This window comes from Vibrio sp. 10N.222.49.A3 (assembly GCF_041475145.1).
GTDB lineage: Bacteria > Pseudomonadota > Gammaproteobacteria > Enterobacterales > Vibrionaceae > Vibrio > Vibrio tasmaniensis_A.
In genome coordinates, this window is sequence record NZ_JBFRVM010000072.1 from 1 (window position 1) to 44,063 (window position 44,063).

35 protein-coding genes are annotated in these 44,063 nt (G+C 43.3%); 17 read left to right on the forward strand and 18 right to left on the reverse strand.

The window, feature by feature from the left end:
* Window positions 1-959 precede the first annotated feature (959 nt).
* A complete protein-coding gene (locus tag AB4589_RS13300; protein WP_371709806.1) occupies window positions 960-1,241 on the forward strand; it encodes a hypothetical protein in 282 nt (93 codons plus the stop codon).
* Between the two features lie 467 nt (window positions 1,242-1,708).
* Here AB4589_RS13300 and yciH read toward each other — a convergent pair whose 3' ends face one another.
* Window positions 1,709-2,020 carry a stress response translation initiation inhibitor YciH gene (gene yciH / locus AB4589_RS13305; RefSeq protein WP_009845368.1) on the reverse strand — a complete coding sequence of 104 codons (312 nt, stop codon included), beginning with the start codon at window positions 2,018-2,020 and terminating at the stop codon, window positions 1,709-1,711.
* A 4-nt stretch (window positions 2,021-2,024) separates the two neighbouring features.
* The gene (locus AB4589_RS13310) at window positions 2,025-2,396 is read right to left on the reverse strand and encodes a DUF3319 domain-containing protein (protein WP_371709813.1); all 372 of its coding nucleotides are present in this window, start codon (window positions 2,394-2,396) and stop codon (window positions 2,025-2,027) included.
* 100 nt (window positions 2,397-2,496) lie between these two features.
* Between AB4589_RS13310 and AB4589_RS13315 the strand changes: the two genes are divergently transcribed.
* Complete coding sequence (locus AB4589_RS13315; protein WP_372100761.1) at window positions 2,497-3,465, forward strand: tyrosine-type recombinase/integrase; 969 nt, start codon at window positions 2,497-2,499, stop codon at window positions 3,463-3,465.
* 199 nt (window positions 3,466-3,664) lie between these two features.
* Here the strand turns inward: AB4589_RS13315 and AB4589_RS13320 are convergent, their stop codons facing one another.
* Both AB4589_RS13320 and AB4589_RS13325 read right to left on the reverse strand, forming a co-directional pair.
* A complete protein-coding gene (locus tag AB4589_RS13320) occupies window positions 3,665-4,660 on the reverse strand; it encodes a D-alanine--D-alanine ligase (RefSeq protein WP_372100763.1) in 996 nt (331 codons plus the stop codon).
* Between the two features lie 179 nt (window positions 4,661-4,839).
* A complete protein-coding gene (locus tag AB4589_RS13325) occupies window positions 4,840-5,403 on the reverse strand; it encodes an SPOR domain-containing protein (RefSeq protein ID WP_009845372.1) in 564 nt (187 codons plus the stop codon).
* 216 nt (window positions 5,404-5,619) lie between these two features.
* On the opposite strand from AB4589_RS13325, the gene AB4589_RS13330 reads away from it, so the two are divergent.
* Window positions 5,620-8,301 (forward strand): bifunctional acetate--CoA ligase family protein/GNAT family N-acetyltransferase, encoded by a 2,682-nt coding sequence (locus AB4589_RS13330; RefSeq protein WP_102250455.1) that lies wholly within the window; start codon window positions 5,620-5,622, stop codon window positions 8,299-8,301.
* Here the strand turns inward: AB4589_RS13330 and AB4589_RS13335 are convergent.
* On the reverse strand, window positions 8,293-9,180 hold the full coding sequence (locus tag AB4589_RS13335) for a LysR family transcriptional regulator (protein WP_065679020.1): 888 nt from the start codon (window positions 9,178-9,180) through the stop codon (window positions 8,293-8,295). The genes AB4589_RS13330 and AB4589_RS13335 overlap by 9 nt on opposite strands.
* 225 nt (window positions 9,181-9,405) lie before the next feature.
* Here AB4589_RS13335 and AB4589_RS13340 point away from each other — a divergent pair, with 225 nt between their 5' ends.
* Window positions 9,406-11,544 (forward strand): TonB-dependent hemoglobin/transferrin/lactoferrin family receptor, encoded by a 2,139-nt coding sequence (locus tag AB4589_RS13340; RefSeq protein WP_372100765.1) that lies wholly within the window; start codon window positions 9,406-9,408, stop codon window positions 11,542-11,544.
* A 424-nt stretch (window positions 11,545-11,968) separates the two neighbouring features.
* Here the strand turns inward: AB4589_RS13340 and galE are convergent, their stop codons facing one another.
* Window positions 11,969-12,982, reverse strand: a complete 1,014-nt coding sequence (galE, locus tag AB4589_RS13345; protein WP_371709816.1) for a UDP-glucose 4-epimerase GalE — start codon at window positions 12,980-12,982, stop codon at window positions 11,969-11,971.
* A gap of 460 nt (window positions 12,983-13,442) precedes the next feature.
* Here galE and AB4589_RS13350 point away from each other — a divergent pair, with 460 nt between their 5' ends.
* From AB4589_RS13350 to AB4589_RS13360, 3 genes are all read left to right on the forward strand, one after another.
* A complete protein-coding gene (locus AB4589_RS13350; protein WP_371709817.1) occupies window positions 13,443-14,186 on the forward strand; it encodes a 5-oxoprolinase subunit PxpA in 744 nt (247 codons plus the stop codon).
* 184 nt (window positions 14,187-14,370) lie between these two features.
* Window positions 14,371-15,138, forward strand: a complete 768-nt coding sequence (locus tag AB4589_RS13355) for an allophanate hydrolase subunit 1 (protein ID WP_372100766.1) — start codon at window positions 14,371-14,373, stop codon at window positions 15,136-15,138.
* Window positions 15,131-16,081: a biotin-dependent carboxyltransferase family protein gene (locus tag AB4589_RS13360; RefSeq protein ID WP_371709819.1), complete on the forward strand. Its 951-nt coding sequence runs from the start codon at window positions 15,131-15,133 to the stop codon at window positions 16,079-16,081. The genes AB4589_RS13355 and AB4589_RS13360 overlap by 8 nt, the downstream gene beginning before the upstream one ends.
* 187 nt (window positions 16,082-16,268) lie before the next feature.
* On the opposite strand, the gene AB4589_RS13365 is transcribed toward AB4589_RS13360, so the two are convergent.
* The 3 genes from AB4589_RS13365 to AB4589_RS13375 form a co-directional block, all read right to left on the reverse strand.
* Window positions 16,269-17,723 (reverse strand): FAD-dependent oxidoreductase, encoded by a 1,455-nt coding sequence (locus tag AB4589_RS13365; protein ID WP_372100768.1) that lies wholly within the window; start codon window positions 17,721-17,723, stop codon window positions 16,269-16,271.
* 531 nt (window positions 17,724-18,254) lie between these two features.
* Window positions 18,255-20,693, reverse strand: a complete 2,439-nt coding sequence (locus AB4589_RS13370; RefSeq protein ID WP_372100770.1) for an ABC transporter permease — start codon at window positions 20,691-20,693, stop codon at window positions 18,255-18,257.
* A 1-nt stretch (window position 20,694) separates the two neighbouring features.
* Window positions 20,695-21,369: an ABC transporter ATP-binding protein gene (locus AB4589_RS13375; protein WP_372100771.1), complete on the reverse strand. Its 675-nt coding sequence runs from the start codon at window positions 21,367-21,369 to the stop codon at window positions 20,695-20,697.
* Between AB4589_RS13375 and AB4589_RS13380 the strand changes: the two genes are divergently transcribed.
* The 5 genes from AB4589_RS13380 to mrdA all read left to right on the forward strand — a co-directional run bounded on the left by AB4589_RS13380 (window position 21,368) and on the right by mrdA (window position 29,286).
* A complete protein-coding gene (locus tag AB4589_RS13380; RefSeq protein WP_009845333.1) occupies window positions 21,368-21,985 on the forward strand; it encodes an arylesterase in 618 nt (205 codons plus the stop codon). The two genes, AB4589_RS13375 and AB4589_RS13380, sit on opposite strands and share 2 nt — an antisense overlap.
* Window positions 21,986-22,066: 81 nt before the next feature.
* Window positions 22,067-23,266, forward strand: coding sequence for an enoyl-ACP reductase FabV (gene fabV / locus AB4589_RS13385; RefSeq protein WP_372100773.1), 1,200 nt, complete (start codon window positions 22,067-22,069; stop codon window positions 23,264-23,266).
* 178 nt (window positions 23,267-23,444) lie between these two features.
* Window positions 23,445-25,352, forward strand: a complete 1,908-nt coding sequence (locus AB4589_RS13390) for an EAL domain-containing protein (protein WP_372100775.1) — start codon at window positions 23,445-23,447, stop codon at window positions 25,350-25,352.
* A gap of 118 nt (window positions 25,353-25,470) precedes the next feature.
* Window positions 25,471-27,144: a P-loop domain-containing protein gene (locus tag AB4589_RS13395; RefSeq protein WP_372100777.1), complete on the forward strand. Its 1,674-nt coding sequence runs from the start codon at window positions 25,471-25,473 to the stop codon at window positions 27,142-27,144.
* Window positions 27,145-27,387: 243 nt separating this feature from the next.
* The gene (mrdA, locus tag AB4589_RS13400) at window positions 27,388-29,286 is read left to right on the forward strand and encodes a penicillin-binding protein 2 (RefSeq protein WP_371701810.1); all 1,899 of its coding nucleotides are present in this window, start codon (window positions 27,388-27,390) and stop codon (window positions 29,284-29,286) included.
* A 201-nt stretch (window positions 29,287-29,487) separates the two neighbouring features.
* On the opposite strand, the gene AB4589_RS13405 is transcribed toward mrdA, so the two are convergent.
* Both AB4589_RS13405 and AB4589_RS13410 read right to left on the reverse strand, forming a co-directional pair.
* Complete coding sequence (locus tag AB4589_RS13405) at window positions 29,488-30,108, reverse strand: DNA-J related domain-containing protein (protein WP_017102142.1); 621 nt, start codon at window positions 30,106-30,108, stop codon at window positions 29,488-29,490.
* Between the two features lie 289 nt (window positions 30,109-30,397).
* Window positions 30,398-31,237, reverse strand: a complete 840-nt coding sequence (locus tag AB4589_RS13410) for an isopenicillin N synthase family oxygenase (protein ID WP_009845327.1) — start codon at window positions 31,235-31,237, stop codon at window positions 30,398-30,400.
* Window positions 31,238-31,437: 200 nt separating this feature from the next.
* Between AB4589_RS13410 and AB4589_RS13415 the strand changes: the two genes are divergently transcribed.
* A complete protein-coding gene (locus AB4589_RS13415; RefSeq protein ID WP_029222769.1) occupies window positions 31,438-32,046 on the forward strand; it encodes a DUF2238 domain-containing protein in 609 nt (202 codons plus the stop codon).
* Between the two features lie 78 nt (window positions 32,047-32,124).
* Here the strand turns inward: AB4589_RS13415 and AB4589_RS13420 are convergent, their stop codons facing one another.
* The 5 genes from AB4589_RS13420 to AB4589_RS13440 all read right to left on the reverse strand — a co-directional run bounded on the left by AB4589_RS13420 (window position 32,125) and on the right by AB4589_RS13440 (window position 35,915).
* On the reverse strand, window positions 32,125-32,376 hold the full coding sequence (locus AB4589_RS13420; protein WP_009845325.1) for a hypothetical protein: 252 nt from the start codon (window positions 32,374-32,376) through the stop codon (window positions 32,125-32,127).
* Window positions 32,377-32,397: 21 nt separating this feature from the next.
* The gene (locus AB4589_RS13425; RefSeq protein ID WP_372100780.1) at window positions 32,398-33,306 is read right to left on the reverse strand and encodes a DMT family transporter; all 909 of its coding nucleotides are present in this window, start codon (window positions 33,304-33,306) and stop codon (window positions 32,398-32,400) included.
* Between the two features lie 30 nt (window positions 33,307-33,336).
* Complete coding sequence (locus AB4589_RS13430; protein ID WP_371701808.1) at window positions 33,337-35,028, reverse strand: SgrR family transcriptional regulator; 1,692 nt, start codon at window positions 35,026-35,028, stop codon at window positions 33,337-33,339.
* 154 nt (window positions 35,029-35,182) lie between these two features.
* Window positions 35,183-35,416 carry a DUF3389 domain-containing protein gene (locus AB4589_RS13435; RefSeq protein ID WP_372100782.1) on the reverse strand — a complete coding sequence of 78 codons (234 nt, stop codon included), beginning with the start codon at window positions 35,414-35,416 and terminating at the stop codon, window positions 35,183-35,185.
* 73 nt (window positions 35,417-35,489) lie between these two features.
* The gene (locus AB4589_RS13440; RefSeq protein ID WP_009845321.1) at window positions 35,490-35,915 is read right to left on the reverse strand and encodes a hotdog fold thioesterase; all 426 of its coding nucleotides are present in this window, start codon (window positions 35,913-35,915) and stop codon (window positions 35,490-35,492) included.
* A 183-nt stretch (window positions 35,916-36,098) separates the two neighbouring features.
* Here AB4589_RS13440 and AB4589_RS13445 point away from each other — a divergent pair, with 183 nt between their 5' ends.
* Window positions 36,099-36,887, forward strand: a complete 789-nt coding sequence (locus AB4589_RS13445; RefSeq protein ID WP_012600658.1) for a M48 family metallopeptidase — start codon at window positions 36,099-36,101, stop codon at window positions 36,885-36,887.
* Between the two features lie 83 nt (window positions 36,888-36,970).
* Here AB4589_RS13445 and AB4589_RS13450 read toward each other — a convergent pair whose 3' ends face one another.
* Complete coding sequence (locus AB4589_RS13450) at window positions 36,971-38,053, reverse strand: site-2 protease family protein (protein ID WP_065679001.1); 1,083 nt, start codon at window positions 38,051-38,053, stop codon at window positions 36,971-36,973.
* Window positions 38,054-38,410: 357 nt separating this feature from the next.
* Here AB4589_RS13450 and AB4589_RS13455 point away from each other — a divergent pair, with 357 nt between their 5' ends.
* The 3 genes from AB4589_RS13455 (at window position 38,411) to AB4589_RS13465 (ending at window position 42,899) form a co-directional block, all read left to right on the forward strand.
* Window positions 38,411-39,670: an outer membrane protein transport protein gene (locus tag AB4589_RS13455; protein ID WP_017100538.1), complete on the forward strand. Its 1,260-nt coding sequence runs from the start codon at window positions 38,411-38,413 to the stop codon at window positions 39,668-39,670.
* Between the two features lie 13 nt (window positions 39,671-39,683).
* Window positions 39,684-42,122, forward strand: coding sequence for a VolA/Pla-1 family phospholipase (locus tag AB4589_RS13460; protein WP_371707557.1), 2,439 nt, complete (start codon window positions 39,684-39,686; stop codon window positions 42,120-42,122).
* Window positions 42,123-42,341: 219 nt separating this feature from the next.
* On the forward strand, window positions 42,342-42,899 hold the full coding sequence (locus AB4589_RS13465; RefSeq protein ID WP_009845316.1) for a PhnA domain-containing protein: 558 nt from the start codon (window positions 42,342-42,344) through the stop codon (window positions 42,897-42,899).
* 355 nt (window positions 42,900-43,254) lie between these two features.
* Here the strand turns inward: AB4589_RS13465 and AB4589_RS13470 are convergent, their stop codons facing one another.
* On the reverse strand, window positions 43,255-43,983 hold the full coding sequence (locus tag AB4589_RS13470) for a hypothetical protein (RefSeq protein WP_371707559.1): 729 nt from the start codon (window positions 43,981-43,983) through the stop codon (window positions 43,255-43,257).
* Window positions 43,984-44,063 lie beyond the last annotated feature (80 nt).

Here is a 44,063-nt window from a genome sequence, read left to right on the forward strand (position 1 = left end):
CTTAGTGCGTATTATGGGTCTAAATTATGTTGAGTGGTTTGCTTTGCTTAACTGAATAAGAACGTGGGTGAGTAACATGCTCAATGAGGAGGCCAGCTTGTCTGGCCTTTTTGATGCTCGTTAGGAAAATCGTTGTTAGAAGTTAACCCGTAACATAATTTGCATAATGCGTATTTAGAACAATCCACTACTTACCATCCGTTCAATGTCTCAAAATCGGCTTCTGCAGCACGAACCGGTCATTATATTATGCTGCTAAACCTGTTCTCGAGGTTGTTATTTGCAGAATAATATAAATTTAACCACCTCTGTATTTGCCCCGCAGGGAAATGTTCCTTGCGCGTAGCGAAACTGGGGGGCGGCCAGTTTGAATATTTGGGTAGGCTTTTCTTTACCCCTAGCTGTGCGCGTTTTGGGAGGGGCCCGTTTCGTCGGGAGGGAACCCAAAACGCGCACAGCGTTTTGAGTTGAGAGTACACTATCTTTAATAGTGTACTCTTGTCTCAATATGATAATTTCCTCACTGCCTTGTCTTATTAATCAATAAGTTAGCTTTCGCTATTTTTGTCTGAAAAAATCATTTGCGAATCTCTTGTAATTGCAAATATGGTTTGCTATTCTTTTTGTGATTTCAATGCAATTGCAATAGGGTGCTTTATGTCAGATATACCTAGTCCTTGGGACACCAAGAAAGTGCGCCAAATTCATGAGGATAGAAGCAAGTCTTACTCTGATAATTTGGATTCGAATTTTAACTTTCGTTGTAACTCTGAGCTTAAGGAGGATTTTAAAAAGCTATGTAAACGCGATCAGTCTTCTCCAACAGTTGCTTTGAAGAGATATATGCTGTCTTGCCTAAGGAAAGGTCGTATAGATTGATTTTTTGCTGTGAGCATTCAGGGACGTTACAGCGTCCCTGAATGTATGAAACCCCAACCACGAAAATTAGGAATAATCATATGGATACAATTATTGTAAATACACACGCCGATAGCAATGCTCCAACTTATTCGCTTAGTGAGATGGATAAGAAAAAATCATGCGAGAAATATACCTTGGCTGATGTTTCAGCCAAGGTTAACCGTCTGCATAGTATTTCTATGTTTTTGGATTCTGGAGCTTATACTGATGATATTCGCGCAGGGATTACAGGGCATTTGCTGGATGAGATAGAGAGTTTACAAGGCGTTCTTATGTATGCTCAGGTTTTTTCTTTGGCTTCTGGTGATTGTGATAGTTAGATTAAGTTTGTTTTCTGTCGAGCAATCAAATTCTATTTTTGAATGCTCAAAATTCAATGTTGATTAGGTCTAACCCCGTAGGGATAAGGGCACTCTTCATATTTTTGGGGAGTGCCTTTTTTATTGCCCGAAAAGTAGGGAGCTTGCGACCGTAGCAGAGCTAGAGGTGTAAATGTAACTTCATCATCCCGCTAAGCGCTTTTAAAGCTTGGTTAGGCTTTGTTGAGTGTGTCTAGGTGGTTATAGTTCTACTGACTCTCTAAGAACGCTAAGTGCGTATTATGTACGTTATGTTAAATTGATTTCTGTGTTTATAAGGCAGGTATCTTTATGTGATGCCCTGCCTTTATTTCATATCTGTACTCTCTGAATTCTACTGCGTATTTAACCATAGCGGTTATTTACCATAAAATACCTAATAACCAGTGATAATAATCTTCGATTTTACCCCCGGCATTAGTTAGAGCTTAACCGCCGGCAAATTTAACTTTGTAGCCTTTCTTTTCAAGATGCGCTTTGAGCTTGTCACGAGCGTCGCCTTGAATCTCGATGTTGCCATCTTTTACTGAGCCGCCACAGCCACATACTTTTTTGAGTTCCGCAGCCATGAGTTTTAATGGTGCGTCATCTAGGTCTAAGCCTGTTACGATAGAAACGCCTTTGCCTTTACGGCCTTTGGTTTCTTTTTGGATTCGAACAATACCATCACCTTTAGGGCGCTGGACTTTCTCTTCTTCAGGTTTAATACGACCTGTTTCAGTTGAATATACTAGGCTCATAATTTTACTTCTTTTGCTGTGCTGCTTTTTGTTTTGCGAGTAAGAAAGCCTCTATATGACGCTGGATTGCAATCTTGCCACCTTTAATTAGGCGCCCGTTAAACATGCAATACCAAGCGTTAGGCTCATCGCTATCATTTTTAATTTGGTAACCATGGAAGTTTTCAGCTAAGCCACCACCAGACGCTCTCGACTTGTTTAACGCTGTGAATTCTTTCGGGTCAATAAGGGTCGCAGTATCAATCCACCAATCAATACTCTTTTTCACAGCAGGTAAATTACCTTGAATAATGTTGTTTTTTAGCTTGGCACGCCAAACGGTGTTGTTTGCATCCGCTGATTGTAGAGGAACGCCTCGGTAAACTGAATTTGCCATATCCATTGATCATCGTTTTGTTTTCATTACGTTAATCATAAGTATACTTCTAATGATATCAAGCATAATATGGCAAAAACACCTGTTGAGGTACGGTAATTTGAGAAAAAAAGTCCCTATTTTATCGGACTCTGTGATAATTAATTCATTTGTTGAAAAATTAAACAGCCACGCGACAATTGAAATTATAGATGAGTTAACAGGATATCAGTACTCTCGAAACTCCTTGTTGGGTATCTACAGTGATTGGAATCGCTACCATGCATTCTGTACTAAAAATCGTATTAACACACTTCCAGCATCCATCACTGCTGTTCGGCGTTTTCTTGAGACTGAATCCAGTGAAAGAAAATTCGCGTCTTTGAAACGTTACACTGCAACACTTAGCTTGTTGCATACTGTGTTGAGCTTTGCTAACCCAATCAAGCATAGGCAAGTTCGTTTTACCCTGCTCCACTTGCAATCTCGAATGGCTGGCGACGCTAAACAAACCAATGCCATGACATCCGCACACCTCACAGAGTTAAACACGTTACTTTCCCATGATAAATCGAGCTTAAAAGAGATCAGAGATATCGCGATTTATAATGTGATGTTCGAGTGTGCTTTAAAGCGCTCTGAACTAAAGGCATTGTCGATGGATAATGTGGAGAGCGTTGAGAATGATTACCAGATTACAATAAAAGATTCAGTGTATAGGCTGTCGCGAGTAGCAAGTACCACACTTGAACATTGGTTTTCGTTTACTGGAACACAAGACGAGTTGCCTATGTTTCGCGCGATAGATAAACATGAAAATATCAGTCTGCAACCTTTAGATGATTCGTCGATCTACAGAATATTGAGAAGAGCAAGTGACTTACTTCAATTGGCTGACAACCACCATTTCTCCGGGAACTCTATTCGTGTAGGTGCCGCACAAGAACTGTCGAAACAAGGTCTTAGGGTGAGAGAAATCCAAGATTTTGGTCGTTGGCTCAGCCCTGCAATGCCTGCGCAATATGTGGGTTATTCGGGTACCTCTGAGAGTGAGAAGATGAAGTTTAAAGCACTAACCCCTTGGCAATGAGCTGATGGCTTTGTGAAGAATTGGCTTGTTTATCTACGGTTTTTTATAGGCAGATTGTTAATAAACTGCTTAGTCAATCAACTGGCTTTAAAAACCAAAAGCTTCCGACTTAAAAACAAATAGCGCCTTGGCAGGTAAGCTCAAGGCGCTATTTGTTATCTAATGAGTTATATAAAACGGCTAAGATATTTTGGGTGAACTAAGAAATGCTTGTTCTCACGCAGTTTTCTAAGAACTGGCTGAATTTGTGGCCGTCATGTTCAACCATTTTTGGGAACATGGAAATTGGCGTCATACCTGGGAAGGTATTCACTTCGTTCAGGTAGATCTCATTGTCTTGTGTTAAGAAGAAATCGATACGAGACAAGTGACGAAGCTTCATCTGCGTGAATACCTTGCGGGCGCTGTCTGCAATCAATTCACGCTGTTCATCGGTTAAGTTAGTTGCTTCAACTTCAGTAATTGAGTGGCTGTCTGCACTGTACTTCTCTTCGTAGGAGTAAAATGCGCCATTAGGTGCATTCACCTCGCCTGGCTTGCTTATCTGTAGCTCGCCATCGATTTCATAAGCGGCAACTTCTAGTTCTCTTGGCACCACTGATTTCTCAATAAGCACTTGATCAGAGAAGGTAAATGCTTTGTTGATTGCTTCACTTAATTCTTCTGCTTGATTGACTTGGTAACAGCCAACGGAAGATCCCTGACGAGCCGCTTTGACGAACACTTTCCCCCAACTTTCAAAGGCTTGTGTCGCCTGTGCATGAGCTTGTTCAGTGTTGTCGGATAAGAACAGATACGGCGTATTTGGGATACCCAGAGCGTCGTACCAAAGTTTTGATGTGATTTTATTGAAGCTGTTGTTGCTTGCTTCAGAACCACAACCTAGGTACGGAATCTTAGCCATTTCAAACAGTGATTGAATGTCACCTGTTTCGCCAGGGAAACCATGAATACAAGGGACAATGAAATCGACTTTAGATTCTAAGTTGTCGCCACGTAAGGTTTGATCGTTAATATCAAGATAAACCAACTCACCAGAATCAAGACACCAGCCTTCATTTTTAATTTCAACTCTCACAACGTTAAAATCTGCAACGCTATTAAGTTGTTCAAAAAGGTAATTGGCTGAAACGATTGACACTTCATGCTCTGAAGATCCACCGCCGCAAAGTAGAAGGATGTTTGTGGTGTTCATGGGTAAATTCGGTCCTTGAAACTAGGAATACTGACTTCAATGATAAACAAAAGTCGAAATAGGTACAGTGTTTTGAATGCTAAAATTGTCATCTAAGGAGTGAGCGATTAACTATTAAACAAAACTAACCGTCATAAAACAAAAGAAGGAGCATTTGCTCCTTCTTTATGATTTAAAACTTAGTTTAACTTGTTAAGCGTTGGGTATTCAGAGTTCTTGATATCATCAATGCTCTTAACGAATGGCTTTAAGTTTTGAAAACTGCTCGGCAAAGATGAAATCGCCTTTTTAGCGTCTAAGCGTGTCGCGTAGTCACCGTAAAGTACAGTGAACCACTTCGTGCCGTTAACCATTTTGTAGTTTTCCCAAATTGGCTGGGAAGTGGTTGGTAGCATTTTTACAAAAGAATCGACTTTGGCTTGGCTGCCGACAGCAACAACTTGAACTGTGTAACCAAAGCGTTGGTTCATGTCTTGTTGCTTCTTGGTTGGAGCTGTAATTGTTGCAACCGGCTTAGCTCTAGTCGTGTGAGTGATTTTTTGTTCTACAGGTGTGGTTCTGACAACGTTGACCACGTTCTCTTCAACAACGGCAGTCTGCTCAGATTGAGATACAACTGGAGCTTCAACTTTAGCCGTTTTGAACTCTTCTTGATAGCTATCTGACGTTACATTGGTAACGTAGTTGTCAGATACACATGCAGCCAAGAGCAGTGGCAAAGTCACAATTGCAAGTTTTTTCATGGAAAGCTCTATATCCTTAATAATAATTACTATAAATCATGCCGATACGTCGGTTTAGAATCAAGTTAACTTTGAGATTATACACCATTAGTGGGTGACCTATTTCACAAACTTTATGCAGTGTCTGCTTATTCATCTTAATTCGGTGAATTTGCCATCAACCCGTGAATGAAAAGTAAGTTACGATGAACTTACGTGCATTGCTAGGATATGTCTATGAATCATCTTGATCCCCTACTTAAACCCCGTTCAATCGCCGTTGTTGGTGCATCTCAACGAGAAACGCGTGCAGGATATATCGTCATGAACAATTTGTTGCACGGGGATTTTAAAGGTGCGGTGATGCCAGTAACACCAAAATACGATTCTGTCGCAGGCGTCCTCTCTTACAAAAACATCTTGTCGCTACCTATCGTGCCTGACCTTGCTATTTTGTGCACTAATGCGACACGCAATGTGGCTATTTTTGAAGAGTTGGCCGAGAAAGGCATCGCTTCCGTCATTGTGCTCTCCTCCGACATGCAACAGCAAAGTGATAGCGGTGAAACGTTTGATGAGAGATGTATTGCAATAGCCAAAGCAAACAATATTCGGGTACTTGGTTCTAATAGCTTGGGAGTTATTGTCCCGTGGTTAAATTTGAATGCCTCTTTTTCTCCGGTGACGGCGCTGCCAGGTAAAATAGCCTTTGTTTCTCAATCCGCTGCAGTGTGTACAACGATTCTAGATTGGGCGAACGATAAAGAGATCGGCTTCTCGGCGTTTATCTCGATAGGTAATGGCAGTGACATAGAATTCTCAGAGCTGTTGGATTATCTGAGTACCGACTCTCACACCGAAGCAATATTGCTTTATGTTGATAGTATTAAAGATGCGAGGCGCTTTATCTCTGCTGCGCGTGCTGCGTCACGTAATAGACGAATTCTAGTGTTAAAAGGCGGACGAACAGCTAAAGGCCGGGCGGCGGCAATGCTACATACTGGCGGTGCCGATACGTTAGATATTATCTATGACTCAGCGATCCGACGCAGCGGCATGTTACGAGTTAAGAACTTACATGAACTGTTTGCAGCGGTAGAGACTCTGACTCATTCAGTGCCATTGCGTGGAGAGCGCTTGGCCATTGTGACCAACGGCGGCGGCCCTGCGATCATGGCGGTGGATACCCTTTTTGACCGTGGTGGTAAGCTTGCCGAGTTTTCTGAAGATACGCTAGAGAAACTCAATAAGGTTTTACCATTGAGTTGGTCTCAGAGTAATCCAATCGATATAGTTGGTGACGCCGGTGAGCAACGTTATATCGATACGATAAACATCTTGTTAGATGGTGATGAAGCGGACGCGATTCTTATCATGCACAGCCCTTCTGCGATCGCACATTCAGCTAAAACAGCTGAACGAATTATTGAAGCCATTAAAAAGCATCCTCGCCACAAGCGATTTAACATTCTAACGAATTGGTCTGGCGAGCTAACAGCAAAGCCAGCACGAAAGTTGTTTACCGAAGCGGGTTTTCCAACCTATCGAACACCTGAAAGTTCAGTGGTCGCATTCATGCACTTGGTCGAGTACAGGCGTAACCAGCGTCAGTTAATGGAAACGCCAACCACGGCAGAAAAAGTCCATATTGAAGATCTAGCAGATGCAAAAAATTGGATAGAACGACAACTACTGGATAAAGATACAGTCAGCCTTGATACGCATCAAAATAGCCAATTTTTCAAGCACTTCAACCTAGATGTATTACCAACTTGGATAGCTTCTGACCCAAGTGAAGCGGTACATATTGCTGAAACGATTGGTTACCCAGTCGCAGTTAAACTACGCTCGCCAGACATTGCACACAAGTCGGACGTGCAAGGAGTCATGCTTAATTTAAGAAACAGCAATGAAGTCGCCAATGCGGCTCAGGCGATTCTCGATCGCTCTCAACTGTCGTTCCCTACTGCGCATATTCATGGATTGTTAATTCAAGGAATGGCCAAACTCGCCGGCGGGCAGGAGCTACGTGTAAAAGTGACAACGGACGAAACCTTTGGTCCTATCATTTTACTTGGTCAAGGAGGTTCTGAATGGGATGAATCCATTGACGCTGCTGCAGCCTTTCCACCACTCAATATGACACTGGCGCGTTACTTGATCATTCGAGCGATAAAAAGCGGCAAGATTCGTCTGCAAAAACTACCTAACCCGATTGATATTGAAGGTCTCTCTGAATTGTTGGTGCGTATATCTCAGATGGTAGTAGATTGCCCTGAAATACATGATTTGGATATCCATCCAGTACTGGCCAACGGAGACAAGTTCACGATATTAGATGCCGATATCATCTTGAAAGCATACCAAGGCGATCCTCAAGAACGTCTTGCGATTCGCCCTTATCCAGTCGAATTGGAAGAGAATATCGTACTTAAGGACGGCACTGAGGTGTTGTTACGCCCGATCCTTCCTGAAGACGAGCCGCTTCATGCTGATTTTATTCATCGTGTATCCAAAGAAGACCTTTACAAGCGTTTCTTTAGTGATGTGGGTGAATTCAATCATGAGGCGTTGGCTAACTTTACTCAGATTGACTTTGATAGAGAAATTGCATTTGTGGTCGTTCGAAAGGAACAAGGCGTACCCGCGATTATTGGCGTATCGAGAGCGCTGATTAACCCAGAGAACACCGATGCAGAGTTTGCTATTCTGATACGTTCCGATCTGAAAGGCGTCGGATTAGGTCGCATTTTGATGACTAAGGTTATTGACTACTGTCGTACAAAGCAGACCAAGCAGATGTCGGGTATGACGATGCCGACCAACCGAGGGATGCTGACACTAGCCCAGAAGTTGGGCTTCGAGCTAGATATCAGTTTTGAAGACGGCACTGCAGATATGGTGTTGCCGTTACTTTAACGCCCATGTTTTTTTTAGGTGTTGAATACACCAAGACTTGGCGTCGCCCATTTTGTTACGTCGCCAAGCCATTACGATGTCGATAGGCTGTGGTTCGGTACCCGAAATTTGTTGTAGAACGCCAGATTCAATCAAAGGTTTAGCTACACTATTCGGTAAGGTGCCGATCCCTAACCCTGCAGTTAGAGCCTCTACCTTGGCTGGGAAGCTTGTTACGGTTAAACGTGGCTGCTTTTCTAGAATATTGATGCTTAATGCAGGTTGGTCACGCGCTGTATCTGCAATTGCGATAACCCTGTAACTTTCTCTCGCCTTTTGGTCGAAATCACCAGATCGCTTATGAACATAGTGATTCGATGCTGCAACCCATACCATTTCCATCTTACCGATAATGTCACTTTTCATATCGTTTGGTATGGTGTCAACCTTTGGGCACACCAATAAATCAGCTCGGCCGTCTGAAAGAGATTCCCAACATCCAGCTAGAATCTCTTCTTGTAATCGAACCCTAGTTTTACTTATTTTTCCGAGTTCATCGACTAATGGGAAGAAATTAGCAATCGGAATAATGCCATCAAAGGCAATCGTTAAATCCAACTCCCAGCCATTAGCAAGAATACTCGCGTCATTAACGAGCTGTTCAGTGGCACCAAGAATGATCCTTCCTTGCTCTAATATTAACTGCCCCGCTTCCGTGAAATTTGCACGGTGGCCTGAGCGATCAAAAATCATAATATCTAAGTCTTGTTCTAGCTTCTGGATTTGATAACTCAATGAAGAAGGTGCTCGGTCCATTTCATTAGCCGCTGCCGCAAAGCTTCCACGACGATCAATGGCATCTAATATGTGTAAGGCTTCAAGTGTTATTGGGCTATGCATAACTTTCCTACTTTGTAAGTGAGATCTAAATCACAAAAAAGAGAAGCATTCACATGGTGAATGGAACTGAAAAACTCTTTTTAATACATGTGTTTAATAACGCTAATTATGAATTAGTTGATAATATTGAAAATTATTTAAATGCAAATAATAGTAATTATCATTTAGATCCAATATCATCTTTCGCAAATCAAGATGATATTATGGAACTAAGGTAACTATCAGATGTATAAGCAATCCCTACTCTCTGCTTCAATCGTTTTAGCGCTTTCATCAACATCAGCCTTTGCTGAAGATTATGCCCTATTTGACGAGGTTGTTGTATCAGCAACGCGTACCGAACAAAACAAAGAAGACGTTTCAAGCTCAATTGAGTCTGTCTCTGCAAAAGACATAGATAATCAAATGTCTAGCGACATAAAGCAAGCTCTTCAATACACGCCAGGAGTAGAAGCTCAAGGCGGTGGCCGTTTTGGTATTTCAGGCTTTAACATCCGCGGTGTTGAAGGTGATCGCGTTAAACTTATGGTAGATGGAGTTCAACAACCTACACCATATAACCCTGGCGCTTCTGAGCAACGTAAATATTCGAATGCGATCGAAGTCGATACATTAAGTGTCATAGAGGTGAATAAAGGCCCTGCTTCTACGCTTTACGGTTCAGATGCCATTGGTGGTGCAGTACTGCTAAGAACTAAAAATCCAGAGGATATGCTTAGAACTGACGGGGATGAAAACCGTTTTGGCATCAAATCTACCTATACATCTGCAGATGAACAGTTCAAGAACACAGTTTCTTGGGCGATGCGTAAAGATAAGTTAGAAACGATCGTTATGGCGACATACGCTCAAGGCCACGAGACAGAAACTCATTCATCAGGAAGCGAAGTTCAAGGTCCAGATCGTGGTGCAGAGAACCCAGCAGATACGGAATTAAGTAATATCCTAGCGAAAGCATTCTACAATGTATCAGATTCAAATAAGGTTGGTATTACGGTTGAGCATTACCAACGTCAATATGATGAAGATGAGCTAAACTACAATGGCTATCAGCTTATGCCGGGCTTTGTATATACTGATAATTACAACAAAGACACCAACAAACGTTTTCGTGCAACATTGGAACAACAGCTTAAGCTAAGCTCTTCAATTGCTGACTCTTTAGACTGGTCTCTAAGTTACCAAGACTCAAGTACTCTGAATAAAAACTACGATACAACTCGCTTCAACGGACGTCGACTTCGTGAACGTGATGCTTCTGATGTAAACATGCAAGTTGATACACAGCTTTCTAAGCTAGTGAATATTGATGGTGCGGATCACGAATTCACATATGGTTTCACATACCTGAAGAATGACTTTGAGCTCGAAAACTACGACCATAAGTTTGACCGAGGCACTGTTACACCGGGTAGCACTGGTATCCCTGATGCAGAAATAACGCAATGGGGTGTGTTTGTTCAAGATCAAGCATTTTTCATGGAAGACAAGTTGATTGTAACTGGCGGTCTTCGTTATGACTCATTTGTTGCTGACCCATCAACGGATGAAGGCTACAAGACTCAATATGAGAAGAATAAAGATGACGCCGTCACAGCTAAGCTAGGTTCAGTTTACCACATCAATGATAACCTATCGGTATTTGGTCAAGTTGGGCAAGGGTTTAAAGCACCTTCAGTTTACGACCTCTACTACTTCTATACTCGAGGTGCCATCATTGAAGCTAACCCTAACTTGAAAGCCGAAAGAAGTATCTCTTACGAGCTTGGTCTTCGTGGCAATAATGAACATGCTCGCTTTGAACTAAGCACTTTCTACACTGATTACTCTGATTTCATTAACCAGACGAAAACGGGCAAACAAGGCGGTAAAGACGTATACACCAAAGAGAACTTAGATAAAGTAACTATCTATGGTGCAGAGCTTTCTTCAACGATTAATCTAGACACTTTGTTAGACGCACCATTTGGGACCTACACTCGTTTAGCGGTCGCTTATGCTGATGGTGAAGATAAATCTACGGGTAAATCCATTGATTCTGTAGCACCACTAACGGGTACGCTAGGTCTTGGAATCGAGCGCGAGACTTTTGGTTCAGCTTTAAATGTTAAGATGGTTGCTGCGAAAGATGAGTGGAACTCCGATGACAACGTAAACGTGGCTGGATACACAGTTGTTGATTTGACTGCTTATTACCGCCCTGTCACGGATTTAACCTTGCGAGCGGGTCTATTCAACGCATTAGACAAAAAATATTGGCTGTACAATGACATGTCAGGCCGTGGGCACGATTCTAAGTTCAACACCGATATTAAGTCTCAGCCGGGTCGTAACTGGGGTATATCTGCAAACTACGAGTTCTAACTGGTTAGAAATCTAGTTCGTTGTAGAGCTAAGTTTATTGAAGACCTAGGTGATTAAAGATCTAGGTCGTTCCAAAATAAAGCCATACAAAAAAATACTGTAGAAACTAAAAAGCCAGCTTACGATAAGCTGGCTTTTGTTATTTCACTAAAAGTTGTATAAAAAAGGGGTAAAGTGAAATTATTTCTCTGCCATTTCTTTCTTTACCATTACTGCTGCAGCAATGATAAAAGTGATGATTAGGCCTAGTTCCATGATTAACTCCAAAGAAAATTAACATTAAACATATAATTCGCGAGCATGATAACAACAACCGATACAGAATGATACTTTTTAACCACCAAATCACTTTTTATTCGATTTAGATCAAAAAAGATGCCCTAGAGCATCTTTTTGTACGTTAACCATTCATGAAATCACTCAATCAACCAGGGAAACCATCAGGATTTGTTGATTGCCAGCGCCATGTGTCTTCAGTCATTTCAGCCAGTGTGCGTGTCGCATTCCACCCCAGTTCTTTCTGAGCTTTCGCTGGGTCGGCCCAACACTCCGCGATATCACCTGGACGACGCTCAACGAGTTTATAAGGTATCGCTTGACCGCTCGCTTTCTCGAAGGCTTTAACCATATCTAATACACTTGAACCGTTGCCAGTACCCAGGTTATAGATGTGAAGACCGTCTTTACGCCCTACTTTCTCAAGTGCCGCAATGTGTCCATCAGACAGATCCATGACGTGGATGTAATCACGAACACCAGTGCCATCCTTTGTTGGGTAGTCACTACCAAATACAGATAGGAATTCACGTCGGCCAACTGCAACTTGAGATACAAATGGCATTAGGTTGTTTGGAATACCACTTGGGTCTTCACCGAGTTCACCACTTGGGTGTGAACCTACGGGGTTAAAGTAACGTAATAACGTAATGCTCCAATCGGGGTTAGCCTTTTGGAAGTCAGTTAAGCACTCTTCAACCATGAGCTTGCTACGACCGTAAGGATTGGTTGCGCTTGTGGGAAAATCTTCTGTAATAGGAACACTAGCAGGATCGCCATAAACCGTTGCTGAAGAGCTGAATACTAAGGTTTTTACGCCAGCGTCACGCATTGCATCGACAAGGACTAACGTGCCATTTACATTGTTGTCGTAGTATTCGAGAGGTTTGGCAACAGATTCGCCAACCGCTTTCAGGCCCGCAAAATGAATAACAGCTTCAATATTGTGTTGCTTCATAGTTTCAGTTAAAAGTGCTTTATCACGAATATCACCTTCAATGAAATCAGGACGAACGCCAGATACTTTTTCGATACGTTCTAAAACGCTTGGTTTACTGTTGTATAAGTTATCGAAAAGCACAGGTGTCATACCTGCGTTAATCATCTGGATACTTGTGTGGCTACCAATGTAGCCCATGCCACCTGTAACTAAAACATTCATGTTTAGCGGACCTTTTAATTAAAAACACTCAACCTACCTCTTATGATACAACAGCTTAGGGTTGAGTCACAAACGCCTATGGCAGATACACCGCACGAGAGAACGAAAACTGACCTTTACCTTGAATTTCACTTAGACGTACACCTCAGCGCCAACCTTCAGAATTACATCAATGTCGCCATATGATTCATCACCTTACGTTTGCTCCCTAAACCGGAAACAAAATAGATGAAGCGCTGTTTGTCGAACACTTGTTTTTCAATTATCTTTAACCATAGTTTCTATACGTCATTGATGAAAGGAAGCATTTTTCACAATCCATTCTTTAGCGGGTTTGATACATGCCGTGACCTCATAGTAAATGCAGTTCTTGGTGTCGAAAATTTGAGTTAGGTCACTGTTTATTTATGGTATTTATAAGACCGTCATTACTCACCTCAACGTAAAGGGTTAGCACCACGTGACAACGAAGATTTCGCTTAATTGCGACATGGGAGAAAGTTTCGGCAATTGGAAGATGGGCGATGACGAGTCGGTCATGGAATGGGTCGATATGGCAAACATCGCTTGTGGCTTTCACGCGTCTGATCCGCACGTTATGTCTAAGACCATAAAACTGGCGCAGTACTATCACACCCAAATTGGTGCCCACCCTGGTTATCAAGATTTAGTTGGGTTTGGTCGCCGTTCTATTCCTCATACCATGGACGAGATCAGTGAGCTAGTTTGTTATCAAGTCGGTGCACTACAAGCGCTGTGCCGCTATCACCACACCTCTGTTGGCTATGTGAAACCTCATGGCGCCCTTTACAACGATATGATGGCGAACATTGATGTGTTTAATGCCGTTGCCCAAGCCGTCGCTGAATTTAACATCCCCTTGATGATTCTCTCTTCATCAGACAATCAACAGTATCTAGATATTGCTGACGATCATGACTTACCCCTCTTGTTTGAAGCGTTTGCCGACCGTGCATACTTGAATAATGGGCAGTTATCGCCGCGAACTCAAAAAGGCTCGGTTTACGTCAACCAAGACGACATCTACAACCAAGTCATGCAAATCATTAACTACGGTTCAGTCACGACCATTGAAGGTGAAAGACTGCCTATTGAAGCCGATACCATTTGTGTTCATGGTGATAACCCCCAATCCATCGCATTAATTAGAAAAATCAGACAAGACCTCAACGCTTTTAACTAATATGAAGCGTGTGATTGGTATGACGCATGGCCTTATCGCTCGCCTTACGAGCACCTAACCAATTGCTCGTAAGGTCTAATTGCTTTGTATTGGTTTGGACACGGAAGTTAGAAACGCCAAATAAGCAAATAAGCAAATGAAAGACACTAAGTAAATCAAAGGCAAGTAAAAGTATGGAAACGAAATGACGACGAATCAAATTGAATTCAATATAGCGCCAGTCGCGGAATGCAGCGTTTTGGTGACCTTGACGCTATCGCCTTCAAATAATCAATCTAGCGCCGAATATGCGCAGTACATGGCTCATTTTTCCGATGCTATTCGTCAACACTTAGCATCTGTATTGATGAATGTGACACCGGCTTACCAAACAATATTGGTCGATTACTTACCTTATAGAATTTCAGAACATCAGCTCATGGAACAACTCAACTCTTTGTTGAGTCATGCTATTTCGTCCTTCTCTAGTGTTAGTAAAACGCGTAACACTATCGAGCTTCCCGCTTATTACTCACCAGAAACAGCACTCGACTTAGACCGATATCAAGCCAAAGGCATGTCGCTAGATGAGATCATTCAACATCACACCTCACAGACTTACAGCGTCAGTGTCATTGGGTTTACGCCTGGCTTTGCGTTTATGTCTGATGTAGTCAACGAGCTTGCTTTGCCTCGTCATTCAACCCCACGCTTAAGTGTGCCGAAAGGCAGTATCGCCATCGCGGATACGAAAACGGCGGTGTATCCTTCGGACTCACCGGGCGGTTGGAATATTATTGGCAATTGCCCACTCGCACTGTTTGATCACAGCCAATTAAAGAACGCTGATACCACGCAAACGCCGCTGTCTCTGCTTAATGTCGGTGATACGGTCCGTTTCATCGCGATTTCAAAACAAGAATTTGTTGAGCTTAGTTTTATGGATATTAGTGGAGGTGTCGCTAATGGTTAAGTCAAAAGCCAAACCAACGCTGACAGTCATTAAGCCCGGCCCGTTGAGTTTGATTCAAGACTTCGGACGATTTGGTGTCGCTCATCTCGGATTGACACAAGGCGGCCCTGTTGATGATTACTCGTATAGCTGGGCCAATCACCTGCTCGGAAACCCAGTAAACCAAGCTGCGTTGGAAATCACGCTTGGGCAATGTGCGTTACTAATCGATTTTGATTGTGAGATGGCATTATGTGGTGGCGATTTACAAGCGAAGCTCGATGGCAAACCACAGTCGAACTGGCGTACTTTTCAAGCTTTCGCAGGGCAAGTTCTCTCATTTGGTTTACCTAAAAATGGACTAAGGGCGTATTTAGCCGTTAAGGGTGGCTTCGATGTTCCATCAACTCTTCATAGCTGTTCTACGGTGACTCGTGAAAAGATTGGTGGATTAACGCAAGATGGAGAGCCATGCCAGCAAGGGCAACAAATTACTTTTACCCAACACCAACTCTCTCGCCCGTTTAAAGCGTTGAGTGTCACCTTCCGATACACGCCTAATTACAACCTACCAGTGAACCTGCGAGTGATTGAAGGCTATCAAAGCGAGCTGTTCTCAGAGTCAGCAAAAGCGACTTTGTATAACGCACAGTATCATGTTGACCAAAATTCTAATCGCATGGGTTATCGACTCAGTGGCGACCCCGTGGACTCGCCTGACATTTCGCTATTGTCAGAAGGCATTGCCTTAGGTGCGATTCAAATCCCCCAAGATGGGCAACCTATTGTGTTGCTTAATGACAGACAGACTATTGGTGGCTATCCGAAGATTGGATGTGTCGCCAGAGTCGATTTACCGCGCTTAGCACAAGCCAAACCTGGACATGAAGTCTCGTTTAGTAAAGGTGATCGCTTAGGATTACAAGATGTGTGGTGCCAGTGGGCTCAATTTTTCGGCTATTAGTTTTTGCTCTGTAGCTAAGTAACTCTATTGCAAAGAATCTTGAAATCTTTAGCCAGGAAGGTTTCGTTTGGAAGATGTAGGTCAGGCAATTGACAAGATACAAGCAGGCGTTTCAGTTAAAGGTTAGGCTTACCTGTCAAAGTAAGCCGAATTGAAGATGTTCAGCGTAGTAGATTATGACTGAGTATTAAGCGTGATCTTGGCCTGATACCTTTGCAAGGGCTTCTGGGTATCCGCGTTCTTGTGTCAAATCTATCGCTCTATTCTCAATATCACTTAGATTAAGTGACATTGTCACTGAATGTGCATCTTCAATCGATACTGATTCTGCGACATTAAACCAATGCTCAGCGACCTTTTGCGCAGCCTCTAAGGTTGAGGAAGCTTTGACGACTTCAAGTCGAGCATAGCGATCACCACAGAATGAAACGTCTGAAGCTCTTAAGCTCGGATCGGTTCCCGGAATCTGCTGTGCACCGAACAGAGGCTTACCACCTACCAGTGCAGAGCTGAAACTTGGGATGAACTGAGACATATGCGTTATCGCAGCTCGAGTTCTTAATTCGAGCTGCTCTTCACTCCAACCTGATACGATTTTCTTAAGAAGCTTAGAAGGCAGCTGAGGCTGTGATGAATCTGTTGATGATGAAACAAGCCCACCCTCAAACAGAGTAATCCCTTCTGTCATACCGTGAAGTTGGAATACACCATCAGCGTACGGTGTTAACTGAGCCATGCCTTGCGGTGTGCCTCTCGGGCCATGGAAGATAACCTCTGGCCACTCTTCCTTACATTCTTGCGAATACGGCCACTGCGTAACGTATGCGGCTTTGAACTCAACAAGCCTTTGTTGCTTAGAACCGACAAAGTCATCCACGATGCCCGTTTCAAAGCCACTTGCATTAATCAAGTAGTCGGTCGTTAGGTGACAGCTTTGGTTCTCAGCGTCTGTATAAGTCAAAGACCAACCTTGCTCTAACGATTCAACAGATTGTAATCGGCTGTTGGTTAACACGGTACAATTAGATTGTTGCCCCAAAGAGAGTTGAGCGGTTGCAGATAAGCGGAATACGCTCCAGCCATACTCTTGAACCATAGCAACAGGATACTTAAGGGTTTCTAGATCCGTATGTTTAGCGAAAGGAATACACCATTCATCAAGCGATGTTGGTTTCAGAGGCTGTGTTTGAGTAGCAAGTGCTAGTAACTCTTCTTTACTATACAGCTTGTAATACTCTTCCGGTTTACCAAGCACTTGGTTGCTTTTATCTTGATTAACAAGCTCAGCATAAGCGTTCTTGATTATCTTTAGGCGCGGAAGAAGATCCAACGGCTCTCCACCGTCGCTGTGTGGAACAGCGATAATTGTCGGACGAATATTAATCGTATGGGGAAACAAGCGGACGGTATCAATTGACTGAGTGAGCAACTGAAGACACTGCTCTACAGAAATATCTCGATACAAATTGCCACCAGCGTGCAGATGGCAAATTGGTGGACCATTAACCAAACTCGGTCCTTTTTCCAAAATAGTGACCTTATAACCCAACTCACTAAAATGAATCGCGCTCGTCGTTCCGGCAATACCACCACCAACAATGGCAATAGAAGGCTGATTTGTATCCGTTTTGTTGTGGTTCATCGTGTTCTGTAGAATATGATTAACTGCCGCTATTCTACTTTTGTTCTGCGATGAATTAAAACACATTTTTATCAAGGTCTTAGATAGGCAGTATTTAATATCTATGTAAAAAACCTAAATAATCTCTTGACTCAATAACTCCAGATTGAGTTTTAAAGGTTATTATAACCGTCACATTTGTCCTAAGTGACGCCACATAAAGGCTGCCTCAGTACTCTTAAAACATAGATGTTAACTTATCCCTAAAGTTATCCACCGTTTTTGTGGATAACTGTTGATAACGTTCTTGCTAAGTTGCGCAAACCCTTTGTTTACAGGGACTAACCGCTGTTCATTAAATCGGCATTATTGCGCAATTAGTTTTAAAAAATACTAAAAAAACGGGAAATTAAGGTGCGATGTTCGTAACTTGTGCTACGCATTGGTCAAATAAAAAGCGGTCTAAAGAGACGTCTTATAAATAGTGAACGACTAAGTATAAGTAATGTCACTTTTAGACCGTTTTAAGCATTTGTGAGATCTCGCTAGCGACTAGCCAAAATCCTTGTTTACTGGTGCCAACAAACGTTTGATTAAGCTATTCACTACCGCGGCCAATGTGATAAACGTCAGCACGGGTAGCGCTATCCACAGTATTGGGTGGAGTGAAGGTTCTAACTCAAAGCCAAAGTTCATTACCCCTGCAACACTGAGTTCAGAACCTAGCGCAGCAATTGAGCCAGCTACTAACGCCATCACCCCGTATTCACACCAAATAGTGTTGAGAATACGCTTCTTACTCGCGCCTAAGGTTCGGTACAAGCGTATCTCTTGTTGTCTTTGAGTTAAGCTCAGTCGCAACAGAGTGAAGATAAGCAATAGCCCCGCCACCACACCTAACGCGGCAAGTACGGTTATCGACCAAACAATCTGTTTGAGCAACTCTTGGATCTTGCTACCCATTTTACGAATGTCCATCAAACTCACGGTCGGGTGATTTCGAGATAATTCGTTGAGCATTTGGTTGTGTTGCTCTTCTAATCTGAAGCTCACCAACCAAGTAGAAGGAATAGCGCTTAAAACATCGGGAGTAAAAATGAAATAGAAGTTTGGCTTCATTTCACGCCATTCTACTTTTCGGATGCTGTTCACCTTGGCAGAGACGTTCTGGCTGTTGATTGTGAATGAAAGATCATCGCCAATTTTCAAACCAAGTTGCTCTGCGACATCGGATTCCACAGATACGCCCTGCTCTTGTGTCCAGCTGCCTTCTAATACTTCATTGTACTCAGGCAGGCTATCTCCCCAAGTGAAGTTGATCTCGCGACTTAGTGCATCTGTTTCTTCTGAGGTCTCGCTGTATTTCGCCGCCTCAACGCCGTTAATGGTTGTGAGCCTTCCTCGTATAATTGGAAACGCTTGAGTACGCTCTACTTCGTTTGCATCAATCGTCTCGAGATAACTGTCTTTCTCATAGCTCGCAATATTCAGCGCAAACGCATTAGGTGCGTTCTCGGGCAAAGTTTGCTGCCAATCTGACAACAAGTCACTTCTCACTAGCCATATGATCGATAACAGCATCAAAGACAGCGCTAAAGAACCAAATTGAATCCCTGTTGCTAATGGTGTGCGATTAATTCGGCTCAATGCCAAGCGCATAGATGTCGACGTCGGCAGTTGACCCACCAAACGCAGAACAAACGTACTGACAATCGCGAGTACTAAGAACAGGCAAGCGATACCCGCTAGAACTATCCATACCAACAGATTGTCACCGTACATCAGCATCATTGGAATAATAGGCACCAGCAACAACAGGTATTTCTTGTAGTTTTCATTGGACTGATGACTTGATTGAATCACGCTGATTGCCGAGGTGTTGACCAAGCCAATTAACGGAATACCAAGAGCAGGCACACCAATGAGGACGCTTGATAAAATCGCCAAAATGACAGGTTCAATACCATAGCTAGGAAGTGGTGTTGGTAATAAGTCGCCCAGAGGTATACGAAGCAAAAATTCTAAGCCGATACCGATGGTAATTCCCAGTACTGCACCAATAACCACCAACAGAGACACCTGTACGGACAACCATTTAACGATCCACTGCTTGCTCGCACCTAAACTCTTAAGCATCGCAATGGTTTTACGACGACTCGCAACATAATGTTGGCACGTAAGTACCAAAGTGGTCGCAGCCATGATCACAACGATAGCAACCGTTAGCGATAAGTATTGAGTCGTACTTTCGAACATCTCGTTGGTACGACTGGCTGAGTCTTGTGTACGCCAGCGATCACTTGGTGTCAGTTCGATACTGTCTTGTGCTGCTTTGAGTTTCGATTCATCACCATTTAAAAACAATCTAAAGCTAACACGGCTGCCAGGTTGAATAGCGCCAGTGGCATCGATGTCACTTGTATGAATCAGCACTGCGGGCATTTGTTGGAAAGGGTTAAAACTCAGGCCCGGTTCTTGAGCGATACGCCCTGTAATTCTTAAATCGGCATCGCCTATCGTGACATTGTCACCTACCTCAACTTCTAGCTGAGCAAATATGCGCTCATCTAGCCACAATTCCCCCGGTTCAACATGATTGCTTACCGCGCTATCTGCTCCTTGCAGTATCATTTGGCCGCGTAAAGGGTAATTGCTCTCTACCGCTTTAACAGTAACCAACTGCATCGAGTTATCACTGAATGCCATGGTTGAGAAGCGAGTCAACTGAGAGCTTTCTAACTGTTCAACCTGAGTCAGATCTAATAAAGGTTGGGGGATTGGGTTTGCCGATACAAATACACTGTCGGCGGTTAACGCATCTTTGCCCTGCTTTACGATCACTTGTTCCATACGCTCAGCTAAAGCTGAAAGCGCGAACACACAAGCTATAATGAGCGTTAGAGCGATGGATACCGGCCATAGCTGACCGTGTCGAATCTCTTCGATGCTCCATGAAAACAGTCGTTTGTTCAGTCCGCGTGATGAATTCAATTTACACTTCCTCTATGTGACCGACATGCATTTTCAAGGTTCGTTGGCAACGCTGTGCGAGCTTAGGGTCATGCGTGACGAGAACAAGCGTGGTGCCGTGCGATGAATTAAGTTCGAACAACAGCTCGACTATTTTCGCTGCCGTTTGTTGGTCTAGGTTGCCCGTTGGTTCATCGGCGAACAAAATTTTAGGCTTAATCATAAACGCACGAGCCAATGCTACCCTTTGTTGTTCACCACCGGACAGTTGAGACGGCAAGTGATCAAGCCTGTCTTTCAAGCCCACTGATTCAAGCAAAGCCGTCGCGCGTTCGATGTCTTCGTCTTCACCTTTCAACAAACAAGGCAGCGTGACGTTTTGCAGGGCAGAAAGGCTTGGGATCAATAAGAAGCTTTGGAAAACAAACCCAACGGATTCACTGCGGATTTTGGCTCTCGCTTCGTCATCAAGCTGTGATAGAGGTTGGCCTAACAAACTGATTTCGCCAGAAGTTGGCACATCGAGTCCTGCAAGCAGTGTCATTAACGTGGATTTACCAGCACCTGAAGTACCGACGATCGCAACCGTTTCACCCTCACGAATATCGATATCAACATGCTCTAAGATTGTTAAATGTTCTTGATTAGTAGACACTGTCTTCAAAACAGCTTCTGCTTTAATGATGGATGTATGCATGACTCGACTAATTTCCTTTTTATTCTTAATTATATTTTCAACCGCTTCTTTGGCTCAAGATACCGAGTTAGATTCTAAGTTACTGGTGCTTGGTGATAGCTTGAGTGCTGGTTATAACATGGACATCAAACAGAGTTGGCCAAGCCTGTTACCAGACGCGTTAGCAAAGCATGACAAAACGGTAACCGTGGTCAACGGAAGTATTTCTGGTGACACAACTGGCAATGGCTTAGCTCGTTTACCACAATTGCTTGAAGAACACGCCCCAGACACTGTTCTTATCGAACTCGGTGCGAATGATGGTCTTCGTGGATTCCCACCTAAGCTGATGTCTGCGAATCTTGATCAAATCATTAAGCAGATAAAAGCTGCGGGCGCGAAACCTATTATGATGAAGATTAAAATCCCACCGAATTACGGTAAGCGTTACAACCAACAGTTTGAGTACGTTTTTGCAGCGCTTGCTGATCAACAAAACGTGCCACTTTTGCCGTTTTTCCTAGAGCATATCATCCTCAAACCGGAGTGGATGATGAACGATGGACTGCATCCAAAACCAGAAGCTCAGCCTTGGATTGCTGAATTTGTCGCCAAAGAATTATATCAGTATCTTTAGGTTTTAATGGTCTAGCTCAATAAATTTTACACAGCTTTACGTTAGCCTGAGTGCATATCACCGTTAACTGTAAGGTTATTTATGCTGATCGAACCTATTATCAAGGGTGTGGTAGCCAAAAGCGCTCACCCTCTAGGCTGTCAAGAAGCCGTAAAGCAACAAGTCAAGTTTGTTAAGAGTGCGCCGCAGATCAAAGATGGCCCTAAGCGAGTACTGATTATCGGTGCTTCCTCTGGCTTTGGACTTGCCGCTCGCATTGCCCTCACCTTTGGCGGTGCAAAAGCTGACACCATCGGCGTCTCATTCGAGCGCGGTCCTAACGAAAAATCCCTAGGCAGCGCTGGTTGGTACAACAACATTTATTTCAAGAAAGAAGCCGAACGAGAGCAACGCACTGCTATCAACATTGTTGGCGACGCATTTTCACAAGAAACACGTTCACAAGTTGTCGAAGCCATTGAAACCTACTTCGAAGGTGAAGTGGATCTAATTATCTATAGCTTAGCCGCTGGCGTAAGACCCAAACCAAATACCGAAGAATTCTGGCGCTCTGCCATTAAGCCAATCGGTGAAAGCGTGACTGGTGCGACTATCTCACTAGAGCACGACAACTGGGTGACCAACACACTTGACGCTGCAACGGAAGAAGAAGCCGAAAGCACACTCAAAGTCATGGGCGGCGAAGATTGGGAACAGTGGATAGATGAGCTGATCAATGCTGAATCTATTGCCCCAGGTTGCAAAACCATTGCTTTTTCTTACGTTGGTCCAGAAGTCACGCACCCTATCTACTTAGACGGTACTTTGGGCCGCGCTAAAATAGACCTTCATCAAACAAGTCACGCACTTAACCTTGAACTAGCTAACTTTGGCGGTAATGCTTACGCGACCGTGTGTAAGGCATTAGTCACCAAGGCGAGCGTATTCATTCCGGGGCTAAGCCCTTACCTACTCGCTTTATATAGAGTGATGAAAGAAAAAGAGACCCACGAAGGCTGTATCCAACAAATGCAACGCTTATTCAGCAGTAAACTGTATGGGCAAACCAAAGTACCACTTGATGGCGAGCGCCTAATTCGGATGGATGAATGGGAACTCGACCCAGAAACCCAAGCTCATGTGACTGAACTACTTGAAGCTATGGATGAAAACAACTTCCAATCAATCGGTGACTATCAAGGTTTTAAAGAAGAGTTTTTACAGTTGAACGGTTTTGCTCAACCATCGGTAGACTATAAAGAGAAACTTAACACTGATGATTTTATAAAGTTAAAGCCTTAATCGAAACTTATCTCATTACTGAGACCCAGATTCACATTTGAAAACCTCCGCAAAATTGCGGAGGTTTTTTTGTGCAACATTTCTTATACTTAGTTAATGTAATATTCACAGTTTATTTGGTTCATCTTAATTAACACAGGATGTGTTGATGCATTTAGCATAATTGACTCGGAGTCATATGAAGAAGATAAAAACGATAGACTTAGATATCCCTGACGATATGGCCTCCAGCTGGCAGAATATTGTCGACCTCTTGGCTCAAATCACTCAAGTGCCTGCTGCACTTATCATGCGTGTTCATACCAACTACATTGAAGTTTTCTCTACCAGCCACAGTCAGGATAACCCTTATAACAAAGGCGATTCTGAAACATTAGGAAATGGGCTTTACTGTGAAACGGTGATGGAGTCTCAGCAGCAGCTTTTAGTACCCAATGCGCTTGCCGATGTTGATTGGAAAAACAACCCCGACACAAAGCTTGGCTTAATCTCTTATTGTGGCATTCCGCTATTTTGGCCTAACGGCGAATTGTTCGGCACCATTTGTATCTTGGACTCGAAAGAAAATCACTACACGCCTACCTATATTAAGCTATTAGAAAGCTTTCGCACCTCGATAGAATCTCAATTAAAAACCTTGTTTCAACACGCTAAGCTCACTCAAATGAATCGTGACTTAAAAAGCCGAGTTGCGACTCGCACAAAAGATCTCGCGAGTCTTAATTACTCATTAAACCAAGAGATTGATAAGCGCAGAGCGGCAGAACAAGAGATCAATTTCCAAAAAAATCACGATCTCGGCACGGGTTTTTTGAACCGAAGTGCTTTTGAGTCGCGCTTGGATAAGAAGTTGTTGTCACAACAAAGGTTTACTGGTGGCTCACTCGCAGTAATCCATATTGGATTTACTAATGGCAGGCGCATTCAAGCTCGATATGGCTACAACGCGTTAGACCAAGTGCTGGTTGAATACCGACAACGCATCGACAGTATCTCTGATGTCGAGGTATTAACTGCGCGCCCTACTTCGGTTGACCTTGTGTTGGCGTTCAGCGTTAAAGATTTGCACCAACGTATCGAAGAACTATGCCAGACATTGGTAAAAGTCGGTCATTCAGAATTTGACATCGGTAGTGACAAAGTTCATCTGCATGCCTTTATAGGGATTGCGATTACTGATCACGACGATGGTGCTGACAGTATTATCCAAAAATCTTCAGAAGCGATGCTGGCATGTAAAGATTCCGGACAGAAGTTCGCTTACTATTCTCAGTCTCATGCTGAAGAACAAAGCCATATTAATAAGATTGAAGGTTATTTACTCCAAGCTGTTCGCAATGATGACCTTATGCTCTATTTTCAGCCTAAAGTATGCCCGTTGACTCATCGCTGGGTTGGTGCAGAGGCTCTATTGCGTTGGCGACACCCCGTTTTGGGAGATATCTCTAACGAAACCTTAATACACATGGCCGAGCAAAACGGATTAATTTTCGAAGTGGGAAATTTTGCTCTGCGCAACGCGATAGAGCAAGCGAAAGAGTGGTCCGAATACGTTGAAGATTTCAAAATAGCCGTAAACGTATCTGCTATTCAATTGAAGAACGTTGATTTCGCAGAGCAAATTATTCACCTGTTGGAAACCTATCACTTAGAACCTCATTTCTTAGAACTTGAAGTCACGGAAAGTTGCCTCATTGCAGATGAAGTCGTCGCGAAAAACACATTGGAATCGTTACACAACATTGGCGTTACATTGTCACTGGATGACTTTGGGACGGGCTATGCCTCATTTAGTTACCTTAAGAAATTCCCATTCGATACGATTAAAATTGATAAGAGCTTCATCGACCAAATGCTCAACTCACAGGAAGACTCGGAGATCGTTCGGTCCATAATCCAAATCGCGAAAAAGCTCGACTTAAAAGTCACGATTGAAGGCATAGAATCGGAGGTTCAGGAGCAATTTATCATCAATGAAGGCTGTGATGTGGGACAAGGTTACCTTTATGGCAAGCCAATGCCGAGCCAAGAATTCGAACACAGCTTAATCAATCAAAACTATTTGGGGACAACTCGTTACGCTTAAGGCGAAAAAGAGCACTTTGTTTTGGATTTAGGCCTACTTTCTCTTTACTCTATAGGTGGTGATTTTTATAATCGCCGCCTTTCTGTTTTATCTTCCCTTTATATAGGCATTCCTCGTTATGGATCAGTTGACTGCAAAGCTTAAAAAGCTCGAAAAACAAAACTTCCGCGCATATCAACAAATTAAAGGTCAATACGACTTTGCTGATTTCGAATTACACATCGACCACGTTCAAGGTGACCCGTATGCATCATCTTCACGTTTTCGCGCAACACGCGCTTGGTCGTTAACAGGGTTAGATTGGCTTAAAGAAAAATCTTACGAATACCAAGTAGCAGCACGTGACTTCATTGCACGTAGCTTCTCTGAATTTGCTAAGCAAGAAGCGACAGTGTCTATCGCACTAACAGGCCAAACTGTTTTGGATAATACATCTGTGGTTCTCACCGAGCACGGTATCGAAATTCGTTTTCGTATCAACCTACCCGCTGATGGTCGTAGTATTCTTGCAAAGAAAGCAATCAACATCATTACATTCTATTTGCCTAAGTTTATTCGTCGCGCAACGCTTGAACGCGAACTCAACATCGAAGCGATGATTAAGCATTGTGAAGCTGTTGAAGACCAAGACGCATTGCGTGCTCAATTGGAAGAAAACAACCTAGCGGCATTCGTAGCAAATGGCAGCGTATTACCTCGTATTGCAGGTAACTGCGACCTGCCAATGAAAGGCGCGGTTCCTTTCCTAGCACCAGAGTCTTTAAGTGTGACGCTAAACGCGCCAAACCAAGGTGATGTGACTGGCCTAGGTATTCCTAAAGGCATCACGCTGATCGTTGGTGGTGGTTTCCATGGTAAATCTACACTATTGAACGCCGTTGAACGTTCTATCTACAACCATATTCCTGGTGATGGTCGTGAAGGTATCGTGACGGCGACTGATACGATGAAGATCCGCGCTGAAGATGGCCGCTGTGTTCACAACTTGAACCTATCAAATTACATCAACCATTTGCCGATGCAAAAAGACACATCTGATTTCAGTACACAAGATGCGTCTGGCTCTACATCGCAAGCGGCTTGGTTACAAGAATCAATTGAAGCAGGCGTTCAAACGCTACTTATTGATGAAGATACGTCAGCGACTAACTTCATGATTCGTGACGAACGTATGCAAGCGCTAGTATCAAAAGGTGCTGAGCCAATCACTCCACTTGTTGACCGTATTGGCCAACTACGTGAAGAGATGGATATCTCTACCATTGTTGTAATGGGTGGTTCTGGCGATTACCTAGACGTGGCTGACACTGTGATTCAAATGCACGACTACCAAGCAGTAGACGTAACTGATAAAGCACAAGAAGTCATCGCTCAACACCCTACTCAGAGAACTAACGAATGTGAGACCGCATTAGAAACGTTTGTTCCTCGTTCGTTAAACCGTGCAGCATTGATGAATATTCTTACTGACGGCAAATTCCGAGTTAACGCGAAAGGCAAAGAGTCACTGCGTTTTGGCAAGGAATTCGCGGACCTTTCTGCATTAGAGCAGTTAGAATCAACGTCAGAAGTGAACGCGATTGGTTGGGCATGGTTCCAGTTTGCACAAACTCCAGGTTGGTCAAACAACCCTGCTAAAGAGTTTAGCGCTATCTTAAGCGATGAGTGGCACGTGAACATGCCAAACTACGGTGACTTAGCGAAACCAAGAGTATTGGATGTAATGGCCGCACTAAACCGTATGCGTAAATCTCAGTTCAAACCTTCGAACTCGAACTCCAACTCGAACTAATATGTCGCGTTAAGTTAACCTTATCTCGTATTACGGCTCTCATTTATGAGAGCCGTTTTTTTGCGTTCAATTCCTATATTTCTATCTGATTCGGCCACTCTTTACGTGACTACATTGTTGGTCAGCGCTTTAATCATAGAAATCCCAAAAATCATGACACAGCTTTGACAAAACTATGGCGATATTCAGATAAAGTTCCGACTCGATAGGTGTAACTAAATGTAACAGACTCTTGAGGCTTCAATGAATCATAAACGCGTTAAGATGCGTGACCATAAAATCGAAGTAAACCTATTCAAAAACCGTGTAATCGTGGCGTTTTGTGGGATCTTACTGCTCACTCTCGTCTTAGTCGCCAACCTGTACCGACTTCAAGTCGACAATTTTGAAAGCTATCAAACTCGTGCGGATGGCAACAGAATCAAAGTATTGCCTATCGCGCCTACTCGCGGGCTAATTTACGATCGTAATGGTGTGTTGCTTGCCGAGAACAAGCTTGTGTTTAATCTAACGATGATTCCCGAGCAAACAGATGATGTCGATACCATGCTCGCCAAGCTCGACAAATACATCCCGCGTGATGTTGAGCAGATCGCTCGATTCAAAAAACGTTATCACAACACGCGCCGTTTCAAATCTGTCACTATATTAGAGAACCTAAGTGAAGAAGAGATTGCTAAGTTCTCGGTGCACCAGTACCAATTTCCCGGCTTATCGATTGATACGAACTTAAAGCGCTTTTACCCAAATGGAGAGGTGCTGACGCATGTATTAGGGTATGTAGCACATATCAATGATAGTGACCTAAAGAAGCTAGAAGAAAAAGGCATCGAAGCGAATTATCAAGCGACTACTATTATTGGTAAGCTCGGTGTCGAACGCTATTACGAAGATATCCTACACGGAACCAAAGGCTATCAAGAAGTTGAAGTAAACAGCCGTGGCCGTGTTGTTCGGACTATTGAGTACGTGCCGCCAGTTGCAGGCAAAGACATAGTATTAAATATTGACCTTGAACTGCAAAAATATGTATTTGAGCAACTTGATCACCGAACCGGAAGTGCGGTTATCCTCGATCCAAAAGACAACAGTGTACTGGCGATGGCATCTAGCCCAAGTTATGACCCTAATCTATTTGTCGACGGCATTTCGAGTAAGAACTACCAACGTCTATTGAATGACCCTGCTCACCCGTTGGTGAATCGCACCACACTGGGCGTTTACCCTCCAGCATCCACCATAAAACCATTTATGGCCGTTGCTGGATTACAAGAGCATGTTATATCAGAAAACACCATTCGTGATGATCACGGTTCATGGCAAATTCCCGGTTCCAAACGCAACTCTAAATCATGGCGAGACTGGAAACGCTGGGGTCACGGTCCTGTTGACGTAACTCAAGCGATTGAAGAGTCGGTGGATTCATTCTTCTATCAAACCGCCTTTGATTTAGGTATTGACCGCATCTCAAGTTGGATGAATCGCTTTGGTTTTGGTGAACCTACGGGCATCGATATCTATGAAGAAAGCACCGCCAACATGCCAACTCGAGAATGGAAGATGATGCGTTATCGTACACCTTGGTATCAAGGTGACACCGTCCCTATTGGTATTGGACAAGGGTATTGGACATCCACGCCAATGCAACTTGCCAAAGCAACCTCGGTACTGGTTAACCATGGGAAGGTAATGTCACCTCATATCTTGAGAGCTACCTTAGATCACGGTGAAGATTTTGATACGCAAAAACTTGTTGAACCTGAGCCGATGCTGTCGATCACTGAAGTACCAGACGAGATATGGGATGTACCTATTAATGCGATGCGACTCGTAAACCACGGCAGTCGAGGTAGCGGCAGACGTGCATTTAAAGGAACTGACTACACTAGTGGCGGTAAATCGGGAACAGCCCAAGTATTTGATCTTGCAAAAGATCAGGTCTATAACTCCAAGAAACTGGCTCGGCATTTACTAGACCATGCGCTTTACACGGCCTTCGCACCTTACGAACACCCTGAATATGTCGCGACTGTGGTCATCGAGCACGGTAATGGTGGTTCCAAGGTCGGTGCTCCTTATATCCGTAAAGTACTCGACTATGCATTCGAACATAAGAGTGGCGAAAGTAAAGATCACTCATAGCATAATAAATGAAGTTGTAACGACGCTTAACCTAGTAACAATACATAACCTAGTTACAACACATAGCCTAGTTACAATACAAGCGTAATGACGACAAAGCCCCACTTGTGTCACTCACAACATGGTGCTTTTCAATTTTATATATAGGGCTTAAATTTCACTCTAAAGAGTCAATAAACAGCGCAGTAAGAGTTACGTCGATCATGAACTTCGTAATACATGCCACGCTTCACAAAGCGTCTGGAATTTTGCCGTATTGCCCTCGTCTCTATCGGGATGCCACCGCAACGCCAGCTGTCGCCAACGCTTTCTTATTTCCTTATGCGTTGCGTCTACAGGGAGATCAAATAACTTCAATGCACGGTTTTTATCTAAATTGAGCGTATCAACGCCAACAAACTTTCTGTACCGAGTCCAAAACTCGTTCAGCAGCCTTTTGACTTCACCTTCATCCGCTTCATAGTTAGTCCAATTAGTGTAGTAGTCTCGAAGTGGCTCTTGGTGATCAATGCTGTGGCTATTTCCATGATAGCTTCCATTCATCAATTCAATATCCATTGCTTGAACTTGAAGCCAACCATCAGGGTGCAACGTTTCTTGAAGCTGATACAGCGCATTCATGATGAGAAAGTTCTTTTTAAATAACTCCTTCTCGGCTGCTGCATCTAATACAGGCATAAACCCAAGGTCGTTTAGATGAGCCGCCAGTGTGTGTACTTTCCATCCACTTGGTTTTCGCTTAAGCACTTCCATAATGGGCCAGAGCAAAGGGTTCTCCATATGGCTATGAAAGCTCGCTCTCACACCTTGATTATTCGACATAGTTGGCTCATTTGGGTTATTAAGTTGTTAGCTTGTTAGGCATGATGAATTGCCCTAGGTCAGTGGGCTGACTTCTCTTAATTGAAAGCGATTTTCTACGATTTGTCGAGCTTAATGGAACACCACATTCAATTGCTTGGCTCAAGAGCCCGTTATCCATCAAAATTACGCAGCTAAGGTGACCAGTAATTGGCTATGATTGGTTTAGCTCTTTGGAAAAACAAAAAAAGGCCAGCAATTTTGCTGACCTCTGATATCTATACCAATTTTAGCACAAGGAACTAGTTAATTAGATAACACCAAGCTCTCTTAGACGTTCCATTAGGTATTCATTTGCGGTGTACTTCTCAGACAGTACAACTTCCGGTTTTGGGTGAAGGAATAGTGGCAAAGAGATACGAGATTTCTCTTGGCGTTCACCTGATGGGTTAATTACACGGTGAGTTGTCGATGGGAAGTAACCACCTGATGCTTCTTGAAGCATGTCACCAATATTAATGATCATATTACCGAAGTCACATGGAACATCTAACCACTCGTCATTCTGAGCTTTAACTTGAAGGCCCGGCTCATTTGCTGCAGGAAGAACAGTCAGTAAGTTGATGTCTTCGTGAGCGGCTGCGCGGATAGCACCTGGCTCTTCATCGCCTTGCATTGGTGGGTAATGAAGAACGCGAAGCAGTGTTTGTTCGCTGCCATTAATCATTTCAGAAAGCGCGATTGAGAACTTCTCTTGTACTTCTTGAGGCGCATGTGCTTCAACCCAACCTAATAGTTCTTGAGCAAAAGCATTAGCACGTTGGTAGTAATCTAGAATCTGTTCTTTTAACTGTTCAGGAATCTGACCCCAAGGGTATACGTGAAAGTATTCTTTGATGTCTTTTACAGTGTGGCCCTTAGCAACTTCAGAAACTGAAGGTGGAAAATATCCATCTTGTGTTTCAACATTGAAGTGGAAGTTCTCTTTCTCTTCAGAAATGAAGAATTGGTACCAGTTCTCGTAAATTGACTCAACAAGCTCTTTTGGGATGGGGTGATTCTTAAGAACACCAAAACCCGTTTCACGTAGAGATCGAACAAATTGTTCTGCTGCGTCGTCAGCAAGGTAATCGACAGTTTCCAGTTTCATGACTTTTCTTTCTTGTTATGTAGTAATGCAATGATTTTAAGGATCGCTTTGTTGTAAATCAAACTTTTGTGAAACTCCGCCAACCGTTTGTCTAGATACTGGGCGATAACACTACTTTTCAACAAATCTAGTGATTAGAACGCAATTGAACACCGTTCATTATTGTGTAACTATACAAAAAACTTATAAAGGATCTGATGATGACAATTACGCCACTTGCTCAAAATAGACCTCTACTCTCACTAACTGCTGTCTATCTTGTTATCTTTCTCTTTTCAGCCTTTGCGCCATCTTCAAGAGCCGTTTGGATCGCTGAGATCGTCCCTGCTCTCGGTATTCTTATCGGGATATGGTGGCTATCCACCAAGCTCACCTTTTCTAAGACAGCTTATGCTCTGATGTTTATCTGGCTTATTTTGCACACGATAGGCGCAAAATATACCTTCGCAGAAGTGCCATTTGAATGGTTCAATAACCTTATCGGCTCTGAGCGCAATAACTTTGACCGAGTAGCCCATTTCTCTATTGGTCTTTATGCCTATCCACTCGCAGAGTATTTGATTCGTAAGAAATTGGCTCAGCCGATACCAGCCTGTTTCTTTGCCCTATTTGCGATCATGAGTGTTGCAGCAGGTTATGAAATTATTGAGTGGTGGTATGCAGAGATTGCAGGTGGTGATGAAGGTATCGCGTTCCTTGGCTCACAAGGTGATATTTGGGATGCACAGAAAGACATGCTGTGTGATACAACGGGTGCCATTGTCTCGCTATTACTGTTGCAACTTCAAGGACGAGTTAGAGCTCATTAAGCGCTAACCTTTCTTCTGAATATAAAAAACAATGTGAAATGCCACACGCATGATGTGTTGCGGCATTTTTTTTCTGTACTACTTCATAGTTACCTTGCCCCCCACAAACTTGTAGGCAGGCGTACCTCGAACCAAGGTATCTCGCGCAAATTCAATTCCGCATTCAGGGCACACACAAGGGTCTTTTGTGAAATCTTCGACTATACGTTCCTTAAAACACTTTACGAGCGCCCCTTTGCCGCCTTTCCGATATTTAAAAAGTTGCGTTTTGCATTTCGCACAGAAAATCTGAACCGTTTTAGTCGGTTGTTTTTTGTTTGGTTTAGCCATAGAAGTTAATGATTGAACCCTTTATTTCTTAAGTTTAGGTGCGACAAGAACCAAGCTTATCCCAAGTAAGATAACAGTCGATGAGATAATAAATTGCATAGTAACAGGTTCAGATAACAACAAAACGCCACCAAGTGTCGCGATAACGGGAACAGAAAGCTGTGCAATGGATGCGACCACTGTATCCAGTTTTTTCACCACGTAATACCACAAACTATAACCCACACCAGAAACCACTGAGCCCGACAATATTGCGTAAATCAAGCCTTGTTCTGTGATGGATATTTGCGATGCCACATTAGGGATGACAAGTAACAGGCTTACTAACACAAGGATCACTAACGAGCTAAATGCAAAGTTGCAAGTAGTGGATTGCAACGCGTTCGTGGATTTCTTACCCGCAAGTGTATAAATTCCCCAACCTACTCCAGCCAGAGCCATCAATATGATGGAGGTTATATCGGGCGAACTTGTCGAATCCGTCGGCATGAGTAAGTAAACGAGCCCAGAAACTGACAACAAACAACCACACCACTCTAACAATGACATTCTATTGCCAGCTAACAGGTGTGCGGCAATCATCGTAAATTGAACCGCGACAAACAGAACCAAAGCACCGAGACCTGCACCAAGCTCTAAGTAAGCAAACGAGAAACCAAACATATAAACGAGGAGTGACAATATTGATGTGAATTGAAACGGTAATTTGAGCTTTGTCTCTACCGACTTGTCGTTGTTTACTAGCTCCTCTCTAGACTTAGAGTGGGAAGACAAAGTTAATAAAATCAGAAGTGTAAGGGCACCCGATATGATACGAACGATCGAGAAACTCAAAGGATCAATGGTTTGATCCATCAAAGCCCAACGACACAACACTGAATTGGCAGCAAACGCCACCAGCGTTATAAATGTGATCATCACCGTTTGCATCGTGTTGTCCTAATCAAGTTATCTCTGGTCTTAGTCAACGTCCGGTTTTACCCAAACTTGGCTAAAGTCGAACCAACCGAGTGCATTACACTTTGCGTTCTGCAGCGTACCGCATTGATCTTTGTTAACGCCTAACCAACAGTGGAACATTGGAATCAATTGATTGCTTTGCACCAATTGTTTACCTAACTGTCTTGCTGGGAATTGCTCGAATTCGCCCGAGCGCCAACGATCGATCATGTGACACCATTGATCGAAGTCTTCTGCCGGGCTAGATTCATCGAGAAAGCTGTAATCCATCAACCAGCCCGCTAACGCGTCATCTCTATTGTTAGCGATACCCATTGGATTAATCCAAATATCGACATTATCGGCGTGTGGAGGATCGGTTTCGTAACCATAAAGTTCAACGTCGACGTCATATTGCTTCAACACTGTAACAATAGCCTTCGCAAGTGTTGGAAACATTGGGTGTTGGCATTGGTAAGCCAATCTAATGGTTGGTTTCGCATTCGCTGGTGGACAAACCGGCGTGTTCAACTTGATGTCATACCAACCGGGCTTTATCCCATAAGCGTGTAACACTCCCAAATCGATAACAGTTTCTTTCGGAATGTGTACAAACAGATCGGCCGCATTCAAAGTATTAGATAAAAATTGCGCCCATGCAGGATCTTGTGCGATGCCCTTTTTCCGATTCAACAGTAGATAGGTACAGCCGGGATCAAGTTCGACTTCGTCGCTATCGCCGCGATCCGCCATTACAGGCTTAGAAAGACTTGGGTAAACCATTGAAGAGTAAGCCTCATCAACAACCCAAACCTCAACACGATCAATCAATGGCCTAAAACCAAAATATCCGTTAAAAGCCGTTAGCACGAGTTGCTTCTCATCGTTCTTTTCAATGCGATAAGGGCCAGTACCAATCGGTCGAATATCGTAGTCTTCACCACGTAAAATCATCGGTAAGGTGACTTTGGCAACAGATTCAGTCAGAGCGAGTGGGAAGTGTTTATCTGGTCGCGTTAAAAAGACATCAACCACACAGTTTGCCGGAGAAGAGACGTCTTTTATATGTGAGAACATATTGAGAGGTTCGAGTGCTAGCAGCGTATCCACAACATGATTAGTTAACAAAGGCTCTCCGTTATGAAAACGGACTCCGGGTCTCAAGAAGAATCGCCATTGATAATCGCTGATTTTTTGCCATGAATGAGCAAGATCGGGCTGTAATTGATCGTTCTCATCCAAACGTGTTAACCCACTGAATACCTGACAGGTAATATGCTGCTCAGATCGTCGCATCGACTTTGTCGGGTTAAGCATAGAAAGCGGTCGGTAATAAGGCAAACGAATAACCTGCTCACCTTCCTGGTATTGCACACCCAAGTAATTTTGAATAACTTGAGTCAGCTTGGCTGCATTGTGATCAAGCACTGACAGCGCTTGTCCAATTTTACCTTCTTGTAAGTAGCGTCTTGCTAAGTTTTCACTGACATCGCAACGATTCTGCTTAAAAATAAGTTGAGATAACTTGCCTCGCCCAGCCGCAGGTAACCACTCAATCCATCCTTCTTCTTCAAGCTTATTGAGTACCATCCGGGCATTACGACGGGTACAACAAAGCACATCCGTGATGTCGTCGAGCTGAACATCAGAATCTTTACCATCGAAGTATTCAAACAGGGTTTCAAATTGAACGCGAAGTCTTGGGCTGCTCATAAAGAGGAAAACTTATTCAAAGGACATTGAATTCAGTTTCCCTATTTTAAGACTTAAAATCAATCTTACTGATGTGATTTTCTTGCGATTTATTAGGTATGGTGTCCTAAGATTTGATTCAAATAGAAGGTCTAAGTACTTTTGCAGTATACGATTACATCACATCGCAGCCGATTTCATTGGCAATATCTCGAAGCTGCTGTTCGTTGTCTAATTTAATCGACCACTTGCATCCAGAACCATTGGCTGAAATGACATTTGCCCCTTTTCCTATCAGTTGGATTGCATCAACTTGAGCTTGTAGCGTTACTCTGTGCTCACCATCCAAACGAACGACAAGCTCATGTGCGGTTGCGATGATTTTCCCACTTTTAAACGTTATGACCATGGATTTCTCGGACTATTTTTAAATACAGATTACTTCTTATAAATACAAACACAGCTAACTAATGCTTAGCCTATTATCGCTTATGTTTCTTCACGGCAATAGTTAAACGACTTGTACAGACTAAGCGTTGACGCTCATCAGTGATGTTTATCTGCCATACTTGGGTAGACACACCCAAGTGAATAGGCTCAGCAGTACCGACAACATGGCCATCGCGCATTGATCTAACGTGGTTTGCGTTGATATCTAGCCCAACGCAATAGTAGCCTTCTGGAACGCAAAAATTAGCAGCCAATGAGCCAAGCGTTTCTGCTAATACAACCGATGCGCCGCCATGGAGCATACCTAAAGGTTGGTGGGTAAAATGACAAACCGGCATGGTTGCCACCAAAGAGTTGTCGTTGACCTCGGTGTATACAATATTGAGGTGTTCAATTAAGGTATTTTTTGAGGTCGCGTTGAAGATCTCTAGGTCAACGGGCTTTTTCCAAATACTCATGTAGGGTCCTTAATTATTGGCTTTGTTACGCGTGTGCAGTTTTATCATCGTTAATAGGTTGATAAAACCAATAACGTTAGCATTACTGCTGGGATTATTACCGAAATAGTTATCTTACTGCTACTAGCTATTACACAAGTTGATGTTAACATGCATAAAAACCGAATACACAGAGGATATTGTATGACGTCATGGATGAAGTTTGCCTCGCTTCTTACACTCGCTGGGCTAAGTGCATGCAGCGCTTCCCCAACAGGCAGAAACCAATTACTGCTTTTTTCAGATAAAGATATGTCTCAGCTTGGAGCACAGTCTTTTGAACAAATGAAGAAAGAACAACCCATCAGCAAAGATGCAAAAACGAACGCTTATGTACAGTGCGTTGCAAACAGCATCACGCAATACATTCCTAAACAAGGTTTTAGTGAATGGGAAGTTGTTGTCTTTGACAGTGACCAAGTAAACGCATTCGCCCTACCAGGCGGAAAAATTGGCGTATATACCGGGTTACTTAAGGTAGCGGTTAATCAAGACCAACTCGCGACAGTTATCGGGCACGAAGTGGCGCACGTTTTAGCAGACCACAGTAACGAGCGCCTATCTCAGTCTCAAATCGCTAACACTGGTTTATCGGTTACTAGCATCGCATTAGGCGCATCAGAATACAGCCAATATCAAGGTATGACGATGGCTGCTTTAGGTTTAGGCGTTCAGTATGGCGTTATTCTACCGTATGGGCGAACTCAAGAGTCTGAAGCCGATGTTGTTGGCCTAGAGTATATGGCTAGAGCTGGATTCGATCCTAACCAAAGTGTCGACCTATGGCAAAACATGGCGAAGGCATCGGGTGGTAATCAGCCCCCAGAACTGCTTTCTACACACCCTTCGCACAGTACGCGTATCAAAGATCTGCAAGCGACGATCAAAACGCTTCCCCAATCGGGTTCTCCAAGACCAAATTGCAAAGCGTAATTTACATTTGTCTAGACGCTAAACTTCGAATACAAAAATGCCCTATCCATATTGGCTAGGGCATTTTTTTGTTTTGATTCTTGTTAAGTACCAAGAATTTGCAATGGTAGGCTTAATAGCTGATCACCAGTAGATGCAAAATACCAGATAACACCAATCAAACTACTCACTAAACCCACATACCAAACAAACGACACGACTTGACCGTATTTGTCTAATGGTAACAAGTGACTGTGGTGACGCCCTTTCCATTCGAACAGTATTTCCACACTACCCATAATCAATAAGAAACCAAACAAGGTAAGATTCAACTGATAACTCAGTACCACACCAGCAACAGCTGCTGCGATACACAATACAATACCAAGCACGCTGTTCATTGAGAAACTGATACTTTTCAGTACATGTCCGCCATCGAGAGGCAAAATTGGCAATAGATTAAACAAGTTCAATAGCGCGTTGAATACCGCAAGCCCAGCAAAGAACATCTCGCCAGTGATCCAGTACAACACCATAAACACCAAAGACAATATCAATCCGAACAATGGCCCCATGATTGAGATAACTACATCTTGCCAGCGCGTATTGATCTTCTCATCGGATAACGCTAAACCACCAAGGAACGGTATCAAATAGATGCCTTTGGTCTTCATACCAAAGTATTTCATCGCTCTAATATGGCCGTATTCATGGAACATAAGGCAAGCGATTAGAGCCAAAGCAAATTGAATTGAAAACAGCCATGAATACGCAGCCAAGCTCGCTGAGGCAAGTACGACTTTGATTAGCTTGGCACTTTTTAATGCTTTCATACCAAGCGACACTAATCCAATTAAGCTAAAACGCTTCTCAGGTTTAGGTGCTACAACGGGAGTTTGTTGCTCGATGTCTTTAGTGTCTCGGTTACCTTCGGCAATCGTTTGACCATTGACGGAGGCTTTGTAGTACATCTCAAATGGCTGCCATTGAACTGACGCCTCGACGTGACACTGCAACGTATCTTCGCCAGATTGCAACATGAATGAGTGAGTTCGAGCATTATCTTGCTCTGAGGTCGCATCCAGTTGAGACACAAGTGTATTATCCCAGAACAGTTGTTGCCAACCAGCCATTGAACCTTCTAAACGAAGCGGTTTTCCAAGAAACTCTATCGCGAGTAATTCCAAACTTAAATTCCAATTTAATGCCATCGTAAATGAAACCGTATTATGCCGATTTAGCGATTAACGGTAAACACAAACGAAGTTGTTACATATTTAAGCAATTGAACACTATTTATTCCGATAATGCGCATAAACATTCTGGTCACACCTCCAACCACAAATAAAGCATTGATTGTATGCATATTATAAATGTTAAAGTCCCGCCCCGTAAAATTATAACTTCACAAAATGATAACTCATTCTTTGACTTTACATGAAACATGAATTTAACATGTCATTTACATTGGAGCATCACAAATAAGAATGCTCAGTGTGTTTTCAACAATAAGAATGAGATTTGATGCCCTAGGAGGGTCAAGGATGAAAACAATACAACGCTCTCTCGTTTCGCTTTCTGTGCTATTTGCATGTAATTCACTTGCGGCTGGTTTCCAAGTTGCTGAGCATTCTGCCTCAGGCCTTGGACGCGCATTTTCAGGTGAAGGTGCAGTTGCCGACAACGCGAGTGTACTTGCGAGAAACCCCGCTGCAATGACCCTATTTGATACAGCCCAATTTTCAGGCTCGGTTTCTGTCGTTGATCCAGAAGTAGACATTACTCAAAACAATGTTCCAGGTTCTGGCGGGCAAAGTCAGACATCTAAAGACGTCGCTCCCCTTCAGATTGTACCTGGTGCTTACTACATTAGCCCAATCAATGAGCAATGGGCTTGGGGCATTGGTATGTTTTCCAACTACGGTGTTGCTACCGATTACCCAGATGATATCTACGCGGGTGATCTAGCTGGTGATACATCACTAATGTCTGTCAATTTAAACCCAAACGTAGCGTATAGAATCGACGACCAATTCAGCATTGGTGCTGGCGTAAACCTTGTTTATGCAGAAGCTGAACTCAACCGACACCAAGGTGCTATTTCAAATGTTACTGGTGATCCTTCGTCGACGAAGTTAATCAGTATGACTGGCGAAACATTCGCATTTGGTTGGAATGTGGGTGGCTTATATGAATTGAATGAAAACAATCGATTTTCTATCGCTTATCGTTCGGAAGTTGACCTTGATTTTGACGATGGTGATTTCAAAGATTACACCGGTGGAATCGTACAAGGTAGCGCAACTGCAACGACTGGCCGCTTAAAAATTACCTTACCTTCAATTATTGAAATATCGGCTTTCCACCAACTGACCGATCAGTGGGCTATCCACTACGGTTGGCAACAAACGGGTTGGAGCAGTTTTAAAGAACTTAAAGCAACCAGTCCAGATTGTACAAATGGTGAGTGTTTCAAAAAGACGGAACACTACGAGGATAACAACCGCTACTCGTTGGGTGCGACTTATCAGTTGAATAAAGAGTGGACTCTAAGAGCGGGTCTTGCTTATGACGAACAAGCAGGCCAAACGACTTTAAGTATCCCAGACAGCGATCGTTACTGGTACAGCACAGGTTTGACTTACCAGTACAGCCCAGATCTTTCTATTGATGCTGGTTTTGCCCTTGTACAAAGCAAAGGTGGTGACTTCACTGAGACCAATAAATTGGGTCAAAAGCTTGAATTTTCAGGTGATGCAGTAGCTTACTTATCTGCAATTCAATTGAACTACACCTTTAACTAAACGGAATTCAAACATGAAAAAGTTATTTAGTGTTTCGCTGCTTGCTTCGGCGATATTTCTTGCAGGTTGTGGTGATGACTCTTCGAGTTCAGGTGCCTCAACTGCCGTTAAATATGAGCAGTACATTCAAGATTCACTGGCTCGCACAACGAGTATTAAGTTTCATCTAAGTGGTGCGAACAAAGCGGTTCCACTGCCAAGCTTTGCTTTGATGGACACGACGGATGGCACTCTCGGGTTACCAACGGGTGGTAAAGATTCGTTAACGAATCCAATTGCGGCAATGAACACAATGGATGGCTGGTCTACTTCGATGCCAATCGTTATGAATTTCGAAGGTACCGGTCTTGCCGACGGTGTCGCGACCGGCGGCGTTTACATTCTAAAACTTAGCAGTTCACTCACATCCACAACACCACCAACGGTTACAGGCGTGTTGACTCTAGGTACGCACTTTAATGTGGTATCTAGCGCAGCAACGGATGCCTTTACTATTGTATTTAAAGATTCACTCGATGCTTCAAGCGAATATGTGTTGGCACTGTCGAATGAACTGGCCGATGTTAATGGCGACCCGGTAGGTATGTCGTCAAGCTACGCGGCTCTGAAATCAAGTTCAGTAACGTATACTGACGGCAGCTTAGCTCAAGCTCAGAAAGTAACTCAGGGTGTAGAGCAAATCTTTGCAGGGGCGAATGCCGCCGGCAAGGTTAGCCTTGATACCAAAGACATCATCTACTCGACGTGGTTTACCACCGAGTCGGTTGGCGGTTCGCTTTTCGCGACAAAAGCAGCAACAGCGACTGGGTTGGCTTCTGCGAACCTAAATGGTGTATGGAAAGGCAGTGCAAACCCTAATTCGGTTGACCTAAAAGCCGCTTACACTATGTCATTTCTTCCTGCAGTAACATTCAAAACAGCATTAGCCAATGACACTGATTTTGATAAATACATTGGTGGCGGCGACTCGACTAAGATTGCTAAAGCCAAATTTGCTATTGGGGCGATGTACGATGCATCAAGTGCAGATGTCAATGTAAGTCAAGGGGCGGTTAAGTTACCTCACTACTTAGAAACAAGCAGCAGCAAATGGAATACTCAGCCGTTTGAATCCGCTATGCCTAGCCTAGCTAAGGTTTCAAATGCTCTAAGTAATAGTGCAGAAAAGGCGAACATGGCCGCTCAGCTTATTGCTGCTGGTATTGATGCAAGTATATTAGCGACAAGTCAAACAGAGCAGCTTAAACTCATTGGTTTAAATTTGACTCTTAAAGATGGTTCAGCACTTGATAGCGAGCGAGTCATCACCAAATACTCACCTGTTCCTCAAGTTAAATCATTAGAAGACGTCGAACTCTTACTGTTTACGCCAAATGGTTCTGATCCTACTAATGTTGTGATCTACCAACACGGTATCACCTCAGCGAAAGAAAACGCTTATGCTTTCGCTTACAACCTTGCAAAAGCAGGTGTAGCTGTATTGGCGATTGACTTACCGCTCCATGGTACACGTAGTTTAGATGATACTCGTTCGGCAAACGCTGACGTGTTAGCTTATCTGAACTTGGCGAACTTACCCGTCGCTCGCGATAACGTGCGTCAAAGTGCGCTTGATGTTATGGGCTTACGCGCATCTTTAGCCGTTTCATTAAAAGCTGGGGCACTCACAACGTCTCCATTGAAGGCATTTAATCTAACTACTGGCTCACAAGTGAAGTTCTTAGGCCACTCGCTAGGTGGTATTGTTGGAACAACAGCAGTTGCAGCCTCTAACCGTACTCTCGGTAGTGTCGCAGCTAATTCGCTTTACTCATTCAGTTCAGCAGCAATTGAAAACTCAGGGGGACAAATATCTAACCTTCTGCTTGGTTCTACAGAGTTTGGCCCTCAAGTTAAGCACAGCGTTGCATTGAGCGCTTCAACTGAATACGCAGGTTTCGCAACCGCGAACTGTGGAAGCCTCTCTAGCAAACAGTGTTACACAACGTTTGAAGCAAACGCGACCGCTGCACAGAAAGCAACTATGACAGCCGCTTTCCAACAGTTCGCTTACGCTGCACAAACTGTGTTAGATACTGTGGATCCATTTACCAATGCTGCTTATCTAGTTGCTTCTGGCTCACCTGTTCTGCCTATTTATATGGGGCAAGTACAAGGTGATGATACAGTACCAAACACTGTGGCAAACGCTCCGTTCGCAGGAACGACACCGTTAGCAACTAAGTTAGGCCTCAAGGGGGTTGATTCGAGTAACACAAGCCCTGATGGTGCGAAGGACTTTGTTAAGTTCAGTGATGTTGCTGCGCACAGTACGTTTGTAGTTCCGCAAGATAAGACGACACCGACACCTTTGGATGCAGGTCATCATGTCAGTATGCAGGCACAAGCTGTAGATTTCCTAATTGACAACGCGCTAACTTCAGCATCAATAACAGGTTCCTTCTTAGAATAAAAAACGTTGCTACTAAACAAATGCCAGCCTAACCGCTGGCATTTTTGTTTCTGCGGCCAATCAACCTTCTCTAGCTAACCGTTTGCATACAACGTTAAAACACAAATGGTTGATCTCGGCTAAAATTAATCAAGACAGAATACCGTACGACCTCTTTCTTTATTGTAAATAAAGTGGATAATAGCCCCGTAATTAATACCTAATAAATGTGAGTCCATTATGTCTTCTGAAGCTACTATGCTAGAACGCTGCCAATCTAAATGTGAACTATGTGGTTCTGATTCTTCTCTTACTGCGTACGCAGTACCGCCACACAGCCACGTAACAGTGGATCACGGCATCATGGTATGTGACAAATGCCTTGGTGAGATTGACGAGCCTAAAGATATCAACCACTGGCGCTGCCTAAGCGACAGCATGTGGAGTCAAGAGGCACCAGTTCAAGTAACGGCATGGCGTCAACTTACTCGTCTGAACACTGAAAGCTGGGCTCAAGACGCACTAGACATGATGTACCTTGAAGAAGAAACATCAGTTTGGGCACAAATCGGCATGTCTGCTGATGATAAGCCTCTTGATGTGAACGGCGTTGAGCTTAAAAAAGGTGACGACGTAACAGTAATCAAAGACCTGCCAATCAAAGGCACTAACCAAGTGATTAAGCAAGGTACTGTTATCCGTGGCATCAGCGTTGGTGACGATCCTAAGCTTGTTTCTGGTAAAACAAACGGCGGTCAATCAATGTACGTAATCGCTGAGTTCTGCCGTAAGAAGTAATGACTTTTTACTCGTAGAATTAAGAAAGGCGCTCAATTGAGCGCCTTTCTTGTTTTGGTTGACCTTTAACAGACGCCGTAACCAGAGCGTTTGTTTTTATTCCTGCCCTTTATCGGTGAGTTAATTCTTCTGAATTCATAGACTTTATTAAAATGTTCTATCAACTTAACTACCTAGTTCTTTAAGAAGTTATTACTGCATTCTATCGAATAGAGTTTTTAATTTTCAATATGATAATAGGAATGAAAATTGCTCAATACAGATTTATGAGCATATCGGCTTGATAAGCCATAAACTCGGTAGAAAGCTTGCTTGTTACCTATATCTTAGGAAAGAGAGTGTTGACAGTATGGGGTTATGAAGACTTCTTTTTCATTTCGGCTTCAATCTTTTTACGAAGTTCTTTGGTAGCCTTAGCTTCAGCAGTTTCAATGGCTTTCTTAGTTCGTTCATGAAAGACGTCAACCATATAATGCCTTACACTATAGTCTGCGCCTTGGCCTTCGTTGAGCTTATGACTAGTAGTAAAACGAAGACTATCGGCACGTAACTGACTAATTGATACGCCTTCATCCATTAAACCATCGTACCACTGATCCATCGCAAACTTACCACCAGACGCAAGCTTCGAATAGAAAATCAATCCACCTTTGTTGTTATAAACACCACCGTTTGCATAGCTACGAATAAGCTGTTCGTCTAGCCCGCTATACACATATTCAAAACCTTTCCACACCTTGGCTTCTGTTATCCAACGCAACATCGCGCCATCAGCACTCTTTGCTTCCATGTATATATCACAATGCCCACCATTCTGAGGATCATGATGGACAGATGGGTATAAAACCTTTAGCTGATCGATCAGGTGCTGAGTCAGTTCATCTTCACCCTTAGCAAAATGGTGCTGCTTTCCTGATTCTGTATTTGAGATAATATTCTCTAAGTCAGTGTCGATTTGACTAACGAACTCATTATAGCTAGCAGGATTATGACGGTTCATAGAAGCTTTAATTTCAGGGTTTATAGCCATTAAATCAGCCATGCTTCGACCAAAAACAGCTTGTACGATTCCTTCTTCGCTCATTAACTACTCTCTGTTTTAGTTAACTCATACAGAGAGCTGTGACGATTAACGAAATACGGGAACATGATCTGCACCAGAAG

Coding starts and splice junctions, on each gene's coding strand:
- mrdA (WP_371701810.1), top strand. CDS start 27,388: ATGAATCATAAACGCGTTAAGATGCGTGACCATAAAATCGAAGTAAAC.
- AB4589_RS13415 (WP_029222769.1), top strand. CDS start 31,438: ATGACAATTACGCCACTTGCTCAAAATAGACCTCTACTCTCACTAACT.
- AB4589_RS13380 (WP_009845333.1), top strand. CDS start 21,368: ATGACTCGACTAATTTCCTTTTTATTCTTAATTATATTTTCAACCGCT.
- AB4589_RS13365 (WP_372100768.1), bottom strand. CDS start 17,723: ATGAACCACAACAAAACGGATACAAATCAGCCTTCTATTGCCATTGTT.
- AB4589_RS13300 (WP_371709806.1), top strand. CDS start 960: ATGGATACAATTATTGTAAATACACACGCCGATAGCAATGCTCCAACT.
- AB4589_RS13355 (WP_372100766.1), top strand. CDS start 14,371: ATGACGACGAATCAAATTGAATTCAATATAGCGCCAGTCGCGGAATGC.
- AB4589_RS13440 (WP_009845321.1), bottom strand. CDS start 35,915: ATGAGTATTTGGAAAAAGCCCGTTGACCTAGAGATCTTCAACGCGACC.
- AB4589_RS13330 (WP_102250455.1), top strand. CDS start 5,620: ATGAATCATCTTGATCCCCTACTTAAACCCCGTTCAATCGCCGTTGTT.
- AB4589_RS13410 (WP_009845327.1), bottom strand. CDS start 31,237: ATGAAACTGGAAACTGTCGATTACCTTGCTGACGACGCAGCAGAACAA.
- AB4589_RS13310 (WP_371709813.1), bottom strand. CDS start 2,396: ATGGCAAATTCAGTTTACCGAGGCGTTCCTCTACAATCAGCGGATGCA.
- AB4589_RS13405 (WP_017102142.1), bottom strand. CDS start 30,108: ATGTCGAATAATCAAGGTGTGAGAGCGAGCTTTCATAGCCATATGGAG.
- AB4589_RS13375 (WP_372100771.1), bottom strand. CDS start 21,369: ATGCATACATCCATCATTAAAGCAGAAGCTGTTTTGAAGACAGTGTCT.
- AB4589_RS13340 (WP_372100765.1), top strand. CDS start 9,406: ATGTATAAGCAATCCCTACTCTCTGCTTCAATCGTTTTAGCGCTTTCA.
- AB4589_RS13460 (WP_371707557.1), top strand. CDS start 39,684: ATGAAAAAGTTATTTAGTGTTTCGCTGCTTGCTTCGGCGATATTTCTT.
- AB4589_RS13465 (WP_009845316.1), top strand. CDS start 42,342: ATGTCTTCTGAAGCTACTATGCTAGAACGCTGCCAATCTAAATGTGAA.
- AB4589_RS13395 (WP_372100777.1), top strand. CDS start 25,471: ATGGATCAGTTGACTGCAAAGCTTAAAAAGCTCGAAAAACAAAACTTC.
- AB4589_RS13445 (WP_012600658.1), top strand. CDS start 36,099: ATGACGTCATGGATGAAGTTTGCCTCGCTTCTTACACTCGCTGGGCTA.
- AB4589_RS13390 (WP_372100775.1), top strand. CDS start 23,445: ATGAAGAAGATAAAAACGATAGACTTAGATATCCCTGACGATATGGCC.
- galE (WP_371709816.1), bottom strand. CDS start 12,982: ATGAATGTTTTAGTTACAGGTGGCATGGGCTACATTGGTAGCCACACA.
- AB4589_RS13425 (WP_372100780.1), bottom strand. CDS start 33,306: ATGCAAACGGTGATGATCACATTTATAACGCTGGTGGCGTTTGCTGCC.
- AB4589_RS13455 (WP_017100538.1), top strand. CDS start 38,411: ATGAAAACAATACAACGCTCTCTCGTTTCGCTTTCTGTGCTATTTGCA.
- AB4589_RS13430 (WP_371701808.1), bottom strand. CDS start 35,028: ATGAGCAGCCCAAGACTTCGCGTTCAATTTGAAACCCTGTTTGAATAC.
- AB4589_RS13320 (WP_372100763.1), bottom strand. CDS start 4,660: ATGAACACCACAAACATCCTTCTACTTTGCGGCGGTGGATCTTCAGAG.
- fabV (WP_372100773.1), top strand. CDS start 22,067: ATGCTGATCGAACCTATTATCAAGGGTGTGGTAGCCAAAAGCGCTCAC.
- AB4589_RS13470 (WP_371707559.1), bottom strand. CDS start 43,983: ATGAGCGAAGAAGGAATCGTACAAGCTGTTTTTGGTCGAAGCATGGCT.
- AB4589_RS13325 (WP_009845372.1), bottom strand. CDS start 5,403: ATGAAAAAACTTGCAATTGTGACTTTGCCACTGCTCTTGGCTGCATGT.
- yciH (WP_009845368.1), bottom strand. CDS start 2,020: ATGAGCCTAGTATATTCAACTGAAACAGGTCGTATTAAACCTGAAGAA.
- AB4589_RS13435 (WP_372100782.1), bottom strand. CDS start 35,416: ATGGTCATAACGTTTAAAAGTGGGAAAATCATCGCAACCGCACATGAG.
- AB4589_RS13360 (WP_371709819.1), top strand. CDS start 15,131: ATGGTTAAGTCAAAAGCCAAACCAACGCTGACAGTCATTAAGCCCGGC.
- AB4589_RS13335 (WP_065679020.1), bottom strand. CDS start 9,180: ATGCATAGCCCAATAACACTTGAAGCCTTACACATATTAGATGCCATT.
- AB4589_RS13420 (WP_009845325.1), bottom strand. CDS start 32,376: ATGGCTAAACCAAACAAAAAACAACCGACTAAAACGGTTCAGATTTTC.